Annotated in this window: 56 protein-coding genes and 1 riboswitch (2 of these 57 running past the window's edge); of the genes, 14 read left to right on the top strand and 42 right to left on the bottom strand. The window is 74.9% G+C overall.

Annotated elements, in window-relative coordinates:
- From argF to ACFC2L_RS11925, 6 genes are all read right to left on the bottom strand, one after another.
- Nucleotides 1-439, bottom strand: the start of a protein-coding gene (argF, locus tag ACFC2L_RS11950) for an ornithine carbamoyltransferase (protein ID WP_375824517.1). It extends 497 nt beyond the left edge of the window; the window shows 439 of its 936 coding nt (coding positions 1-439); the start codon lies at nucleotides 437-439; its stop codon lies off the left edge, out of view.
- Nucleotides 439-1,758: an acetylornithine transaminase gene (locus tag ACFC2L_RS11945; RefSeq protein ID WP_375824530.1), complete on the bottom strand. Its 1,320-nt coding sequence runs from the start codon at nucleotides 1,756-1,758 to the stop codon at nucleotides 439-441. The genes argF and ACFC2L_RS11945 overlap by 1 nt, the downstream gene beginning before the upstream one ends.
- A gap of 50 nt (nucleotides 1,759-1,808) precedes the next feature.
- Complete coding sequence (argB, locus tag ACFC2L_RS11940; protein WP_375824516.1) at nucleotides 1,809-2,795, bottom strand: acetylglutamate kinase; 987 nt, start codon at nucleotides 2,793-2,795, stop codon at nucleotides 1,809-1,811.
- Nucleotides 2,792-4,003 carry a bifunctional glutamate N-acetyltransferase/amino-acid acetyltransferase ArgJ gene (gene argJ, locus ACFC2L_RS11935; RefSeq protein ID WP_375824515.1) on the bottom strand — a complete coding sequence of 404 codons (1,212 nt, stop codon included), beginning with the start codon at nucleotides 4,001-4,003 and terminating at the stop codon, nucleotides 2,792-2,794. Before argJ ends, argB begins: the two co-directional genes overlap by 4 nt.
- Entirely contained in the window at nucleotides 4,000-5,094 is a 1,095-nt protein-coding gene (gene argC / locus ACFC2L_RS11930) for an N-acetyl-gamma-glutamyl-phosphate reductase (RefSeq protein WP_375824514.1), read from the bottom strand. Before argC ends, argJ begins: the two co-directional genes overlap by 4 nt.
- A 453-nt stretch (nucleotides 5,095-5,547) precedes the next feature.
- On the bottom strand, nucleotides 5,548-7,314 hold the full coding sequence (locus ACFC2L_RS11925) for a 2-isopropylmalate synthase (protein ID WP_375824513.1): 1,767 nt from the start codon (nucleotides 7,312-7,314) through the stop codon (nucleotides 5,548-5,550).
- Between the two features lie 186 nt (nucleotides 7,315-7,500).
- On the opposite strand from ACFC2L_RS11925, the gene ACFC2L_RS11920 reads away from it, so the two are divergent.
- The 4 genes from ACFC2L_RS11920 to ACFC2L_RS11905 are packed head-to-tail and all read left to right on the top strand — an operon-like array spanning nucleotide 7,501 to nucleotide 10,387.
- A complete protein-coding gene (locus ACFC2L_RS11920; RefSeq protein WP_375824512.1) occupies nucleotides 7,501-8,211 on the top strand; it encodes a FadR/GntR family transcriptional regulator in 711 nt (236 codons plus the stop codon).
- Nucleotides 8,208-9,089, top strand: coding sequence for an ABC transporter ATP-binding protein (locus ACFC2L_RS11915; protein ID WP_375824511.1), 882 nt, complete (start codon nucleotides 8,208-8,210; stop codon nucleotides 9,087-9,089). The genes ACFC2L_RS11920 and ACFC2L_RS11915 overlap by 4 nt, the downstream gene beginning before the upstream one ends.
- A gap of 9 nt (nucleotides 9,090-9,098) precedes the next feature.
- Nucleotides 9,099-10,118: a quinone oxidoreductase gene (locus ACFC2L_RS11910; protein ID WP_375824510.1), complete on the top strand. Its 1,020-nt coding sequence runs from the start codon at nucleotides 9,099-9,101 to the stop codon at nucleotides 10,116-10,118.
- Nucleotides 10,115-10,387, top strand: coding sequence for a hypothetical protein (locus tag ACFC2L_RS11905; RefSeq protein ID WP_375824509.1), 273 nt, complete (start codon nucleotides 10,115-10,117; stop codon nucleotides 10,385-10,387). Before ACFC2L_RS11910 ends, ACFC2L_RS11905 begins: the two co-directional genes overlap by 4 nt.
- 14 nt (nucleotides 10,388-10,401) lie before the next feature.
- Here ACFC2L_RS11905 and thiD read toward each other — a convergent pair whose 3' ends face one another.
- The 10 genes from thiD to infC all read right to left on the bottom strand — a co-directional run bounded on the left by thiD (nucleotide 10,402) and on the right by infC (nucleotide 20,755).
- A complete protein-coding gene (gene thiD / locus ACFC2L_RS11900; RefSeq protein WP_375824508.1) occupies nucleotides 10,402-11,367 on the bottom strand; it encodes a bifunctional hydroxymethylpyrimidine kinase/phosphomethylpyrimidine kinase in 966 nt (321 codons plus the stop codon).
- A riboswitch (TPP riboswitch) is annotated at nucleotides 11,360-11,454 on the bottom strand. It overlaps the preceding gene by 8 nt.
- A 69-nt stretch (nucleotides 11,455-11,523) precedes the next feature.
- Entirely contained in the window at nucleotides 11,524-12,198 is a 675-nt protein-coding gene (locus tag ACFC2L_RS11895) for a YceI family protein (protein WP_375824507.1), read from the bottom strand.
- Nucleotides 12,199-12,441: 243 nt separating this feature from the next.
- Complete coding sequence (locus ACFC2L_RS11890; protein ID WP_375824506.1) at nucleotides 12,442-13,338, bottom strand: SDR family oxidoreductase; 897 nt, start codon at nucleotides 13,336-13,338, stop codon at nucleotides 12,442-12,444.
- Complete coding sequence (pheT, locus tag ACFC2L_RS11885; protein WP_375824505.1) at nucleotides 13,335-15,956, bottom strand: phenylalanine--tRNA ligase subunit beta; 2,622 nt, start codon at nucleotides 15,954-15,956, stop codon at nucleotides 13,335-13,337. The genes ACFC2L_RS11890 and pheT overlap by 4 nt, the downstream gene beginning before the upstream one ends.
- On the bottom strand, nucleotides 15,956-17,083 hold the full coding sequence (gene pheS, locus ACFC2L_RS11880) for a phenylalanine--tRNA ligase subunit alpha (protein WP_375824504.1): 1,128 nt from the start codon (nucleotides 17,081-17,083) through the stop codon (nucleotides 15,956-15,958). Before pheS ends, pheT begins: the two co-directional genes overlap by 1 nt.
- 291 nt (nucleotides 17,084-17,374) lie before the next feature.
- Complete coding sequence (gene thpR, locus ACFC2L_RS11875; protein WP_375824502.1) at nucleotides 17,375-18,034, bottom strand: RNA 2',3'-cyclic phosphodiesterase; 660 nt, start codon at nucleotides 18,032-18,034, stop codon at nucleotides 17,375-17,377.
- Nucleotides 18,031-18,924 carry a TrmH family RNA methyltransferase gene (locus ACFC2L_RS11870; protein WP_375824529.1) on the bottom strand — a complete coding sequence of 298 codons (894 nt, stop codon included), beginning with the start codon at nucleotides 18,922-18,924 and terminating at the stop codon, nucleotides 18,031-18,033. Before ACFC2L_RS11870 ends, thpR begins: the two co-directional genes overlap by 4 nt.
- Nucleotides 18,925-18,992: 68 nt before the next feature.
- Nucleotides 18,993-19,379 (bottom strand): 50S ribosomal protein L20, encoded by a 387-nt coding sequence (rplT, locus tag ACFC2L_RS11865; protein WP_024840664.1) that lies wholly within the window; start codon nucleotides 19,377-19,379, stop codon nucleotides 18,993-18,995.
- A 67-nt stretch (nucleotides 19,380-19,446) separates the two neighbouring features.
- A complete protein-coding gene (gene rpmI, locus ACFC2L_RS11860; protein ID WP_047233980.1) occupies nucleotides 19,447-19,641 on the bottom strand; it encodes a 50S ribosomal protein L35 in 195 nt (64 codons plus the stop codon).
- 109 nt (nucleotides 19,642-19,750) lie between these two features.
- The gene (gene infC, locus ACFC2L_RS11855; protein ID WP_375824528.1) at nucleotides 19,751-20,755 is read right to left on the bottom strand and encodes a translation initiation factor IF-3; all 1,005 of its coding nucleotides are present in this window, start codon (nucleotides 20,753-20,755) and stop codon (nucleotides 19,751-19,753) included.
- Between the two features lie 427 nt (nucleotides 20,756-21,182).
- Here infC and ACFC2L_RS11850 point away from each other — a divergent pair, with 427 nt between their 5' ends.
- From ACFC2L_RS11850 to ACFC2L_RS11825, 6 genes are all read left to right on the top strand, one after another.
- A complete protein-coding gene (locus ACFC2L_RS11850) occupies nucleotides 21,183-21,647 on the top strand; it encodes a Fur family transcriptional regulator (RefSeq protein ID WP_237842471.1) in 465 nt (154 codons plus the stop codon).
- Between the two features lie 115 nt (nucleotides 21,648-21,762).
- Nucleotides 21,763-23,277, top strand: a complete 1,515-nt coding sequence (locus ACFC2L_RS11845) for a catalase (RefSeq protein WP_375824501.1) — start codon at nucleotides 21,763-21,765, stop codon at nucleotides 23,275-23,277.
- A 145-nt stretch (nucleotides 23,278-23,422) separates the two neighbouring features.
- The gene (locus ACFC2L_RS11840; protein ID WP_375824500.1) at nucleotides 23,423-23,794 is read left to right on the top strand and encodes a DUF1844 domain-containing protein; all 372 of its coding nucleotides are present in this window, start codon (nucleotides 23,423-23,425) and stop codon (nucleotides 23,792-23,794) included.
- The gene (locus ACFC2L_RS11835) at nucleotides 23,791-24,552 is read left to right on the top strand and encodes a hypothetical protein (protein WP_375824499.1); all 762 of its coding nucleotides are present in this window, start codon (nucleotides 23,791-23,793) and stop codon (nucleotides 24,550-24,552) included. Before ACFC2L_RS11840 ends, ACFC2L_RS11835 begins: the two co-directional genes overlap by 4 nt.
- Entirely contained in the window at nucleotides 24,549-25,334 is a 786-nt protein-coding gene (locus ACFC2L_RS11830; protein ID WP_375824498.1) for a S1C family serine protease, read from the top strand. The genes ACFC2L_RS11835 and ACFC2L_RS11830 overlap by 4 nt, the downstream gene beginning before the upstream one ends.
- A 101-nt stretch (nucleotides 25,335-25,435) precedes the next feature.
- Nucleotides 25,436-25,957, top strand: coding sequence for a hypothetical protein (locus tag ACFC2L_RS11825; RefSeq protein ID WP_375824497.1), 522 nt, complete (start codon nucleotides 25,436-25,438; stop codon nucleotides 25,955-25,957).
- A gap of 10 nt (nucleotides 25,958-25,967) precedes the next feature.
- On the opposite strand, the gene ACFC2L_RS11820 is transcribed toward ACFC2L_RS11825, so the two are convergent.
- The 7 genes from ACFC2L_RS11820 to ACFC2L_RS11790 all read right to left on the bottom strand — a co-directional run bounded on the left by ACFC2L_RS11820 (nucleotide 25,968) and on the right by ACFC2L_RS11790 (nucleotide 31,158).
- Nucleotides 25,968-26,708: an SseB family protein gene (locus ACFC2L_RS11820; protein ID WP_375824496.1), complete on the bottom strand. Its 741-nt coding sequence runs from the start codon at nucleotides 26,706-26,708 to the stop codon at nucleotides 25,968-25,970.
- On the bottom strand, nucleotides 26,705-27,436 hold the full coding sequence (gene priA, locus ACFC2L_RS11815) for a bifunctional 1-(5-phosphoribosyl)-5-((5-phosphoribosylamino)methylideneamino)imidazole-4-carboxamide isomerase/phosphoribosylanthranilate isomerase PriA (protein ID WP_087472915.1): 732 nt from the start codon (nucleotides 27,434-27,436) through the stop codon (nucleotides 26,705-26,707). Before priA ends, ACFC2L_RS11820 begins: the two co-directional genes overlap by 4 nt.
- 83 nt (nucleotides 27,437-27,519) lie before the next feature.
- Nucleotides 27,520-28,197, bottom strand: a complete 678-nt coding sequence (gene hisH, locus ACFC2L_RS11810; protein WP_375824495.1) for an imidazole glycerol phosphate synthase subunit HisH — start codon at nucleotides 28,195-28,197, stop codon at nucleotides 27,520-27,522.
- Nucleotides 28,194-28,706: a hypothetical protein gene (locus tag ACFC2L_RS11805; protein ID WP_375824494.1), complete on the bottom strand. Its 513-nt coding sequence runs from the start codon at nucleotides 28,704-28,706 to the stop codon at nucleotides 28,194-28,196. Before ACFC2L_RS11805 ends, hisH begins: the two co-directional genes overlap by 4 nt.
- A complete protein-coding gene (gene hisB / locus ACFC2L_RS11800; RefSeq protein ID WP_021482124.1) occupies nucleotides 28,703-29,302 on the bottom strand; it encodes an imidazoleglycerol-phosphate dehydratase HisB in 600 nt (199 codons plus the stop codon). The genes ACFC2L_RS11805 and hisB overlap by 4 nt, the downstream gene beginning before the upstream one ends.
- On the bottom strand, nucleotides 29,299-30,462 hold the full coding sequence (locus tag ACFC2L_RS11795; RefSeq protein ID WP_375824493.1) for a histidinol-phosphate transaminase: 1,164 nt from the start codon (nucleotides 30,460-30,462) through the stop codon (nucleotides 29,299-29,301). The genes hisB and ACFC2L_RS11795 overlap by 4 nt, the downstream gene beginning before the upstream one ends.
- 135 nt (nucleotides 30,463-30,597) lie before the next feature.
- Complete coding sequence (locus ACFC2L_RS11790; protein WP_375824492.1) at nucleotides 30,598-31,158, bottom strand: Rieske (2Fe-2S) protein; 561 nt, start codon at nucleotides 31,156-31,158, stop codon at nucleotides 30,598-30,600.
- Nucleotides 31,159-31,306: 148 nt separating this feature from the next.
- Between ACFC2L_RS11790 and ACFC2L_RS11785 the strand changes: the two genes are divergently transcribed.
- The 3 genes from ACFC2L_RS11785 to ACFC2L_RS11775 all read left to right on the top strand — a co-directional run bounded on the left by ACFC2L_RS11785 (nucleotide 31,307) and on the right by ACFC2L_RS11775 (nucleotide 35,496).
- Nucleotides 31,307-31,738 carry a hypothetical protein gene (locus tag ACFC2L_RS11785; protein ID WP_375824491.1) on the top strand — a complete coding sequence of 144 codons (432 nt, stop codon included), beginning with the start codon at nucleotides 31,307-31,309 and terminating at the stop codon, nucleotides 31,736-31,738.
- Nucleotides 31,739-31,856: 118 nt separating this feature from the next.
- Nucleotides 31,857-32,888: an alcohol dehydrogenase AdhP gene (gene adhP, locus ACFC2L_RS11780; protein WP_375824490.1), complete on the top strand. Its 1,032-nt coding sequence runs from the start codon at nucleotides 31,857-31,859 to the stop codon at nucleotides 32,886-32,888.
- Nucleotides 32,889-33,231: 343 nt separating this feature from the next.
- Nucleotides 33,232-35,496 (top strand): RecQ family ATP-dependent DNA helicase, encoded by a 2,265-nt coding sequence (locus ACFC2L_RS11775; RefSeq protein ID WP_375824527.1) that lies wholly within the window; start codon nucleotides 33,232-33,234, stop codon nucleotides 35,494-35,496.
- A gap of 15 nt (nucleotides 35,497-35,511) precedes the next feature.
- Here ACFC2L_RS11775 and ACFC2L_RS11770 read toward each other — a convergent pair whose 3' ends face one another.
- Both ACFC2L_RS11770 and hisD read right to left on the bottom strand, forming a co-directional pair.
- Nucleotides 35,512-35,991, bottom strand: a complete 480-nt coding sequence (locus tag ACFC2L_RS11770; protein ID WP_375824488.1) for a GNAT family N-acetyltransferase — start codon at nucleotides 35,989-35,991, stop codon at nucleotides 35,512-35,514.
- Nucleotides 35,988-37,313: a histidinol dehydrogenase gene (gene hisD / locus ACFC2L_RS11765; RefSeq protein WP_375824487.1), complete on the bottom strand. Its 1,326-nt coding sequence runs from the start codon at nucleotides 37,311-37,313 to the stop codon at nucleotides 35,988-35,990. The genes ACFC2L_RS11770 and hisD overlap by 4 nt, the downstream gene beginning before the upstream one ends.
- Nucleotides 37,314-37,431: 118 nt before the next feature.
- Between hisD and ACFC2L_RS11760 the strand changes: the two genes are divergently transcribed.
- Nucleotides 37,432-37,668 carry an RNA-binding S4 domain-containing protein gene (locus tag ACFC2L_RS11760; protein WP_375824486.1) on the top strand — a complete coding sequence of 79 codons (237 nt, stop codon included), beginning with the start codon at nucleotides 37,432-37,434 and terminating at the stop codon, nucleotides 37,666-37,668.
- A 7-nt stretch (nucleotides 37,669-37,675) separates the two neighbouring features.
- Here the strand turns inward: ACFC2L_RS11760 and ACFC2L_RS11755 are convergent, their stop codons facing one another.
- The 17 genes from ACFC2L_RS11755 to murD all read right to left on the bottom strand — a co-directional run.
- A complete protein-coding gene (locus tag ACFC2L_RS11755; protein ID WP_375824485.1) occupies nucleotides 37,676-38,080 on the bottom strand; it encodes a pyridoxamine 5'-phosphate oxidase family protein in 405 nt (134 codons plus the stop codon).
- 76 nt (nucleotides 38,081-38,156) lie between these two features.
- Nucleotides 38,157-38,669, bottom strand: a complete 513-nt coding sequence (locus ACFC2L_RS11750; RefSeq protein WP_375824484.1) for an NUDIX domain-containing protein — start codon at nucleotides 38,667-38,669, stop codon at nucleotides 38,157-38,159.
- Nucleotides 38,670-38,674: 5 nt separating this feature from the next.
- Nucleotides 38,675-42,211: a DNA polymerase III subunit alpha gene (gene dnaE, locus ACFC2L_RS11745; RefSeq protein WP_375824483.1), complete on the bottom strand. Its 3,537-nt coding sequence runs from the start codon at nucleotides 42,209-42,211 to the stop codon at nucleotides 38,675-38,677.
- A gap of 98 nt (nucleotides 42,212-42,309) precedes the next feature.
- Nucleotides 42,310-42,843, bottom strand: a complete 534-nt coding sequence (locus ACFC2L_RS11740) for a GNAT family N-acetyltransferase (RefSeq protein WP_375824482.1) — start codon at nucleotides 42,841-42,843, stop codon at nucleotides 42,310-42,312.
- Entirely contained in the window at nucleotides 42,840-43,772 is a 933-nt protein-coding gene (locus ACFC2L_RS11735; protein ID WP_375824481.1) for an RluA family pseudouridine synthase, read from the bottom strand. The genes ACFC2L_RS11740 and ACFC2L_RS11735 overlap by 4 nt, the downstream gene beginning before the upstream one ends.
- Nucleotides 43,769-44,488, bottom strand: a complete 720-nt coding sequence (locus ACFC2L_RS11730; RefSeq protein ID WP_375824480.1) for a signal peptidase II — start codon at nucleotides 44,486-44,488, stop codon at nucleotides 43,769-43,771. Before ACFC2L_RS11730 ends, ACFC2L_RS11735 begins: the two co-directional genes overlap by 4 nt.
- A 70-nt stretch (nucleotides 44,489-44,558) precedes the next feature.
- A complete protein-coding gene (locus ACFC2L_RS11725; protein ID WP_375824479.1) occupies nucleotides 44,559-45,020 on the bottom strand; it encodes a TraR/DksA family transcriptional regulator in 462 nt (153 codons plus the stop codon).
- Nucleotides 45,021-45,154: 134 nt separating this feature from the next.
- Complete coding sequence (locus ACFC2L_RS11720; protein WP_047233999.1) at nucleotides 45,155-45,823, bottom strand: DivIVA domain-containing protein; 669 nt, start codon at nucleotides 45,821-45,823, stop codon at nucleotides 45,155-45,157.
- Nucleotides 45,824-46,049: 226 nt separating this feature from the next.
- Nucleotides 46,050-46,340 (bottom strand): YggT family protein, encoded by a 291-nt coding sequence (locus tag ACFC2L_RS11715; protein WP_375824478.1) that lies wholly within the window; start codon nucleotides 46,338-46,340, stop codon nucleotides 46,050-46,052.
- Nucleotides 46,341-46,497: 157 nt separating this feature from the next.
- Nucleotides 46,498-46,983 carry a cell division protein SepF gene (locus tag ACFC2L_RS11710; RefSeq protein ID WP_047234000.1) on the bottom strand — a complete coding sequence of 162 codons (486 nt, stop codon included), beginning with the start codon at nucleotides 46,981-46,983 and terminating at the stop codon, nucleotides 46,498-46,500.
- 139 nt (nucleotides 46,984-47,122) lie between these two features.
- Complete coding sequence (pgeF, locus tag ACFC2L_RS11705; protein WP_375824477.1) at nucleotides 47,123-47,935, bottom strand: peptidoglycan editing factor PgeF; 813 nt, start codon at nucleotides 47,933-47,935, stop codon at nucleotides 47,123-47,125.
- Nucleotides 47,936-47,962: 27 nt separating this feature from the next.
- On the bottom strand, nucleotides 47,963-49,300 hold the full coding sequence (gene ftsZ / locus ACFC2L_RS11700) for a cell division protein FtsZ (RefSeq protein WP_375824476.1): 1,338 nt from the start codon (nucleotides 49,298-49,300) through the stop codon (nucleotides 47,963-47,965).
- Nucleotides 49,301-49,461: 161 nt separating this feature from the next.
- Complete coding sequence (locus ACFC2L_RS11695) at nucleotides 49,462-50,187, bottom strand: cell division protein FtsQ/DivIB (protein ID WP_375824475.1); 726 nt, start codon at nucleotides 50,185-50,187, stop codon at nucleotides 49,462-49,464.
- Nucleotides 50,188-50,513: 326 nt separating this feature from the next.
- Nucleotides 50,514-51,992, bottom strand: coding sequence for a UDP-N-acetylmuramate--L-alanine ligase (gene murC, locus ACFC2L_RS11690; RefSeq protein ID WP_375824474.1), 1,479 nt, complete (start codon nucleotides 51,990-51,992; stop codon nucleotides 50,514-50,516).
- Nucleotides 51,989-53,143, bottom strand: a complete 1,155-nt coding sequence (gene murG / locus ACFC2L_RS11685) for an undecaprenyldiphospho-muramoylpentapeptide beta-N-acetylglucosaminyltransferase (RefSeq protein WP_375824472.1) — start codon at nucleotides 53,141-53,143, stop codon at nucleotides 51,989-51,991. Before murG ends, murC begins: the two co-directional genes overlap by 4 nt.
- Before the next feature lie 100 nt (nucleotides 53,144-53,243).
- Nucleotides 53,244-54,425 (bottom strand): putative lipid II flippase FtsW, encoded by a 1,182-nt coding sequence (gene ftsW, locus ACFC2L_RS11680; protein WP_375824471.1) that lies wholly within the window; start codon nucleotides 54,423-54,425, stop codon nucleotides 53,244-53,246.
- Nucleotides 54,426-54,611: 186 nt separating this feature from the next.
- A protein-coding gene (gene murD / locus ACFC2L_RS11675) for a UDP-N-acetylmuramoyl-L-alanine--D-glutamate ligase (protein WP_375824470.1) crosses the window boundary here: on the bottom strand, nucleotides 54,612-55,538 show its 3' portion. Its footprint extends 522 nt past the window's final position; the window shows 927 of its 1,449 coding nt (coding positions 523-1,449); its start codon lies off the right edge, out of view; it ends in the stop codon at nucleotides 54,612-54,614.

Raw genomic sequence — 55,538 nt, 5'->3', positions numbered from 1 at the left:
TCCCGCCGCGGAGCTGGGCGACCGTGAGGAGGTCCGCGAGGATCTGGCACGGGTGGAAGTCGTCGGTCAGGGCGTTGACGACCGGCACCCGGCTGATCGCCGCCATCTCCTCGAGGCGGTCCTGCCCGAACGTGCGCCACACGATCGCCGACGCCTGCCGGTCGAGCACGCGCGTGACGTCCGCGACGGACTCGCGCACGCCGACCTGGGCGAGCCGGCCGTCCACGACGACCGGGAAGCCCCCGAGCTCGGCGACGCCCGTCGCGAACGAGAGCTGCGTGCGCAGCGTCGGCTTGTCGAACAGCACCGCCACGCCCTGCGGGCCGGCGAGCGGCTGACGGAACGTGCGGTCGTCGCGGAACGCGAGACCGATCTCGAGGACCTGCCGCTGCTCGGCGGGCGTCAGGTCGTCGTCGCGCAGGAAGTGCCGGGGGGCCATCAGGAGCTCCTCGTCGTGGGGCCGGTAGGTGTGGGGGTCGCGCCGGACCCGGCGGGGTTGGCCGACGCGGCGGTCGGGTCGGCCGGGACGGCGACGGTCGCGAAGAACCCGACGGCGTCGCGCGCCTGCTCGGGCGTGAGGACCAGGGGCGGCGCGAGCCGGATCGCGTCGGGCGCGACGGCGTTCACGACGAACCCCGCGTCGAGCGCCGCGCGCGCGACGTCGGCCGCGACGGGCCGGGTGAGCTGGACGGCGAGCAGCAGGCCGCGCCCCCGTACCCCGGCGACGAGCGGGTTGCCCGCCGAGGAGATCTCGTCGCGCAGGAGCCTGCCGACCGTCCGGACGTTCTGCAGGAGGTCGTCCCGCTCGATGACGCCCAGCGTCGCGAGCGCCGCCGCGGCGGCGACCGGGTTGCCGCCGAACGTCGTGCCGTGCTGACCGCGGCCGAGCAGCGTCGCCGCCCGCTCGCCGTACGCCACGACGGCACCCACGGGGAACCCGCCGCCGAGGCCCTTGGCGAGCGTGACGACGTCGGGCACGATCCCGCCGCCCACCTCCTGCTGCTGGTACGCGAACCACGAGCCCGTGCGCCCGACGCCGGTCTGCACCTCGTCGAGCACGAGCAGCGCGCCGTGGCGCGCCGTGAGCTCGCGCGCCGCGACGAGGTAGCCGGGCGAGAGCGACCGCACGCCCGCCTCGCCCTGCACCGGCTCGACGACGAGCGCCGCGACCTCGCCGCGCTCGGCCACCGCGGCAGGAGAGAACGCCTCCTCCAGCGCGGGGACGTCGTCGAACACGACGAACTCCACACCGCCCGGGAGCGGCTCGAAGGGCTCGCGGTACGCGGCCTTCGACGTCAGCGCGAGCGCGCCCATCGACCGGCCGTGGAAGCCGCCCTGGAGCGCGAGGACGCGCGTGCGACGTCCGGTGTCGTTGTTCCGGCGCGTCATCTTGAACGCCGCCTCGTTGGCCTCGGTGCCCGAGTTCGTGAAGAACACGCGCGACCCCTCGGGCGCCTCCGCGAGCGTCAGGAGGCGCTCGGCGAGCGCGATCTGCGTCGGGGTCCCGAAGAAGTTCGAGACGTGACCGAGCGTGCCGAGCTGGGCGGAGACCGCGGCCGTGAGCGTCGGGTGGGCGTGGCCGAGCGCGTTGACCGCGATCCCCGCGAGCAGGTCGAGGTACCGCTTCCCGTCGGCGTCCCAGACGTACGCGCCCTCGCCGCGCACGAGGACGCGCTGCGGCGGGCCGAACGTGTCCATGACGGCGTGCGCGTACCGGTCGGTCCACTGGGCGACGGAGCCGTCGCCCGGAGCCGTCACGGCGCTCGTCGTCGCGGGCGCGGGCGCGCCCGTCGGGTGGTCGAGCTGGTTCACGCGGCGCCTCCCGCGGTCGTGGTGGCCTCGGACCGGGCGGCGCCGAGCGGGTCCGGGACGACCATGGTCCCGTTGCCCTGGGTGGTGAAGACCTCGAGCAGCGTCGAGTGCGGTACGCGGCCGTCGATGACCGTCGCCGCGGGGACGCCGCCCTCGACGGCGCGCAGGCACGCCTCCATCTTGGGGACCATGCCCGCGGACAGGGACGGCAGGAGCGTCGCGAGCTCGGAGCGCGTGATCTGCGCGACGAGCGAGTCCTTGTCCGGCCAGGACGTGTACAGACCCTCGACGTCGGTCAGGACGACGAGCTTCTTCGCGCCGAGCGCGACCGCGAGCGCCGCGGCCGCGGTGTCCGCGTTGACGTTGAGCACCTGGGTCGGGTCCTCGAGGTCGGGCGCGATCGTCGAGACGACGGGGATGCGCCCGGCGTCGAGCAGGTCCTGGACCGCGGCGGGGTGCACCTCGACGACGTCGCCGACGAGGCCGACGTCGACGGGCTCGCCGTCGACCGTCGCGTGCCGGCGCTGCGCCTGGAGCAGGCCGCCGTCCTCGCCCGAGAGCCCGACGGCGTACGGGCCGTGCGCGTTGATGAGGCCGACGAGCTCGCGCGAGACCTGGCCCGTGAGCACCATGCGCACGACGTCCATCGCCTCCGGCGTCGTGACGCGCAGGCCGCCGCGGAACTCGGACTCGATGCCGAGCCGGTCGAGCATCGCGGAGATCTGCGGGCCCCCGCCGTGCACGACGACGGGGCGGAGGCCGACGCGGCGCAGGAACACCATGTCCTGCGCGAACGCGGCCTTGAGCGTGTCGTCGACCATGGCGTTGCCGCCGTACTTGACGACGACGAGCGCGCCGGCGAACTCCTCCAGCCACGGCAGGGCCTCGACGAGCACCTCGGCCTTCTGCTCGGGGCGCAGGTCGGTGCGCGTGTCGAACGCGGCGTCATCCGGGTGGGGCGTGGGAGTGGTCGGGTCGCTCATGAGGAGTACGCGCTGTTCTCGTGGACGTAGTCGTGCGTGAGGTCGTTGGTCCAGACCGTCGCGGTCGCGGAGCCGGCGTGCAGGTCGATCTCGACGCGCACCTCGCGCTCGGCCGCGAGGTCGACGAGCTCGCGCGGCTCGCCCACTCCCCCGGCCCGGCAGACCTGGACGTCGTTCACCGACACGTCGAGCAGGAGCGCGTCGAACGGCGCGACGTCCTCGGGGACCGTCCCGACGGCCGACACGATGCGCCCCCAGTTCGGGTCGTTGCCGAAGATCGCGGCCTTGAAGAGGTTCGAGCGCGTCACCGCGCGCGCGACCGCGACCGCGGCGTCCTCGCTCGACGCGTTCACCACGGTGACGGCGACGTCGTGGCTCGCACCCTCGGCGTCGGCCACGAGCTGGCGCGCGAGCGAGGCGCTGGCCTCGGTCACGGCGTCCGTGAGCTCGTCGAGCGTCACCTCGACCCCGGACGCGCCGGAGGCCAGGAGGATCACCGTGTCGTTCGTCGACATGCAGCCGTCGGAGTCGACGCGGTCGAACGTGGTACGGGTCGCGGCGCGCAGCGCGGCGTCGGCCGTCGCGGCGTCGACGACGGCGTCCGTCGTGAGCACGCACAGCATGGTCGCGAGGCCCGGCGCGAGCATGCCCGCGCCCTTCGCCATGCCGCCCACGGACCACGTCGCGGCGCCGTCCGTCGCGGTCGCGTCCGAGACCTCGCGGACCACGGAGACCGTCTTGGGCACGGTGTCCGTCGTCATGATCGCCAGCGCGGCGTCCCCGCCGCCGTCGACCGTGGCGACCGGGTCCGCGAGCGCCGCGGCGGCGGCGTCGACCCCGGCGAGCAGCTTCTCCAGGGGCAGCCGCACGCCGATGAGGCCCGTCGAGCAGACGAGCACGTCGCCCGCGGAGGTCGCGAGCACGTCCGCGACGTGCTCCGCGGTCCGGTGCGTGTCGGCGAAGCCCTCCGGCCCCGTGCACGCGTTCGCGCCGCCCGAGTTGAGCACGACGGCCGTCGCGCGCCCGTCGCTCACGGCCTGCCGCGTCCACGCGACCGGCGCGGCGAACACGCGGTTCGTCGTGAGCACGGCAGCCGCGACGTCGAGCGGCCCGTCGTTGACGACGAGCGCGACGTCGCGGGCGCCCGTGGACTTGAGCCCGGCGGCGACGCCGGCGGCCCGGAAGCCCTGCGGGGTGGTGACGGTCACGGTGCGACCCCCTCGGTCGTGAGGCCCGCCGTCTGCGGCAGGCCGAGCGCGATGTTCATGGACTGCACCGCGGCGCCCGCGGTGCCCTTGACGAGGTTGTCGATCGCCGTGACGGTGACGACGCGACCCGCGGCGTGGTCGACCGCGACCTGGACGAGCGCCGTGTTGGCGCCCAGCGTCATGGCCGTCGTCGGCCACTGCCCCACGGGCAGCACCCGGACGAACGGCTCGCCGACGTACGCGTCCTCCCAGGCGCGGCGCACGCGCGCGTCGAGCTCCGCGGGGTCGAGGCGCGCGGCGTCGTCGGACAGGCGTGCCGTCACCGTGGCGAGGATGCCGCGCGACATCGGGACCAGGGTGGGCGTGAACGAGATGCTCACGGCCGGGGCCCCCGCGGCCCGCAGGTTCTGCGCGATCTCCGGGATGTGCCGGTGCGACCCGCCGACGGCGTACGGCTGGGCCGAGCCGAGCGCCTCGGAGGCGAGCAGGTGCGGCTTGAGCGACTTGCCCGCGCCCGAGTACCCGTTGACGAGCACCGCGACGAGGTCGCGTCCCTCGACGAGACCCGCCGCGACACCGGGCTGGATGCCGAGCGTGACCGCCGTGACGTTGCAGCCCGGCACCGCGATGCGGCGCGCTCCCGCGAGCCGCTCGCGCTGCTTCGTCTCGCTCGCGCCCGCGCCGGCGTCGCTCGTGCGCAGCAGCTCCGGCAGCCCGTACGGCCACGTCCCCGCGTGCTCGGAGCCGTAGAACGCCACCCAGTCCGCCGCGGACTCCAGCCGGTGGTCCGCGCCCAGGTCCAGCACGAGCACGTCGTCCCGGAGCTGCGCCGCGATCTCGCCCGACGCGCCGTGCGGCAGCGCGAGCACGACGACGTCGTGCCCCGCCAGGTGCTCGACCGTCGTCGGCAGGAGCACACGGTCGGCGAGGGATCGCAGGTGCGGCTGGTGCTCACCGAGGAGCGACCCCGCGTTGCTGTGCGCCGTGACGGCGCCGATCTCCACCTCCGGGTGCCCGGCGAGCAGGCGGAGCGTCTCTCCGCCTGCGTACCCGGACGCACCCGCGACCGCGACTCTGATCGTCATATGCATCACTATACATACTTATGCAACGCGCGGGTCGAAGGTCCCGCCCACGGTACGCGTCGGGTCCGCGGTGGGGTCGGGTCTCGTGCCCGCGTGGTCGGGTCCGCGGTGGGGTCGGGTCTCGTGCCCGCGTGGTCGGGTCCGCGGTGGGGTCGGACCGTGTGCTGGGACTGGCGCACCGTCACCCTGGTCTGTCGTGCGGGGGTTCTCGGAGTGCGCCTCTGACGTCCTGCGCACACGGTCCGACCCCACCGCTCGTCCTGCCCGTCACCGCACGACCCGCAGCCCCCGGTCCGGCCGTCACGCCCAGTCCGGGCGTGGGATGTCGTACCGCCCGCGTGGCGGGTGGTCCCCGGCCGAGATGCGAGAAGTGGCCCATCGGAGCCTCGTCCTCGGGGCCATTTCTCGCGTCTCATCACCACGTGTACGGCTCGAGCGGGGGCCGCGGGGCTGACGAGCTCAGGCTGTCGCCGCGCAGACCGCGCGGACGCTCGCGCCGAGGACGGAGGTGTCGCGGCCCACGGTCCAGCGCGGGGCGCCGTCGGGGCCGCGGTGCTCGAGGTAGGTCACGGCGGTCGCGTCGCTGCCCTGGCCGACGGACTGCTGGGCGAGCGAGAGGATCTCGACGGGCCGGCCGAGGCGGGCGAGCGCGTCGACGAGGGCGTCGACCGCACCGGCACCGGTCCCGGAGGTGGTGACCTGCGCGCCGTCGACGGTGAGCACGAGGTCGAGGCGCTCGGTCCCGTGGTCGGTGCGGTGGCTCGTCCAGGAGACGGGCTCGACGGCTCCGGGACCGGCATAGACGTCGTCGAACAGCGCGAGGAGCGCGTCGGGCGTCACCTCGGTGCCGGTGGTGTCGGCGTGCTCCTGGACGCGGCGCGCGAGGTCGACCTGGAGGCCGCGGGGCAGCTCGAGGCCGTGGACGGAGTGCAGCACGTACGCGACGCCGCCCTTGCCGGACTGGCTGCTCACGCGGACGAGGGCCTCGTACGTCCGCCCGAGGTCGGCGGGGTCGACGGGCAGGTAGGGCACGCGCCACGGCGCCTGCGCGGGATCGAGGCCCGACGCCGCGGCGTCGGCCCGGTGCCGGGCCATGCCCTTGCGGATCGCGTCCTGGTGCGTGCCGGAGTAGGCGGTGTGGACCAGCTCGCCCACGTAGGGGTGGCGCGGGTGCACGTCGATCCGGTTGCACGCGACGACGACGTCCCGGATCCCGTCGAGGTCGGAGAAGTCGACCATCGGGTCGACGCCCTGCGCGTGCAGGTTGAGGCCGAGCGTGACGAGGTCGACGTTCCCGGTGCGCTCGCCGTTGCCGAAGAGGCACCCCTCGACGCGCTGCGCGCCGGCGAGGACGGCGAGCTCGGCGCACGCGACGCCGGTGCCGCGGTCGTTGTGCGGGTGGACCGAGAGGATGACGCCATCGCGCCGTGCGAGGTTCCGGTCCATGTACTCGATCTGGTCGGCGTAGACGTTGGGCGTCGCGACCTCGACCGTGGCGGGCAGGTTGAGGATCACCGGCCGTTCGGGCGTCGCGTCCCAGAGCGTCGTCATGCGGTCGCACACGTCGAGCACGTAGTCGGGCTCGGTGAGGTTGAAGACCTCGGGCGAGAACTCGAAGCGGACGCGCGGGTCGTCGCCTGCGTGCCGCAGCACGTCGGTCCCGGCGTCGGTGACGAGACGCGCGAGGTCCTCGCGGTCGCGGCCGAGGACGACGTCGCGCCAGACGGGCGCCGTCGCGGTGTAGACGTGGACGACGACGGGGTTGCGCAGGCCCCGGACGGCCTCGAACGTGCGCGCGATCAGGTCCGCCCGCGCGGCGGTGAACACGACGACCGTGACGTGCTCGGGCGCGAAGTCGGTCTCGGCGAGCAGGCGCACGAAGTCGAAGTCGGTCTGCGACGCCGACGGGTAGCCCACCTCGATCTCGGTGTAGCCCATGGCGACGAGCAGCTCGAAGAAGCGGCGCTTGCGCGCCGGGTCCATCGGTTCCGCGAGCGCCTGGTTGCCGTCGCGCAGGTCGACGGGGACCCACAGCGGCGCCTGGGTGAGGCGGCGCGAGGGCCACCGACGGTCGGGCAGCTCCGGCACCTCGACCCGCGCGTGGACGTCGGTGTAGCGGGACGACGGCATGCGCGAGGGTCGCTGGCGGTTCCAGGGGGACGCGGACGGGGCCGCGCTGCCGCCGGTCGAGGTGCCGGGGGTGCGCGTGGAAGTGAGAGCGGTCATGGTCTGGCTGTCCTTCGGGTCGCGCCCCGCGGGAGCGGGGCGGTGGGCGACCGGCGCGCGACGGTTCCCCACGGCGGGGAGCCGGTCCGGTCAGACCCCGCCGTGGCGCCGAAGGAGGAGCGCCGTCCAGGACATGACGGGTACGCTAGCGCGCGACAAGTCCTCAGACAACCTGAGAGGTGATCCATGACCGCGCTGCACCGGCGCCCCCTCGCGGACCAGGCGGCCGAGCTCCTGCTCGACCGCGTGCGGTCCGGCGTCTGGCCCCTCGACCACCGGCTCCCCGGCGAGCAGGCGCTCGCGACCGAGCTCGGCGTCGGACGCTCCACCGTCCGCGAGGCGATCCGCCAGCTCGCGGGGCGCGGCGTGCTCGACAGCCGGCAGGGGTCGGGCGTGTACGTCGTGTCGACCGACACCGCGGACGACTGGGACGAGGTGCTGCGCCGCGGGGAGATCATCGACGTGCTGGAGGTCCGCGCTGCCCTCGAGACCGAGGCTGCCGGCCTCGCCGCCGCGCGCCGCACCCCCGCGGACCTCCGTGCGATGACGACGGCGCTCTCCCGCCGCGGGCAGGTCCCGGCGACGTCGTCGGCCGCCGAGTACGTGGACGCGGACCTCGTCTTCCACCGGGCGGTCGTCGACGCCGCGCACAACGCGGTGCTCGGCGAGCTGTTCGCGACCTTCGTCCCGCGCCTGCGCCGCGCGATGGTCGTGATGGTCGACCTCGACCGCGCGGGCGAGGCGCACCGGCACGACCAGGACGCGCACGAGGCGATCCTCGACGCGGTGCGCGACCGCGACGCCGTCCGCGCGTCCGCGGCCGCGCGCGAGCACCTCGCAGCCGTCCACGCGAAGGTCGCCGGGCGCGGCCCCGGTGCGACGGGCGGCGAGCGGTGAGCGCCGAGGTCCTGTCCCTGCGCGGCGTCGACCTGGTGCGGGAGGGGCGGGCGATCCTCGGCGGCGTCGACCTCGTCGTCCGGGCGGGCGAGCACTGGGCGCTGCTCGGACCGAACGGCGCGGGCAAGAGCACGATCCTCGGGCTCTGCGGGGCGCGCCGCCACCCGACCCGGGGCACGGTCCACGTGCTCGGCGAGCGCCTGGGCCGCGTGGACATCCAGACCCTGCACCGCCGCATCGGCCACGTCGACCCGCGTCACGACCTGCGCTCGCCGCTGACCGTGCTCGAGGTGACCCTGACCGGCCTCACGGGGACCGTCGACTGGCGTCCCCGCTGGCAGCCGACCCCGGACGAGGTCACCCTCGCCCGGGGACTGGTCGCCGACCTCGGCCTCGCGCACCGCGCGCACGACCCCTGGCCGACGCTCTCCCAGGGCGAGCGCGGGCGGGCTCTCGTGGCGCGCGCGCTCCTGCCCGACCCCGCCCTCCTGCTGCTCGACGAGCCGTCGACCGGGCTCGACGTCGCCGCGCGCGAGCAGCTCCTCGAGACGCTCGACGCCGTGCGCGCGACCCGCCCGCACGTCGCCTCGGTGCTGGTGACGCACCACCTCGAGGAGCTGCCCACCACGACGAGCCACGCGCTCCTGCTCGCGCACGGCCGCGTCGTCGTCGCGGGAGCCGCCGAGGACGTGCTCGTCACGGAGCACGTCACGCGCTGCTTCGACCACCCGGTGCGCGTCGAGCGCCGGTTCGGGCGGTGGCACGCGACGGCCGGGCACACCCGCCCGCCCCGCCTGGTCGGGGACGACCCCGGCGGCGCCGCGGCGGTGTCGTCCACCGTCGTGGTCGGGGCGGCCGGGGGCGCCGGCCGACCCTAGGCTGGGGCCATGCACGCGATCGTGGCCCGCGCGGCGGGCGGCCCCGAGGTCCTCGACCACACCGAGCTGCCCGACCCCTCGCCGGGCCCCGGCCAGCTCCTCGTCCGGTCCGCCGTCGCGGGCGTGAACTTCATCGACACGTACAAGCGCTCGGGCGTGTACGCGACGGAGTACCCGCACGTGGTCGGCAGCGAGGGCGCGGGCGTGGTCGCCGAGGTGGGCGACGGCGTCGAGGGCTTCACCGTCGGCGACCGCGTCGTGTGGACCGAGGCGCCCGGGTCGTACGCGGACCTCGTCGTCGTGGACGCCGCCCAGGCGCTGCACGTCCCCGACGCCGTGTCGCTCGAGGACGCGACCGCCGTCGCGCTCCAGGGCCTCACCGCGCACTACCTGTGCACCTCGTCCTACCCGGTCCGCCCGGGCGACCGGGTGCTCGTGCACGCGGGCGCGGGCGGCGTCGGGCTGCTCCTGACGCAGATGCTCGTGGCGCGGGGCGCGCACGTGATCTCGACGGTCTCGACGCCCGAGAAGGCCGATCTGTCCCGCGGCGCGGGCGCCGAGCACGCGATCCAGTACACGGCGTTCGCGGACCTCACCGCGGAGCTGCCGGAGGTCGTGCGCGGGCTCACGGGCGGCGAGGGCGTCGCGGCGGTGTACGACTCGGTGGGCAAGGACACGTTCGACGCGTCGCTCGCGTCGCTGCGCCGTCGGGGCACGCTCGTGCTGTACGGCGGCTCGTCCGGGCAGGTCCCGCCGTTCGACCCGCAGCGGCTCAACGCAGGCGGGTCGCTCTTCCTCACGCGGCCCAAGCTCGCCGACCACACGGCGACGCGCGCGGAGCTCGTCGAGCGCGCGACGGAGGTCCTCGGCGCGGTCGCGGGCGGGACGCTGCACGTGCGCGTCGGCGCCACGTTCCCGCTCGCCGACGCCGCCGACGCCCACCGGGCGCTGGAGGGCCGCGCGACCACGGGCAAGGTCCTGCTCGTCCCCGACGCAGCGGCGCAGGCCACGAGCTCGGGCACCGCGTGAGCTGGGACTGGGTGCCCGCGCGGCCTGGCGAGGAGGACGGGTCCGACGGCGGGCCCTCCCCTGCCCTGCGCCCCGCCGTGACGGTCCTCGCCGTCCTGCTCGCCGCGGCGCTCGCCGTGTACTGGGTGACGGTCGGGCTGCGCCAGCAGGCGGACGCGTGCGTCGCCGACCGCCCCGCGGGCGTCGCGGCGCAGGACGTCGTGGCGACCTGGCGCTGGTGGCCGCCCGGCTACGACTGCGCCGTCGCGCAGCCGACGACGAGCGCCTGACCCGTTCCGCGCGGTCAGCCGGGCGCGACGGGCGACGTGGCGTGCAGGTGGTCGACCGGGCCCCGGCCCGTCCCGACCTGCAGCGCGGCACCCGACCGCAGCGCGCCGGTGAGCCACTCCTTCGCGTCGCGCGCGGCCGCCGCCCAGCCCTCGCGCTGCGGGCGCAGGGCCGCGAGCGCCGCGGAGAGCGAGCACCCCGTGCCGTGGGTGTGCGGGGTGTCGACGCGGGGCGCGTCGAACGTGGTGACCGCGGGTGAGGCACCGGGGACCGCGGCCGGCACGACGAGGGCGTCCGGCGACGTCTCGCCGGTGAGGTGCCCGCCCTTGAGCAGCACGACGGCGCCGCTCGTCGCCGCGTACGACGCGGCCTGGGCCAGCGCGTCGTCCCAGGTCGTGGCGACGTCGCGGCCCGCGAGGACGGCCAGCTCGGGCAGGTTGGGGGTGACGACGTCGGCCCGGGCCGCGAGGTCGCGCACCGCCTGCTCCGCGCCCGCGTCGAGCAGCCGGTGCCCCGACGTGGCGACCATGACGGGGTCGAGGACGACCCAGGGTCGCTGGAGCCCGGCGTCGGTCCGCGCGGCCGCGAGCACGTCGAGCCACGCCCCGATCTCGCGGGCGTTGGCCTCGTCGGCCACCATGCCGATCTTCACGGCGTCGATCTCGACGTCGTCGGACACGGCGTCGAGCTGCTCGCGCAGGAAGGCGGGCCCGGGGACGTGCACGGAGCGGACGCCGTGCGTGTTCTGCGCGACGAGCGCCGTCGTCACGGCCATGCCGTACGCGCCGTGCGCGGCGAAGGACTTGAGGTCCGCCTGGATGCCCGCGCCCCCGGTCGGGTCGGTCCCCGCGATCGACAGGACGCGCGGACGCGAGGGCCGCGCGCCAGGGCCGCCGTCCGGGCCGGGTGAGCGGCCGCCCGCGGGCCGACGGGCGCTGTCGCGCCGGGGTGCGGGGTCGTGCTGGGGCAGGGCGAGCGTCATCGCCGGACATCCCTTCGCTGGTACGAGCCAGAGCAGGTTCGACGGGTCTCATCTCAGCCCCGCGTCGGGGCACCCCGTGTCGCTCGCCATGCTACGTCCCGCGCGCCGGACGACCTCCCCCGGTCTCACGGGGACCGGCGGACGCGACGCACCGCGTCAGGCCTGGTGGATCGCCTCCCCCGCGATCTCGAGGCCGATCTTCTTGCCGACGAGGAACCCGCCGGTCTCGAGCAGCACGTTCCAGACCAGGCCGAAGCTCTCGCGGTCGATCTCGGCCGCGGCGTGGAAGCCGAAGATGTCGCGGCCGTAGGGGTCGCGGCGCGCGCCCCCGTACTGCATCGACAGCACGGTCCGGTGCGTGACGCCCCGGACCGTGAGCAGCCCCTCGACGAGGAACCGCCCGGCCTGCGCCGTCCGGGGTTGCACCCGCTCGGGCGCGAGCTCGGCGCGCTCGGGCGAGCGGTTCCGCAGACGCGCCCACGCGAGGATCTGGTCCTGCTGCTCGCCCTGCCAGCAGACCGAGGTGCTACGGAACTCGATCGTCGGGTAGGCGTCGACGTCGAGGAAGTCGGGGCTGCGCAGGTGCGCGTCGCGCTCCTCGTGGTGCGTCGTGAGGCTCGCGGTCTCGATCGTCGCGGAGACCGCCGAGGCGAGCGGGTCCTCGCCGACCAGGACGGTCGCGCGCGCCCGGGTGAACTCGCCCCGGACGGGCGACACCATCATGTGCATCCCGGTGAACCCGATGCGCTTGTGCGCCTCGTCCAGCGCGTAGGTGCCGGCCTCGGGAACGGTGAGGCCGTTCCACTGCCGGACAGGGCGGGCCGTCGTCATACGTCGCTCCCAGGCGTCGTCGAGCCGCGACGTCGGTGTCCGCCCGGTACTTGGTCAGGTGTCCAGCACAGCATCCCCGATGGGTGCGTGAAACTTCAACCAGATGGCGGGTGATCTCCCCCTCGCACGCGCCACCCGCGGACGCACGAGCGCCGCCCGGCCGGAGGGGTCGGGCGGCGCTGCGGGTCGGGCGTGCGACGGGTCCGTGACGCGGCGGGTCGTCGCGTCCGTGCCGGTGGGAGGTCAGCGGGCCGGGAGCTCTCCCGGCATCGGGTCGTCCGCGCCCCAGCGCGTGACGCGCAGGCGCCGCGCGTCGGGGCCGGGCAGGACGTCCCCGCGGCCGAGGGCCTCCTCGGCCGCGGCGCGCAACGACTCCGGGGAGTCGTGCGTCACGCGCACGAACGCTCCCGAGAACGCGTCGAGCTCGCCGCGCGCGATCGCGACGACCATCTCGACCGTGCGCTCCACCGGGGTCCACTCGGTGCGACCCTCGTGCATGACCATCGACGCCGTCATGTCGGTCTGGACGACGCCGGGCGCGACCTCGAAGGTCCGCAGCCCGCGCGCGAACCCGGAGCGGTGCAGGTTCGCACCGAGCCGCAGGAGCGCCGTCTTGCTCGCGTTGTACGCGCTCGCGCCGTCCATGTCGTGCGAGCCCGCGCCGCTGTTGAGGTCGACGACGCGTCCCCCGCCGCGCGCGAGCATGCCGGGGACGACGGCGTGCGCGAGGAGGAACGGCCCGCGCACGTTGGTCTCGACGATCGCCCACCACTCGTCGGGGTCCGCCTCCCAGAGCGGCACCTCGGCGTCGACGCGCCCCGCGTTGTTGACGAGCAGGTCGACGCTCCCCAGCGCGTCCTGCGCGGCGCCGACGGCGGCCGTGACCGCGGCGGCGTCCGTGACGTCGGCCGTGACCACGACCGCGCGCCCCGCACCGCTGACGGTCAGGGCGCCGATCTCGTCGGCCACGCCCGCGAGCCGGGCGGCGTCGCGCGCGAGGAGCGCGACGTCGAGACCGGCCGCGGCGAGGCCGACGGCGATCGCGCGGCCGATGCCGCGCGACGCGCCGGTGACGAGCGCCGTCCGGGCGGGCGCGACGGTACCCGCCGCACCCACCGGGCCGGCCGCGCCCGCGCTCACGCCCGCAGCTCCGCGCCCACGCGCTCGCGCGCGGCCGTCACGGCACCCTCGCGGACGCGCGCGACGTCGTCCGCCGTCAGCGTGCGGTCGGCGGCGCGCAGTCGCAGCGAGAACGCCAGCGACTTGCGCCCGGCGCCGACCTGCTCGCCGGTGAAGACGTCGAACAGCGCGACGTCCTCGACCAGCTCCCCGGCACCGTCGACGATCGCGTCGCGCAGCGCCTGCGCGGTCACGCCGGCGTCCACCACGAACGCGAGGTCCTCCTTGGCGGCCGGGAAGCCCGAGACGGGCGTCGCCTGCACGGGCTCGTCCGACGAGGCGGCGACGACCGCGGACAGGTCGACCTCGAACGCCACCGTGCGCGCGGGCAGGCCGAGGTTCTCCAGCACCTTGGGGTGCAGCTCGCCCGCGTGCCCGACCACGGTCCCGTCCGCGAGCTCCAGGCACGCGCAGCGGCCCGGGTGGAACGGGGCGCGCGCCGTGTCGGCCACGACGGACACGTCGGCACCCACGTGGAGGCCGGCACGCTCCACCACGAGCCGGGCCGCCGCGAGCGCGTCGGTCCAGTCCGCGGCACGGCCCGCTCCCCACCAGCCGGCACGCACGCGGCGACCGACGAGGACGCCCGCCACGTGGCGCGGCTGCGCCGGGAGCGACGCGTCGATCGCGGCGAGCTGGTCGTCGGACGGCCGGACGCCGCCCGGCAGCGCGGGCGCCGCCGGGGCACCCGCGCGCGGGTGCGTCACGAGACCGACCTCGAACAGCGCGACGTCGCCCAGCCCGCGCCCGACGTTGCGGCGCGCCGTCTCGAGCAGCGTGCTCAGGAGGTCCGTGCGCATCAGCGGCCGGTCGTCGGCGAGCGGGTTGAGCAGGCGCAGCGCCCGGCGGCGCTCGTCGTCCGCGGGCAGGCGCAGCGCGTCCAGCTCCGCGTCCCCGACGAACGGGTAGCTCAGCGTCTCGACGAACCCGTCCTCCGCGAGCGCCCGGGCGACCGACCGGCGCACGCGCTGCTCGCGCGTGAGCCCGCGACCGCCGGGAGCGGCGGGCAGCAGGGACGGGATCTCGTCGTAGCCGACGAGCCGCGCGACCTCCTCCACGAGCTCGGCGGGCTCCGTGAGGTCGGGCCGCCACGACGGCGGGGTCACCACGAGCACACCCGTGGCGTCCACGTCGTCCGCCGCGACCGTGCACCCGATCGCGCCGAGCGTCCCGACGACCTGCTCCAGCGTGTACGGCACGCCGACGAGGCGCGCGGCCTCGCCGACGGGCAGCCGGACCGCGGCCGGAGCCTCGACCCGGTCGAGGTCGCTCACCGCGGGGTCGGCCGTGCCGCCGCCGAGCTCGACGAGGAGGTCGACCACGCGCTGCGCCGCGACCGCGGGCAGCAGCGGGTCGACGCCGCGCTCGAACCGCTTGGCCGCCTCGCTCGACAGCTTGTGGCGGCGCGACGTGCGCGCGACCGTCACCGGGTCGAAGTGCGCGGCCTCGACCAGCACGGCCGTCGTCGTCGGGCCGACCTCGGAGGACGCCCCGCCCATGACCCCGGCGAGCCCGAGCACGCGCGAGCCGCGCACGTCTCCGGGGCTGTCCGTGATGAGCAGGTCCTCGGGGTCGAGCGCCCGGTCCGCGTCGTCGAGGGTCACCAGACGCTCGCCCGGCGCGGCGCGACGCACGACGATCGGCGCCGCGACCTGCTCGAGGTCGTACGCGTGCAGGGGCTGGCCCAGGTCGAGCATGACGTAGTTCGTCACGTCGACCGCGAGCGAGATGGGCCGCATGCCCGACGCCGTGAGGCGGCGCTGCATCCACGCAGGCGTCTGCGCCGCGGGGTCGAGCCCCCGCACGACGCGCGTGACGAACCGGTCGCACCCGACGACGCCGTGGACCGGCGCCGCGTCGTCCACCTCGACGGGGAAGCCGTCGGGGGTCGCGGCGGGGGGCGGGGTCGGCAGCGAGCCCGGCAGGCCGGGGTCCGTGAAGCGCGCACCCGTCGAGTGCGAGAACTCGCGCGCGACGCCGCGGTAGGAGAACGCGTACCCGCGGTCCGGCGTCACGTTGATCTCCAGGACCTCGTCGCCGAGCCCGAGCAGCGCGACCGCGTCCTGCCCCGGGGTGAGGTCCTCGGCCGCGTACCCGAGCCGCGGCAGCACGATGATGCCGTCGTGGTCCTCGCCGAGCCCGAGCTCGCGCTGCGAGCAGATCATCCCGTCGGACACGTGCCCGTACGTCTTGCGGCTCGCGATGGCGAACGGCCCGGGCAGGACGGAGCCGGGCAGCGCGACGACGACGAGGTCGCCCGGCGCGAAGTTGTGCGCGCCGCACACGATGCCGCGCGCACCGCCCGCCGGCATGTCCGCGGGGTCGACGCCCTTGATCTCGGCGACGTTGTGCTCCGGGCCGACGTCGACCAGGCACCAGTTGATCGTCTTGCCGTTCTTCTGCGGCTCGGGCGTCATCTCCAGGACGCGCCCGACGACGAGGGGGCCCGTCACGGCCGCGCCGTGGATCGCCTCCTCCTCCAGGCCGACGCGGACGAGGTCGGCGGCGAGCCGCTCGGCGGTGAGCCCCTCGGGCAGCTCGACGTGGTCGCCCAGCCAGTCGATGGCGACGTAGGGCATCAGATCTCCGTTCCGAACTGGGCGGAGAAGCGCACGTCGCCCTCCACCATGTCGTGCATGTCCGCGATCCCGTGGCGCAGCATGAGCGTGCGCTCGATGCCCATGCCGAACGCGAAGCCCGAGTACACGTCGGGGTCGACCCCGACGGACCGCAGCACGTTCGGGTTGACCATGCCGCAGCCGCCCCACTCGATCCAGCCGGGCCCGCCCTTCTTCTGCGGGAACCACAGGTCCATCTCGGCGCTCGGCTCGGTGAACGGGAAGTAGCTCGGCCGCAGGCGCGTGCGCGCCTCGGGACCGAACATCGCCCGGGCGAACGCGTCGAGCGTGCCGAGGAGGTTCGCCATGGTCAGGCCCTCGTCGATCGCCAGGCCCTCGACCTGGTGGAAGACGGGCGTGTGGGTCGCGTCGAGCGCGTCGGTGCGGAACGTCTTGCCCGGGCACGCGACGTACAGCGGCACGCCGCGCTCGAGCAGCGAGCGCGCCTGGACGGGCGACGTGTGCGTGCGCAGCACGAGGTTCGACGGGGCCGCGGCGCCGTCTCCGGGGCCGTCAGCACCGGCCACGTAGAACGTGTCCTGCATCTGCCGCGCCGGGTGGTCGACACCGAAGTTCAGGGCGTCGAAGTTGAACCACTCGGCCTCGACCTCGGGCCCCTCGGCGATCTCCCAGCCGAGCCCGACGAAGAAGTCGGCGACGCGCTCCTGCAGCGTCTCCAGGGGGTGCCGCGCGCCGGCGGGCACGCGGTCGACCGGGAGCGTGACGTCCACCGCCTCCTCGACGAGCACGCGCTCGTCGCGCTCGGCCTCGAGCTCGGCCTGGCGCGCGGCGAGCGCCTGGTTCACGCGGCCGCGGAGCGGCCCGAGGAGCTTGCCGGCGGTCTTCTTGTCCGCGGGCGCGAGCGAGCCGATCTGGCGGTTCGCGAGCGCGAGCGCGCTGCGGTCGCCCGTGTGCTCGGTGCGCACGAGCTTGAGCGCGTCGAGGTCGCCGGCCCCGGCGATCGCGGCGAGGGCGGCGTCGAGCGCGCGCTGGAGCGCGTCGGCGTCGAGCGGGGAGGGAGCGGTCGGGGTGTCCGGGCCGCCGTCCCCCGTGACGGGGGTGACGACGTCGGCGTCAGGGCTGGACATGCGTGCCTTCCTGGCGAGGGCGGGACTGCGGGAGCGGGCGGCGGCCCGGGCAGGCGTCTGCTCTGGGGTCGTCCCGCGGGGCGCGGCGCACGGGGCGCGCGCGGGCGCGCGCTCGTGCGCGCGTCGCGGTCATTCTAGGGCGCCCGTCCGGGCCCGGTCCGTCCCGCCGCAGGCGGGAGGGGTGCACGCGTCAGCCGCGCGGGCCCGTGACGGGCCCGGGAAATCGGCGACCACCGTGCTTGCTCATGACAGCCATCATGGCACAGGCCCGCGGCCGCGACGGCGGTGCGCTCACGCGCCGCCGAGCGGCAGCGCCTCGACCGTGCGGTGCACCCGACGGCCGGACGTGTCCCCCGGCAGGTCGCCGGACGCGGACTCGACGAGGTGGAGCTCGCTCGCCGTCCAGTCCGGTCCCGCGTAGACGGACAGCGCGGCGGCGGGCCCCGCCAACGGGTCGCCCGCCGTCAGCGCGTCGTGACCGCCCAGGGCTCGCCCTCCGGAGCGCGCGCGACGGCGGGCCTGGCGGGCACCCGCGGCCGCGCGCGCCACGGTCAGGTGGGCGCGCTGCCGCGAACGCCGGTCGACACGGACCCCGGCGTCCCCGGCCGCCTCCGCGACGGCCGCGCTGAGGTCGCGGAGCGGGTCCGCGTCGGCGCCCCCGACGCCGACCCACAGCACGCGCCGGTCGAAGACCCCCGCACCGCGCAGCCGCAGGGACAGCGGCGCCGCCTCGCGCGCGACCAGGGCGAGCGCCGCGGCGAGGTCGGGGACGGACCCGTCCGGCACGTCCCCGAAGAACGAGACGGTGAGGTGCCACAGCTCAGGTGGGGTCCACCGCACGAGGGGGGCGCCGTCCGGACGCCGCGACTCCTGGGCGTGCGCGCCCGCGAGCGCGAGCGCCAGGTGGTCGAGCGCCGGTGCGCTCGGGTAGAGCGCGGCGAACAGGCTCACGCGCCCTCTCCCGAGGGCGCCGGAGCCCGGGCGGGTCGGTGCGCCCGGCTCGAGGCGTAGAGGCACACCGTCGCGGCAGTCGCGAGGTTGAGGGACTCGGCCCGACCGCGGATCGGCACGCGCACGACGGCGTCGGCCAGCGCCCGGTCCTCCGCAGGCAGGCCCCACGCCTCGTTCCCGAAGACCCAGGCCGTGGGCGCGGCGAGGTCGACCCGTCGCGACGCGTCGGCACCGGTCCCCGCGTCCGTGGTGCCCGCCAGGTCGAGCAGGTCGTCCAGGTCCAGGTCGCCCGCGCCGTCGGCCGCGAGGACCGTGAGCCCGGCGGCGCGCAGCGTGGCCAGGGCGTCCGCGAGGCCCACGCCCGTCACCACGGGCAGGTGGAACAACGAGCCGGCCGTCGACCGCACGACCTTGGGGTTGTGCACGTCCACGCTCTCGCCCGCGAGGACGACCGCGTCCGCGCCCGCCGCGTCGGCGGCCCGGATCACCGTCCCCGCGTTCCCGGGGTCGCGGACCGTCGCGAGCACCGCGACGAGGGCGGGCCGCTCCCGGCCGGGGGTCGCCAGCGTGCTGGCGACGTCCGCGAGCGTCGGCTCCTGCGCGCGGACGACGGCGAGCACGCCCTGCGCGTCGGCGCTCATCGCGGTGAGCACCTCGGCCGTCGTGACATGGACGTGCAGCCCGGCCGCGCGGGCGTCCCCGACGATCTCCGCGTACCGCTCGCCCGCCGTCGGCGTCACGTACACGTCACGGACCCGGTCGGGCGTGAGCCGCACGGCCTCGCGCACGCCCTGGGGGCCCTCCACGAGGAGCTGCCCGTGCCGGGAACGCGCCGGACGCCCGGCCAGCGCACGGACCGCCTTGACCCGGTCGCTGCGAGGGTTCGTCAGCGTGGGGTCGAGCGGACCGGGCGCCGACCGGGCGTCCGGGGCCGGCTGGCGGCCAGGTGAGGTGCTGGTCAGGCTGCGGCCTTCGGCGCGTTGACGTCCTCGGGGAGCGCGTCCTTCGCGACCTGGACGAGCGCGTTGAACGCGGCCACGTCGTTGACCGCGAGCTCGGCGAGCAGGCGACGGTCGACCTCGACACCCGCGGCCTTGAGGCCCTGGATGAGGCGGTTGTACGTCAGGCCCTGGGCGCGCGACGCCGCGTTGATGCGCTGGATCCACAGCTTGCGGAAGTCGCCCTTGCGCGCCTTGCGGTCACGGTAGGAGTAGACGAGGGAGTGGGTGACCTGCTCCTTCGCCTTGCGGTAGAGGCGCGAGCGCTGGCCGCGGTAGCCGCTGGCGCGCTCGAGGGTCGTACGGCGCTTCTTCTGGGCGTTGACCGCCCGCTTCACGCGTGCCACGTGATGCTCCTTGCAGTTCGGGGCTCAGGGGTGAGCCGGTCGGTGGCGGGTCCCGCCACCTGCCGGGTCACTTGCCGAGCAGCTTCTTGATGGTCTTGACGTCGGCGGGCGAGACCACCTGGTCCTGGGCGAGGCGGCGCTTGCGCTTGGTGGCCTTGTGCTCGAGCAGGTGTCGAGCGTTGGCCTGCTCGCGCATGACCTTGCCGGTACCCGTGATGCGGAAGCGCTTCTTGGCACCCGAGTGCGTCTTGTTCTTCGGCATGACTGCCGTCTCTCCTTGTGTCCGGTCAGCCGCCTCGCGGCGGCCGACGTGTTCGGGTCCTGGCCGGTGGGCCCGGACCCCGAGCAGGGTCGGTCTGTGCTGCCGGTCGTCAGCCGGCCTTGCCTCGCGGTGCCGGCTTGGGCGCCGGGCGCGGAGCGCTCGGCTTGGGCGCGGCAGGCTTGGGGGCCGCCGGCTTGGCACCGGTCGCCGGCGCGGACGGCGCCGCCGGTGCCGGACGGGGGGCGGCCGGGCGCGGCGCGGCGGGCTTCGAGTCCGCGGCCGGTCGGGCCGCAGGACGCGGTGCCGCGGCCGGACGCGGCGCGGGCGCCGATCGCGGTGCGGCAGCCTTCGGCGCGGGAGCAGCCTTCGGGGCGGGAGCAGCCTTCGGGGCGGGAGCAGCCTTCGGGGCGGGTGCGGCCTTCGGGGCGGGCGCCTCGGCGACCGGAGCCTCGGCGGGGACAGCCTCCTCGGCCGGGGCCGGGGCGGCCTCGACCGCGGGGGCCTCGGTGCTCTCGGTGACCTCGACGGCCTCGGGCGCGTCGAGGTCCTCGACCTCCGTGCCGTCGCCGGTGCGCGCCGCGGCACGCTGGGCGGACTTCGTCAGCCGGGGCTCGGCCTCCTGCGCCCGCTTGCGCTGCTCGCTCTTGGCGTCGGCCTTCTTCTTCACCGGGCCGAGCACCATGGTCATGTTGCGGCCGTCCTGCTTCGGCATCGACTCCACGAAGCCGAGCTCCGCGACGTCGTCCGCGAGGCGCTGGAGCAGGCGCACGCCCATCTCGGGGCGGGACTGCTCGCGGCCACGGAACATGATCATGACCTTGACCTTGTCGCCGGCGGCGAGGAAGCGCTCGACGTGGCCCTTCTTGGTGCCGTAGTCGTGCGGGTCGATCTTCAGGCGGAAGCGGATCTCCTTGAGGACCGTGTTCGCCTGGTTGCGCCGCGCCTCACGCGCCTTCATGTCGGACTCGTACTTGAACTTGCCGAAGTCCATGAGCTTGGCGACGGGGGGCCGGGCGTCCGGGGCGACCTCGACGAGGTCGAGGTCCGCGTCCTGGGCAAGGCTCAGGGCAACCTCGGTGCGGACGACGCCGACCTGCTCCCCGCCGGGACCGATGAGTCGGACCTCGGGGACGCGGATCCGATCGTTGATGCGAGGCTCGCTGATGTGATGCTCCTAGGAAGTCGTCGGTAGACCACCCGGGACGAAGAAGGCCTCCGTCCCTGAGCGCAGGGCGGAGGCCATCAGGTCGGGACGTCGCACCGGGCGACGACCACGTCGGAACGCCCCCGAAGGGTGCGTCCCGGACCAGGACCCGGCCTCTGTCGCGACGTTCGTCGGCGGTCGAGACCCGGGTGGGATGAGATCCACTTGCGCACTCGCACCCCTCCCGTCGCCCGAAACCGGACGAGGGGACGCGCACGAGTCGGTCAGCCATCAAGGATAGCAGAGGCGGCCGGACCTTCGCACCCGGCCGCAGGGCCGAACTCCGGATCGCCTCCATCATTGGAACTCTTCCAGTTTACGTGGTTAGAGTGGTGCCATGACGACAGGAGCGACGCCCGGCGCGGGGACGACCCTCGACGACGGGCCACGACGCGCCCGCCACGAGGGCGAGCTGCGCGAGCACGGCCTGCGCGTCACCGCGGCCCGGCTGGCGGTGCTCGACGCGGTCGAGCTCCAGCAGCACGCCGACGCCGACGACGTCCTGCGGGCCGCGCGCGCGTCCCTCGGCTCCGTCTCGGTCCAGGCGGTCTACGACGTCCTGCACACGCTCACCGACAAGGGCCTGGTCCGCCGGATCGAGCCCGCGGGCCACCCGGCACGCTACGAGCGCCGCCTCGGCGACAACCACCACCACGTGGTGTGCCGCGGGTGCGGCGCCGTCGCCGACGTCGACTGCACCGTCGGCCACGCCCCCTGCCTGACCCCCAGCAGCACGTCGGGGTTCCAGATCGACACCGCCGAGGTGACGTTCTGGGGCCTCTGCCCCGACTGCGCGGACTGACCACCCCCGACCCGCTTCCCGTACCTCGCGCACCGGGAGCGCGCCCGTTTTCTCACGAAGATCCCGGTATGAGAACACCAGACGGGCCGCGACCGCGGCCCACGGAAGGAGACCCATGACCGCCCCCTTCACCACCACGAACGCCGGCGCGCCCGTCGCCTCGGACGCCCACGCGCAGACCGTCGGCGCCGACGGGCCGATCGTCCTGCACGACCACTACCTCGTCGAGAAGCTCGCCCAGTTCAACCGCGAGCGCGTCCCCGAGCGCGTCGTGCACGCCAAGGGCGGCGGCGCCTTCGGGACGTTCACGGTGACGAACGACGTCAGCACCTTCACGCGCGCTGCCCTCTTCCAGCCCGGCACGACCACCGAGATGCTCGCGCGCTTCTCCTCCGTCGCGGGCGAGCAGGGCTCCCCCGACACGTGGCGCGACCCGCGCGGCTTCGCGCTGAAGTTCTACACGACCGAGGGCAACTACGACCTCGTCGGCAACAACACGCCCGTGTTCTTCCTGCGCGACGGCATCAAGTTCCCCGACTTCATCCGCTCGCAGAAGCGCCTGCCCGGCTCGAACCTGCGCGACAACGACATGCAGTGGGACTTCTGGACCCTGTCCCCCGAGTCCGCGCACCAGGTGACCTGGCTCATGGGCGACCGCGGGCTGCCGTCGAGCTGGCGCCACATGGACGGGTTCGGCTCGCACACCTACCAGTGGATCAACGCGGCCGGCGAGCGGTTCTGGGTCAAGTACCACTTCAAGACGGCGCAGGGCATCGACAACCTCTCGGCCGACGAGGCGTCGCAGCTCGCCGGGTCGGACTCCGACCACCACATCCGCGACCTCTACGACCACATCGACGCGGGCGACTTCCCCCGCTGGACGCTCTCGGTCCAGGTCATGCCCTACGAGGACGCGAAGACCTACCGGTTCAACCCGTTCGACCTGACCAAGGTGTGGCCGCACGCGGACTACCCGCTGGTCGAGGTGGGCGTGATGGAGCTGAACCGCAACCCCGAGAACTACTTCGCGCAGATCGAGCAGGCGACGTTCGCGCCGAGCAACTTCGTCCCCGGCATCGCGACGAGCCCGGACAAGATGCTGCTCGCGCGCATCTTCTCCTACGCCGACGCGCACCGGTACCGCGTGGGCACCAACCATGCCCAGCTCCCCGTCAACGCGCCGCACGCCGCGAGCGAGGGCGGCCACTCGTACGCGAAGGACGGCGCGATGCGCTACTCCTTCTCCTCCGCGACGACGCCCGTCTACGCGCCCAACAGCCAGGGCGGCGCGCACGCCGACCCGGCGCGCGCCGCGGAGTCGGCCGGCTGGGAGGCCGACGGCGAGCTCACGCGCTCCGCCGCGACGCTGCACCCGGAGGACGACGACTTCGGCCAGGCGGGCACGCTCTACCGCGAGGTGTTCGACGACGCGGCGCGCGACCGCTTCCTCGCGACGATCACGGGGCACGTGGGCGCCGTCCGCAGCGACGAGATCCGCGAGCGCGCGATCGCGTACTGGACGAACGTCGACGCGGGCCTCGGGGGTGCGCTGCGCGTCGCGCTCGCCGCCACCGGCGCGCCCGTCGAGGGCGGCCAGCCCGGCACCGCGGCGGAGCCGGTCCGCGTCTGACCCCGCACACGAGATAGCGATCCCCTGCCGAGATAGCGACGTACCGATCCGGTACGTCGCTATCTCGGCGGCAGGTCGCTATCTCGGCGACACCGGGAGACGGGTCGCGTTCGGGGTGGGCGGCACGGCACGACAGGATGGAAAGATGGTCGCCATGAGTACCGAGAACGCCGCCGTGCCCGACCCTGCCACCGACGCGGTGCGCGACATCGCCGACGTCGCCGCCGTGGAGGTCATCACGTCCGCGGCCGTCCACCTCATGAGCGCCGCGGCCGTCAAGTGCGGGCTCGCCGAGGACGCGCAGGAGCAGGGCCACCTCGACCTCGACGAGGCGCGCAAGCTCATCAACGCGCTCGCGGCGCTCCTCACGGCGAGCGCTCCCGACATCGGCAACCAGCACGCCCGCTCGCTCCGTGACGGCCTGCGCTCGCTCCAGCTCGCGTTCCGCGAGGCGTCGGTCTACCCCGACGCCCCGGGCGAGGGTCCGGGCGAGAAGTACACGGGTGCCGTGAGTTGAGCACGCCCCCGGTGCCGCCGCCGCACGGCGGGTCCCCCGAGCCGCCGCAGGCTCGGCCATCGTCACCGCCCGCGCCCGCGAGCGTGCCGCGCGGGACGACGCTCCCGGTCCCGGCCGCGCCGTCGCCGACCGGCGGGCCGCCGTCGTTCGCGCCGGCGTCCGCGGCACCGATCACGACGACGAGCGCGACGACGACCGGGACGCCGGGCGCGACACCGCCCGGCGGGGACGGGACGTCCGCGCCCCGGCGCCGTCGTGGTGCGGTGGTCGCGATCGTGGTGCTGTCCCTCCTCCTCGCGGCCGCGCTGGGGGTAGGCGCCTACCTGTGGGTCACCACGACGCGGTGGCAGGAGTCGAGCGCGGACTGGGAGGGCGAGGCCCGCGGCCTGGGCGAGGACGTCGCCCGGCTCCAGACCGAGCTCGACGGCGCGAACGCGGAGCTCGAGTCCGCGCGCACCCAGCTCACCGCCGCGCAGGACCGCATCAGCGACCTCGCCAACGAGAAGGCGCAGCTCGGCGACGAGAACGAGGCGTCGCAGCAGTACCTCGACTACCAGAGCCGGGTCTCGGAGGCGGCGGGCAAGGTCGCGGCCGCGCTCGGCCAGTGCACGACGGCGCAGACGCAGCTCATCGGCTACCTCAACAACCGCGACGCGTACGACCCCGCGGACCTCGAGCGCTTCGCCGACCAGGTCGACCTGCTGTGCCAGGAGGCCACGGACGCGAACACGCAGCTCCAGCAGGAGCTCGCCGGATGACCCGCCACCGACCCGGGCCGGCCGCCAGGGCCGACGGGCGCTCCGTCCGCCGGCGCGTCGTCGGGTCGCTCGTCCCGGTGTCCCTGCTCGTCGGCTCGCTCGCGGCGTGCGGCGTCCTGCCGGACCTCCCCGCGCCCGTGCCGGACTCGGTCGTGCCGTCGCTCGTCGCTCCCGACGACCCCGCGGGCTCCGAGAACCTCTCGGCGGACGGCTTCGACGCCGTCCGGCGCATGGCCGTACGCATCCGCAACGTGCGCTGCGACGGGCTGTCGACCGGCTCGGGGTTCGCCGTCGACTCCCGGACGCTCATCACCAACAAGCACGTCGTCGACTCGTCGCGCTCGCTGCAGCTCCTCACCTACGACGGCCGCGACATCGCGGCCCAGACCGCGAGCGTGGCCGGACTCGCGGACCTCGCGATCGTCCGGACGGCGGAGGACCTCCCGTCGGCCCCGACCCTCGCCGCGGCCGACCCGGCGCCGGGCGACCCGGTGACGGTCGTGGGCTACCCCGAGGGCGGCCGGCTCACGGTGACGCAGGGCTCGGTCATCGGGACGACGACGGACCCGTTGCACGAGAACCTCGGCGAGGTGCTCGTCACCGACGCCCCGGTCGAGCCCGGGAGCTCCGGCTCCGCGGCGCTCAACGACGCCGGCGAGGTGATCGGCGTCGTCTACGCGAAGACGTCGACCGACAAGTCGCTGCTCGTCCCGGTGAGCACGCTCCAGACGATGCTCGGCGACGAGTCGGCGTTCACGGCCCTCCCGGAGTGCGACGCCTGACCACCCCTGCAAGGAGCCCGTCGCGGCGGTGCGGCGGGCCGGCACGACCCGCCGCACCGCACCCCGCGCGCACCCGGGACCGCAGGTCTACCCTTCCTGCCATGAGCACACACGCGAGCTCGGACACGTCCCCGGTCGACCCGGCGCACATCACCCACGCAGCACGCGACACGCTCACCGTGCGTCGCGTCTTCGGAGAGTCCTACGAGCGCGACGGCACGCTCGTCATCCCCGTCGCGACCGTCTGGGGCGGCACCGGCTCGGGCTGGGGCTCCGGCGCGGGCGAGCTGTCCGGCAAGGGGGCTGCCGACTGGCGTCGCCGCGTCGGGGCCGCGTCCACGCCGGCGGAGGGCGAGGAGGCCGCGACGCCGAGCACGGGCGTGTCGCCCGACCCCGGGTCCGGCAACGCCGGCGGCGAGGCGGGCGGCGAGGGCTCGGGAGGCGGGGGCGGCTTCGGGGTCCGTGTCATCGCCAAGGGCGTCTACGTCGTCGACGACGCGGGCGTGCGCTGGCAGCCCGCGCTCGACCTCAACCGCGTGATCCTCGGCGGGCAGGCCCTCGGCGCCGTCGTCGCGTTCTCGGCCGCGCTCGCGTGGGGCCTGAGCCGCCTGCGCCGTCGCTGACCCGCGGGCGTCAGTCCGCCCGGCCGACCCGCAGCTCGAGGCCGTCCACGCGCTCGGACACGACGGCGTCGTTTGCGAGCGCGCCGTTGACCTGCCCGAGCACGGCGTCGAGGCCCGCCCGGTCCAGCCCGGCGTCGATGCGCAGCACGACGGCGACCTCCGCGCGCCGCCCGGGCTCCGCCCACGCCCGCGCGACGTGCGGGATCCCGGCGAGCGCGCCCTGGACCGCCGCGAGCACCTCGGGGTCCACCGCGCCGTCGACGACGGCCGGCGACCAGTCCTTGCCCTGGGCGAGCGCCCACACGGCCGGGCGGGGCACGAGCGCGGTCACGGGCCCGCCCGGGTCGAGGACGAGCAGCGACCAGTCCTCGCTCACGGCGGACAGCGCCGCGCGGCGCGCGTCCACGGGGACGGGGCGCGCGGTCGCGCGCCACGCCGCCATCGCCGCCACGGACGTGAACACGGGGAGCGCGCGGCGCCCGTCCGGCGCCTCGATCGCGACGACGCCGGCCGAGGCCTCCTTGTCGACGGTGTGCCCGTGCTCGCCCTCGCCCGCGCTCTCGAGCTCGGCCAGGATCGGGACGAGGACGCGCGTCTCGCCGAGCCGCGCGACGACCTCGGCCAACGAGCCCGTGCCCGCGGCGTAGGCGTCGAGCAGCGCGGCCAGCGCCGGGTCGGCCGACCCGTCGTCGCCCGCGAAGCCGGAGGACGGCGGCAGCGCCTTCCCCGCGGGCTCCGGGCCCGTCGTCACGGCCGGCCCGCGACGTCGAGCGCCTGGGGCAGCGTGAACGCGCCCGCGTAGAGCGCCTTGCCCACGATCGCGCCCTCGACGCCCGCGGGGACGAGCGCGCGCAGCGCCTCGAGGTCGGCGAGGCTGGAGATGCCGCCCGACGCGACGACCGGCGCCTCCGTGCGCGCCGCGACGTCGCGCAGGAGGTCGATGTTCGGCCCGCGCAGCGTGCCGTCCTTGGTCACGTCCGTGACGACGTAGCGCGCGCACCCGGCGGCCTCGAGGCGGTCGAGGACCTCCCACAGGTCGCCGCCCTCCTGCGTCCATCCGCGCGCGGCGAGCGTGGTGCCGCGCACGTCGAGGCCGACGGCGATCGCGTCGCCGTGCTCGGCGATGACCTTCGCCGTCCACTCGGGGTTCTCGAGCGCCGCGGTGCCGAGGTTGACGCGGCGCGCGCCCGTGGCGAGCGCACGCTCGAGCGACGCGTCGTCGCGGATCCCGCCGGAGAGCTCGACCTGGACGTCGAGGCGCGCGACGACGTCGGCGAGCAGCTCCGCGTTGGAGCCGCGGCCGAACGCGGCGTCGAGGTCCACGAGGTGGATCCACTCCGCACCGCCCGACTGCCAGTCGAGCGCGGCGGCGAGCGGGTCGCCGTACGAGGTCTCGGAGCCGGCCTCGCCCTGGACGAGGCGGACGGCCTGGCCGTCGGCGACGTCGACGGCGGGGAGCAGCACGAGGCGGTCGGTCACGGGGTTCTCCATCGGTGTCGGTGGCGCGTCGCTGTCGCGCCGGGTGGTGCGCGCCGGGCGAGGTGCACCGGGCGCGCGGTCGGTCAGAGCGAGCGGACCCAGTTCTCGAGCAGGGTCGCACCCGCGTCGCCGGACTTCTCGGGGTGGAACTGCGTGGCGGACAACGGCCCGTTCTCCACGGCGGCGACGAACCGCCCCCCGTGGTCGGACCACGTGACGAGCGGGCGCCGGATCGGCGAGTCCGCGGGCAGGTCCTGGCCCGTCGTGAACGACCGGGCGGCGTAGGAGTGGACGAAGTAGAAGCGCTCGTCCTCGACGCCGCGGAACAGCACGCTGCCCGCGGGCACGTCGACCGTGTCCCAGCCCATGTGGGGGACGACCTCTGCCTCGAGGCGGTCGACGAGACCGGCCCACTCCCCCAGCCCGTCGGTCAGGGTGCCGTGCTCGTCGCCCTGGTCGAACATGACCTGCATGCCCACGCAGATGCCGAGCACGGGCCGCCCGCCGGCGAGCCGCCGTCCGACGATCTCGTCGCCGCGGACGCCGCGCAGGCCCGCCATGACCGCGGCGAACGCACCGACGCCGGGGACGACGAGCCCGTCGGCGTCCTGGGCCGCGGCGCGGTCCGCGGTGAGCTCGACGTCCGCGCCGACGCGCTCGAGCGCGCGCACGGCCGAGCGGACGTTGCCGAACCCGTAGTCGAGCACGACGACGGACGGGCGCCGCGCGCCCGACGCCCCGCCGGCGACCTGCTCGCTCATGCGCCGCTCTTCCGGGCCCGGCGCGCGGCGGACGTGAGCAGCCGCATCGCCTTCCAGCGCGAGATGGACGAGCTCGCGACGACGCCGTCCTGGTCGGCGAGCGTCGTCGTGCCGGTGAGCAGGTCCTCGAGCGACTCGGGCGCGCCGCCGAGCACGAGGCCCGGGGCCAGCTGGTCGCCCGGGGCGCCGTCGGCCCAGCGCGTCATCGTGAGCTGCTCGCCGCTGCGCGCGACGAGCACGAGCGGCACGCCCTTGACCAGGGTGGTCAGCGCGGCGGCGGCGTGCGCGGGCGCGTCGCCCGCCGTGTCGCGGAGCACCGCGACGGCGCCCACGTCGGTCGGCACGACGTCGGCCTCGACCTGCGCGAGCGAGCACGCCGCGGCGAGCGGCTCGGCTCCGGCGATCTGCGTGATGAGCGCGACGAGGTCGGGTGCCGCCGGACCCGTGAGGGACGAGAGGTCGTCCGGGATCTCGACGCCGTCCAGCGCGTCGTCGTCGTGCGTGCTCACAGGGCCCCCTTGGTGGACGGGACGCCCTCGACGCGCGGGTCGGGAGCGACCGCGGCGCGCAGCGCCCGAGCGAGCGCCTTGAACTGCGCCTCGACGATGTGGTGCGGGTCGCGGCCCGCGAGGACGCGCACGTGGATGCAGATGCCCGCGTGGTGCGCGATCGACTCGAGCACGTGGCGCGTGAGCGACCCCGTGAAGTGCCCGCCGATGAGGTGGTACTCCTGCCCCTCCGGCTCGCCCGAGTGCACCAGGTAGGGGCGCCCGGACACGTCCACGACCGCGAGCGCGAGCGCCTCGTCGAGGGGCACGGTGGCGTCGCCGAAGCGGCCGATGCCGACCTTGTCCCCGAGCGCGACGCGCAGCGCCTCGCCGATCGTGATCGCCACGTCCTCGACGGTGTGGTGCGCGTCGATGTGCGTGTCGCCCGTCGCGACGACCTTGAGGTCGATGAGCGAGTGCTTGCCCAGCGCCGTGAGCATGTGGTCGTAGAACGGGACGGTCGTCGAGATCTCCGTCCGTCCCGTGCCGTCGAGGTCGAGCTCGACGAGCACGCTCGACTCGGACGTCGCGCGCTCGATGCGCGCGGTGCGCTTCACAGTCCTGCCACCTCCACGAGGGCCTGTCGGAAGGCCCGCATCTCCTCGCCGGTGCCGATCGACACCCGCAGCCAGCCGTCGGGACCAGTCTCCCGGATGAGCACGCCCCGCTCCAACAACGCCGCCCAGACCGCGTGCCGGTCGTCGAACGTGCCGAACAGGACGAAGTTCGCGTCGGACTCCGCGACCGCGAGCGCGCGCCCGTCCGGGTGCCGGAGCGAGCGCAGCCACGCGACGGTCTCGTCGCGGCGCTCGCGCAACGCGGAGACCTGCGCGAGCAGCTCCGCCGAGTGCGCCAGGGCCGCGCGGGCGACCGCCTGGGTCACGGCCGACAGGTGGTACGGGAGCCGGACGACGCGCAGCGCGTCGACGAGCTCGCGCGACGCCGCGAGGTACCCCACGCGGGCGCCCGCGAGCGCGAACGCCTTGGACATCGTGCGCGTCACGGCGAGGTTCGGGTAGCGGTCGAGCAGCTCGAGCGCCGACGGCGTGCCGGCACGTCGGAACTCCCCGTACGCCTCGTCCACGACGACGACGGCCGGCGCCTCGCGACCGTCGGCGAGCGGGACGCGGACCGCGAGCGCCGCCTCGCACACCGCCTCGACGGTCGCCGCGGGCAGCGCGGTCCCGGTCGGGTTGTTGGGGCTCGCGAGCAGGACGACCGAGGGCTGCTCGCGCGCGATCACCTCGCGCGCGTGCTCCGGGTCGAGCGTGAAGTCCTCGGCCCGACGCCCGACGACCCACGCCGTGTGGGTGTCGCGCGCGTACTCCGGGTACATCGAGTACGTGGGCGCGAACGACACCGCGGTGCGGCCCGGGCCGCCGAACGCCTGCAGCACGTGGAGCATGATCTCGTTCGACCCGTTGGCCGCCCAGAGCTGCTCGGCGCCCAGCACGACGCCGGACTCCGTGCCCAGGTACGCCGCGAGGTCGGCACGCAGCCCGAGGAAGTCGCGGTCGGGGTAGCGGTTGAGCCCGGCGGCGGCGTCGCGCACGGCCTGGGCGATCGTCGCGACGACGGCCTCGCTCGGCGCGTGCGGGTTCTCGTTGACGTTGAGCAGGACCGGGACGTCGAGCTGGGGCGCGCCGTACGGCTCGACGCCGGCGAGCTCGGGGCGCAGCGGGAGCAGGGGCCGTCCCGCGACGGAGGGTGGGGTCACCCGGACAGTCTACGAACCGTGCGCCCACCGACGTCCGTGACGTCCGGCACGCGGGCAGCGACGCTGGTCGTGGGCGGGCTCGCGCTGACCTCGCGCTGACCTCGCGCCCGACGCGCGCGGTCCCCGGCCGCCGTGTCAGGCCGACGTGACCTCGCCGCCGTCGACCGTCACGGGCACCTCGGGCAGCGGCGACGGCGCCGGTCCGCCCAGCACGGCACCCGTCGCGAGGTCGTAGCGGGACGCGTGGCACGGGCACAGGAGCTCGCCGTCCCCGGGCCCGACCGTGCAGCCCTGATGGGTGCAGATCGCGCTGAAGGCCGCGAACGTGCCCTCCTCGGGCTGCGTGACGAGGAGCGGGGCGCCCGCGACGGTGACCGCGAGCGCCCCGCCGACCGGGACGTCGTCGGTGCTCGCGAGCGCCTGTCCGGGCTCGACGACGGCCTCGCCCCCGCCGGAGCCGCCGTCGCCGCTCGTCCCCCCGCTCCGCGTCCCCGACGGCTCGCCGCCGCACGCGGCGAGGAGGGCGAGCGCGGCGCCCGCTCCGGACCCGGCGAGGACGACGCGCCGCGTCGGCGTCGCCGCGTGGGGGACACGCGGCAGCGGGGCGGAATCCCGGTCCGGGCCACGGGCCGGAGCCCTCGTGCCCCGGTCGGGTCCGGCGCCGGGCGCGACGTCTGCGCGGTGCGGTGCGTCCATGTCCGGCCTCCCTGCACGGTGCCTGCACGGACGGACCCCTCGACCCGCCCCGGCCGCCCGGCGCGCGCGACGCCGCCGTCGGCGGTTCCATTGAAGCACCGGGGTGCGCGAGCCGCGCCCCGACCGCCCCCGAGCGGAGGAGACGACGATGTCCGTGACCACGGGGCCGCCGACCCCGCCCGTGCGGGAAGGCCACGCGCTCGGCGCGTGGGTCCTGCGCGGCCTGACCGCGGCCGGGCTGCTTCTCTCCGCGGACGTCCACCTCGTCCTGTTCGTCGAGGGCTACCGCGACATCGCCGTGGTCGGCCCGCTCTTCGCGCTCAACGCCGTCGCGGGGGTCGTCCTCGGCCTCCTGGTGCTCGTGTGGCGGCACTGGCTCCCGCTCCTCGGCGCGGTCGGCTTCGGGGCGCTGACCCTCGCCGCGTTCTACCTGTCGACGACCGTGGGGTTCTTCGGCGTGAACGAGACCGTGGGCGGGACGCAGCAGGTGCTCGCCGCGGTGAGCGAGTGGGTCGTCGTGGCCGCCGGGACGCTCGCGCTCGTCGTGGAGGGGCGAAGGTCACGAGCCGCCCGGTCGTGAGTCACGCGTCGCACCGCTCGTCGCGACGACCGGTACCCGCGCGCGTAGCGTCGAGGACGAGGCAGGACCGCCGGCACGGTCCGGCCGCCACTCTCCCCGAGGATCCGAGGTGATCGTCATGCCCACCATGCGTGCCGCCGTCGTCCACTCCTTCACGGACCCGCTGAGCGTCGACGAGGTCGAGGTCCCGTCGCCCGGACCCCACGAGGCGCTCGTCCGGGTCGACTACACCGGCGTCTGCCACACGGACCTGCACGCCGCGCACGGCGACTGGCCGGTCAAGCCCGTTCCCCCGTTCGTGCCCGGCCACGAGGGCGTCGGGACGGTCGTCGCGGTCGGCGACCAGGTGACGCGCGTCCGGGTCGGCGACACGGTCGGCAACGCCTGGCTCTGGAGCGCGTGCGGCGAGTGCGAGTACTGCGAGACCGGCTGGGAGACGCTGTGCCCGAACCAGAAGAACGGCGGCTACTCGGTCGACGGCTCGTTCGGCCAGTACATGCTCGTCGACTCGCGGTACTGCCCGGTGGTCCCGGACGGGGTCGAGCCGTCCGCCGTCGGGCCGATCCTGTGCGCGGGCGTCACCGTCTACAAGGGGCTCAAGGTCACGGACACCCAGCCCGGCGAGTGGGTGCTCGTCTCCGGCATCGGCGGGCTCGGGCACATCGCGGTGCAGTACGCCGTGGCGATGGGCCGCCGCGTCGCCGCGGTGGACGTGGACGACGAGAAGCTCGCCCTCGCGCGCAAGCACGGGGCGGAGGTCACCGTCAACGCGGCCACGTCGCCCGACGCCGCGGCCGAGATCCAGGACCTGACCGGCGGCGGCGTCCACGGCGCGCTCGTGACCGCCGTCAACGCGCACGCGTTCCCCCAGGCGGTCGGCGCGCTGCGCCGCGGCGGCACGGTCTCGCTCGTCGGCCTCCCGCCGGAGAAGTTCCCGCTCGACATCTTCACGACCGTGCTCTTCGGGCTGACCGTCCGCGGCTCGATCGTCGGGACGCGCAAGGACATGGCGGAGGCGCTCGACTTCTTCGCGCGCGGGAAGATCAGCCCGACGTACACGGTGCGCCCGCTCGACGACGTCAACGCGATCTTCGCCGAGATGGAGGAGGGCAGGATCGACGGTCGCGTGGTCATGGACATGCGCTCCTGACGCCCTGCGCGATCGACCCGCACGGCCCGCGACCCCGTCCCCGGGGTCCGCGGGCCGCTGCCTGTGCACGACGACCCGAGGGTCGGCGGGTGCGCCTACGATCGTGCGGGTGAGCCCCACCGACCCGTACGCCGACCTGCCCTTCGACCCGGCCGACGCGCCGCCGCTCGACGAGCCCGCCGACCCGTACGGCGACCCTTGGGCGTCAGCCGCGCCGAGGGGGCCCGGACCGGACGCGGCACCCGAGCCGCGCGCGGAGGCGGCGGACGGCTCCGCCCTACCGGCCGGCGCGCCCTCCCCCGCGCCCGACGGCGGGGAGGCCGCCAAGCGGGCCAAGCTCGCCATGCTGCGCGGCCTGCTCGACGGGCAGTCGCTGCGCGAGGACGCCGAGACCGCGCTGCGCGCGCTCGTGGGGCGCGAGGACGCGGCGCTGCGCGAGGACCAGTGGCGCGCGATCGAGGCCCTCGTGGCGTTCCGGCGCCGTGCGCTCGTCGTGCAGCGCACCGGGTGGGGCAAGTCCGCCGTGTACTTCGTGGCCACGCGCCTGCTGCGCGACCGCGGAGCCGGGCCGACCGTCATCGTCTCCCCGCTCCTGGCGCTCATGCGCGACCAGATCTCGGCCGCCGCGCGGGCGGGCATCAAGGCCGTCACCATCAACTCCGCCAACGTCACCGAGTGGGACGACGTGCACCGGGCCATCGCGGACGGTGAGGTCGACGTGCTGCTGTGCTCGCCGGAGCGGCTCAACAACCCCGGCTTCCGCGACGAGGTGCTCCCCCGGCTCGCGGCCGACGCGGGCCTCGTCGTCATCGACGAGGCGCACTGCATCTCCGACTGGGGGCACGACTTCCGGCCCGACTACCGCCGCATCCGTACGCTCCTCGCCGACCTGCCGCCCGGCATCCCCGTGCTCGCGACGACGGCGACCGCGAACGCGCGCGTGACCGCGGACGTTGCGGAGCAGCTCGGCGTGACCGCGGCGCACGCGTCCGGCGCGGCCGCCGGAGCCGGCGAGGCGGGCCACGAGGACGTGCTCGTCCTGCGCGGCGGGCTGGACCGCGAGTCCCTCCACCTCGCCGTCCTGCGCCTGCCGGACCAGCCCACGCGCGTCGCGTGGCTCGTCGAGGCGCTGCAGGACGTCGACGGCTCGGGCATCGTCTACTGCCTCACCGTCTCCGCGGCCGAGCAGGTCGCGAGCCAGCTGCGCGCGGCGGGGCTCGCCGTCGCCTCGTACACCGGCCAGACCGACCCGGCCGAGCGCGAGCGCCTGGAGGAGGACCTCAAGGAGAACCGGGTCAAGGCGCTCGTCGCGACCTCGGCGCTCGGGATGGGCTTCGACAAGCCCGACCTGGCGTTCGTCGTGCACCTCGGCGCGCCGAGCTCCCCCATCGCCTACTACCAGCAGGTCGGGCGCGCGGGCCGTGGCGTGGACTCGGCCGTCGTCGTGCTGCTGCCCGGCGAGGAGGACCGGCGCATCTGGGAGTGGTTCGCCTCGACCGCGTTCCCGCCGCAGGCCCAGGTCCGCACGACGCTCGACGCCCTGAGCACGGGCGGGACCCAGTCGGTCGCCCAGCTCGAGACGCAGGTCGACCTCAAGCGCTCGCGTCTCGAGGGCATGCTCAAGGTGCTCGACGTCGACGGCGCCGTCCGGCGCGTCAAGGGCGGCTGGGAGGCAACGGGGCGGCCGTGGACGTACGACGCGGAGCGGTACGAGCGCGTCGACGCCACGCGCACCGCGGAGCAGCAGGCGATGCTCGACTACGAGGCGACCGACGGGTGCCGCATGGCGTTCCTGCGCGCCGCGCTCGACGACCCGGAGCTCGAGGACGGGTGGCGCTGCGGGCGCTGCGACACGTGCGGTGGCGTGACGCTGCCCGCGCTCCCGGACGCGGAGGCGGTCGCCGCGGCGCGCGCCGACATGGACCGGCCCGGCGTCGAGGTCGTCGCGCGCCGTCAGTGGCCGAGCGGCATGGACCGCCTGGGCCTCGACCTGCGCGGGCGCCTCGGCGCGGACGAGCTCGCGGAGACCGGGCGGGCCGTCGCGCGGCTCGACGGGCTGGGCTGGTCGGCGCCGCTGCGCGAGCTCTTCGCCCCCGCGACGCCCGACGGCGACACGCCCGTCGCGCTCCGGCGCGCGGCCGCGCGGGTGCTCGACGACTGGGCCGAGCTCTACGAGGCCGCCACTGCGCCGGAGGCGGAGACCGGGCCCGGCGAGGGAGCCGAACCCGGCGCCACGGCTCCCGCCGGACGTCGGCTCCTCGTGGACGGCGTCGTCGCGGTCCGCTCGGCGACGCGACCGCGGCTCACGTTCCACCTCGCGAACGGGCTCGCGAGCTACCTCGGCAAGCCGCTCATCGGCGCCGTCGGGCCGGTCCCGGGCCGCGAGGAGCCGGGCCGGCACGACGTGAACTCCGCGACCCGGCTCGCGGGGGTCGCCGGCCGCCTGCAGCTCGAGCTGTCGGACGCCGCGCGGGCGGGACTCGCCGGCCGCCGCGTGCTCCTCGTCGACGACTACACCGAGTCGGGCTGGACCCTCACGGTCGCGGCACGCCTGCTGCGCCAGGCCGGCGCGGCGGCCGTGCACCCGTTCGTCCTCGGCGTGCGCTGAGGCGGCGAGAGCGCGTCACCACCGCAGGCGCAGCTCGGTGTACGTCGTGTCGACGAAGCCCAGCGCGCGGTACAGGGACTCGCCGTCGGGCGTGGCGTGCAGGGAGACCGAGTCCGCGCCGCTCTCGCGCGCCCAGTCGAGGGCCGCGACGACGCACGCGCGCGCGTAGCCCTGACCCCTCGCCCCCGGCACGGTGCAGACGTTCGACAGGTGCGCCGTCGTGCCGTGCGGGTTCCGTGCCGACGGCGCCGACCGGTGCAGCTCGACGAGGGCGCACGCCGCGACCTGGCCGGGCGCGTCGACGACGAAGGCGACGACGTCGTCCGAGCCGAGCATCCGGGTGAACCACTCCCTGGCCCGGTGCTGCCAGGAACGGTCGTCGGCCTCCGCCTCCCCCATCGCGCGCATGAGGTGCACGCGCAGGGCGACGAGGTCGGCGGCGTCGCGCGGGACCGCGCGCCGCACCGGCACGCGGTCCTCGCGCGCGGCGGTCACAGGAACCGTGCCCGCACCGCCTCGCCGTGGGCCGGGAGGTCCTCGTCGTTCGCGACGGCGACGATCCGGTCCGCCAGCTCCTCCAGGGCGTCACGGTCGTACTCGACGACCTGGACCGCCTTGACGTAGCTGTGCACCCCGAGGCCGCTCGAGAAGTGCGCGCAGCCGCCTGTCGGCAGCACGTGGTTGGACCCGGCCATGTAGTCGCCGAGCGAGACGGGCGACCAGGGGCCGACGAAGATCGCACCCGCGCTCGTGACCCGCTCCGCCAGCGCTGCCGCGCCGTCCGCCTGGATCTCGAGGTGCTCCGCGCCGTACGCGTCGACCACCTGCAAGCCGTGCTCGAGGTCGTCGACGAGCACGACCGCGGACTGCGGACCGGCGAGGGCCTGCGCGACGCGCGCCGCGTGCTTCGTGGCGCTCACGAGGTCCGCGAGGCGCGCCTCGACCGCGGCGGCGAGCTCGACGGAGGGCGTGACGAGGACGGCCGCCGCCAGCGGGTCGTGCTCCGCCTGGCTGATGAGGTCGGCCGCCACGTGCCCCGGGTCGGCGGAGCCGTCCGCGAGGATCGCGATCTCCGTGGGGCCCGCCTCCGCGTCGATGCCGACGACGCCCCGGACGAGCCGCTTGGCCGCGGCCACGAACACGTTGCCGGGGCCCGTCACGACGTCGACCGGCTCGCACAGCACGTCCCCGTCCTGCGGCTCGCTGCCCGCGGCGCCGTAGGCGAACATCGCGACCGCCTGCGCACCGCCCACCGCGTAGACCTCGTCGACGCCGAGCAGCGCGCACGCCGCGAGGATCGTCGGGTGCGGCAGGCCGTCGTTCTCCTTCTGCGGCGGCGACGCGACCGCGAGGCTGCGGACGCCCGCCTCCTGCGCCGCGACGACGTTCATCACCACGGAGGACGGGTAGACCGCGAGGCCGCCGGGCGCGTAGAGCCCGACGCGTCGCACCGGCACCCAGCGCTGGCGGACCTGCGCCCCGGGCGCGATCTCGACCGTGAAGTCCTGCGGACGCTGCGCGGCGTGCACGAGCCGCACGCGACGGATCGCCTCCTCCAGGCCCGACCGGACGGCCGGGTCGAGGGCGGCGAGCGCGTCGGCGAGCGCGTCGGCCGGGACGCGCAGGTGCACGGGGCGCACGCCGTCGAACCGCTCGGCGTACTCGCGCAGCGCGTCCGCGCCGCGCGCCCGGACCGCCTCGATGATCGGGGCGACCCGATGCGCCGCGTCCTCGACGCCGAGCTCTGCGCGCGGCAGGGTCTCGACGAGCTCGCGGGCGGACAGGGAACGTCCTCGAAGATCGATGCGGGTGATCATGGGTCGAGTCTAGGAGCCCGTGCGCCGCCGCGACGAGGCGTTTCGTCCACCGGTCGTCCGGGGCGGACCACGTCACACCGTGTCGTGGCGGGGCCCGCCGGCGGGGACAATGGGAGCCATGAGCTCCCCTGACGACGCCCGCCCGGTCGAGATCTCCGACGACGTCATCCGCCTCGGCCAGTTCCTCAAGCTCGCCGGCCTCGCCGAGTCCGGCGCCGAGGCGCGCGAGCTCGTCACGGAGGGCGAGGTCCGCGTCAACGGCGAGGTCGACACGCGCCGCGGACGCCAGCTGCACCGCGGCGACGTCGTCTCGGTCGACCACCCCCAGGGGACCGAGAGCGCGACCGTCGCCTGAACGACCGTCAGGCCATGTACGTCGAGGCCATCACCTTGTCCGGGGTGAGGCGCAGGACGACGCGCTCGGGGTTGTGGTCGAGCGGGCGGTACCGGCGGGCGTAGCGCGCGACGGCGTCCGCCACCTCGTCCTCGTCCTCGACGACCTCGATGGTGCCCTCGAGCGTGAGCCACCGCCCACCGTCGACCTGGCACACCGCGGCGCGGGGCGCGCCGCCCCCCGCCCCCGGCAGGCGCGCGTTGCGGGCCTTGACCGACGCGCGGTTCGTCGTGATGCGGAGCACGCCCGCGTCGGCGTCCCACGTGAAGGCGACGGGGACGACGTGCGGCGTGCCGTCGGCGCGCAGCGTGGTGAGGGTCGCCAGGTGGCGTTCGGTGACGAAGACGAGCTGTTCCGGGTTGAGGCGCATCACGGCGTCGAGCCTACGGGCTCCGGTGCAGGACGCGGCCGGCGCCCGGTCCCCGGACGACCCCTGCGCGCGTGCGGGGTCAGGCGCCGAACCCGAAGGTCATGACGGGCGGCACGGAGCCCCCAGCGAGTGCCCGCAGGACGTGCAGCTCGTGCGGGACGACGCGGTCCGGCAGGTCGTCGAGGCCGAACCACCGCAGGTCGGCCGCCTTGTCCCGCTCCTGGAGCACTGCGGCACCGCCCCACACCGTCGCGGTGAAGAAGAAGTCGACACGCTGCTCGAGCGCCGGACCGCCGGGCTCGCCGCGGTGGAGCGCGGTGAGAGGTCGCAGGTCGGCAGGGTCGATCTCGACGCCGAGCTCCTCCCGCGCCTCGCGCACGGCGGCCGCCACCGCCGACTCCCCCGGCTCGACGTGCCCGGCCGCCGCCGCGGCCCAGAACCCGTCGCAGTACCCGGTGCCCTGCCGGAGCTGGAGCAGCACCTCGTCGCCGCGGCGCAGCAGCACGTAGGCCGCGGGCACGACCCGGAACCGGTGCGCCGCCGAGCCGTCGTCCCACGACGCGGGCACGGCCCCGTCGACGGCCTCGGTCATCCGCGTCAGCCGACCAGGCACGACGGCCCGAGCAGGGCCTTGAGGTCGCCGAACAGCGCCGGTGACTTCTCGACGCGCAGCCCGTCGCCCGCGCGGACGACCGTCGTCTTGCCGGGTTCCAGCACCTGGACGTGGACCTCGGCCGAGCCGGGGTGCGTCGCGAGCACCTCGCGCAGCCGCACGATGATGGGCTCCACGCAGCGCGTGTGGGACACCTTCACGGCGAGCGGCGACTCCGCGCCCACCGTGATGTCGGGCAGCGACACCTCCATGGCCTGGAGCTGCATCGTGTCGTCACGACGGCGCACGCGCCCGCGCAGCACGACCACCTGGTCCTCGGCGAGGATCGTCGAGTAGGCCAGGTACGTCTCGCCGAAGAACATGACCTCCACGGCGCCCTCGAGGTCCTCGATGGTCACCGCCGCCCACGGGTTGCCGTTCTTGCTCATCTTGCGCTGGAGCGACGTGACCAGGCCCGCGATCACCACGGTCGACCCGTCCGGGCGGCCCTCGTCCGCGAGCAGGTTCGCGATGCCGGTGTCGGCCGCCCGCGTGAGCACGTGCTCCAGGCCGGAGAGCGGGTGGTCGGACACGTAGAGACCGAGCATCTCGCGCTCGAACGCGAGCCGCTGCTTCTTGTCCCAGTCCGGCAGGTCGGGCACGTCGACGGAGAACGACATGCCGTCCTCGGCGTCGCCGCCGAAGTCGGCGAACAGGTCGAACTGCCCCTCGGCCTCCTTGCGCTTGACGCTGATGACCGAGTCGACCGCCTGCTCGTGCACGACGAGCAGCGCGCGCCGCGGGTGACCGAGGGAGTCGAACGCGCCCGCCTTGATGAGCGACTCGATGGTGCGCTTGTTGCAGACGACGGCCGGCACCTTGTCGAGGAAGTCGGTGAACGACGTGAACGCGCCCTTCTCCTCGCGCGTGCGGATGATCGCGTCGACCACGTTCGCCCCGACGTTGCGCACGCCCGTGAGGCCGAAGCGGATGTCGTTGCCCACGGCCGTGAACTTGGCCGCCGAGTCGTTCACGTCGGGCGGCAGCACCGTGATGTGCATGCGCCGGCACTCGTTGAGGTACAGGGCGAGCTTGTCCTTGTCGTCCCGCACGCTCTGCAGGAGCGCCGCCATGTACTCGGTCGGGTAGTTCGCCTTGAGGAACGCCGTCCAGTACGCGACGAGGCCGTAGCCCGCCGAGTGCGCCTTGTTGAACGCGTAGCCCGCGAACGGGACGAGCGTGTCCCACACGGCCTGGATCGCGCCGTCGGAGTACCCGCGCTCGCGGCAGCCGGCCTGGAAGGGCACGAACTCCTTGTCGAGGATCTCCTTCTTCTTCTTGCCCATCGCACGCCGCAGCAGGTCGGCCTGGCCGAGCGAGTACCCGGCGAGGATCTGCGCGGCGCGCTGCACCTGCTCCTGGTAGACGATGAGCCCGTAGGTCTCGTCCAGGATCTCGGCGAGCGGCTTCTCGAGCTCCGGGTGGATCGGCTCGATCTTCTGCAGGCCGTTCTTGCGCAGCGCGTAGTTCGTGTGCGAGTTCATGCCCATGGGACCCGGGCGGTACAGCGCGATGACGGCCGAGAGGTCGTCGAACTTGTCCGGCTTCATCTGCCGCAGCAGCGCGCGCATCGGCCCGCCGTCGAGCTGGAACACGCCGAGGGTGTCGCCACGCGCCAGCAGGTCGTAGGACGCCTTGTCGTCGAGCGTGAGCGACTCGATCTCGATCGGGTCCTTGCCGTTCATCACGATGTTCTCGAGCGCGTCGTCGAGGATCGTGAGGTTGCGCAGCCCCAGGAAGTCCATCTTGATGAGCCCGAGGCCCTCGGACGTCGGGTAGTCGAACTGCGTGATGACCGCGCCGTCCTGCGGGCGGCGCATGATCGGGATGATGTCGATGAGCGGGTCGCTCGACATGATGACGCCCGCCGCGTGCACGCCCCACTGCCGCTTCAGGCCCTCGATGCCGCGCGCGAGCTCGACGACGCGCTGCGCCTCGGGGTCGGTGTCGTGGAGCTGACGGAACTCCGCCGCCTCGGGGTAGCGCTCGTGCTTCGGGTCGAAGATCCCGGACAGCGGGATGTCCTTGCCCATGACCGCGGGCGGCATCGCCTTGGTGAGCTTCTCGCCCATCGCGAAGGGGAAGCCCAGGAGACGGGCGGAGTCCTTGAGGGCCTGCTTCGCCTTGATCGTGCCGTAGGTGACGATCTGGGCGACGCGGTCGTCCCCGTACTTCTCCGTGACGTACCGGATGACCTCCCCGCGCCGACGCTCGTCGAAGTCGACGTCGACGTCGGGCATCGACACGCGCTCGGGGTTGAGGAACCGCTCGAAGATCAGGCCGTGCTCGAGCGGGTCGAGCTCGGTGATGCCCATGAGGTAGGAGGCCATCGACCCGGCGGCCGAGCCACGGCCCGGCCCGACCCGGATCCCCTGCTCCTTGGCCCAGTTGATGAAGTCGGCGACCACGAGGAAGTACCCCGGGAAGCCCATCTGGATGATGACCTCGGTCTCGTACTGCGCCTGCTTGCGCGACGCGTCCGGGATCCCGTTCGGGTACCGCCGGTGCAGCCCCCGCTCGATCTCCTTGACGAACCAGCTCGTCTCGTCCTCGCCGTCGGGGACGGGGAAGCGCGGCATGTAGTTCGCCTTGGTGTCGAACGACACCTCGCACTGCTCGGCGATGAGCAGCGTGTTGTCGCACGCCTCGGGCAGCTCGGCGAACACGCGGCGCATCTCGGCCGCCGACTTCACGTAGTAGCCGGTCCCGTCGAACTTGAACCGGTCCGGGTCGTCGAGCGTCGAGCCGGAGTTGATCGCGAGCAGCGCCTCCTGGCTCGACGCGTCGTCCTCGCGCACGTAGTGCAGGTCGTTCGTCGCGACGAGCCGCGCGCCGATCGTCTCCGCGAGGCGCAGCAGGTCCTGGGTGACCCGGGTCTCGATGTCGAGCCCGTGGTCCATGAGCTCCACGTAGAAGTTCTCGCGCCCGAACACGTCCTGCAGCTCGCCCGCGGTCCGCACGGCCTCGTCCCACTGGCCGAGCCGCAGGCGGGTCTGGATCTCCCCCGACGGGCAGCCGCTCGTCGCGATCAGGCCCTTGCCGTAGGTCTGGAGCAGGTCCCGGTCCATGCGGGGCCACTTGCCCATCTGGCCGTCCAGCGACGCCAGCGACGACGCCCGGAACAGGTTGTGCAGGCCCTCGTTGTCCTTGGCGAGGAGCGTCATGTGCGTGTACGCGCCGCGCGCCGAGACGTCGTCGGACTCCTGCCCCTGCTGACCGAACCGCACGCGCGTCTGGTCGAACCGGCTGGTCCCCGGCGTGATGTACGCCTCGACGCCGATGATCGGCTTGATGCCCTTCGCCTGCGCGCGCGACCAGAACTCGAAGGCCCCGAACACGTAGCCGTGGTCCGTCGTCGCGATCGCCTTCTGGCCGAGCCGCTCGACCTCGTCGAACAGGTCGCCGATCCGCGCCGCGCCGTCCAGCATCGAGTACTCGGTGTGGACGTGGAGGTGGACAAAGTCCTCAGCGGCGGTCGGCATGCACCGATCTTAGGCGCGCACCACCGACACTCCAGCGACGTCGCGGCGGGTCGTGCGCCATGTCACGCGACGGACGCCCGGACCCCGGAGGACGGGCCTCAGACGTCGGTCGCGAGGATCTTCCCGGCGTCGCGGTGGTCGATCCCCGCGTCGAGGTAGACGGGGCCGAAGACCGTGTATCCGAGCCGCTCGTAGAAGCCGACCGCCTGGACCTGGGCGGAGAGCAGGACGCGCACGACGCGCCGCCCGTCGGTGCCTGACGCCGCGTGCTCGGCGAGCGCGACCTCCTCCAGCGCGCGCATCACCGCGGCGCCCGCGCCGGTGCCGCGCGCGGACGCGGACACCGCGACCCGGCCGACGTGGACCTCGCCCGGGTGCGCCGGGTCGGTCAGGAGCCGCCCCGTGCAGACGACCACGCCCTCCCGCTCGCGGTCGCGCACGAGGACGTGCGTCGTCGTCGGCGCGGTGTCGAGGTCGTCGATCTCCTCCTCGACGGGCACGCCCTGCTCGTCGACGAACACCGCGAGCCGCAGCGCGTGCGCCGCGGCCAGGCCGGCGTCGTCGACCACCCGCTCGACGACCAGCCGCGCCGTGCCGGCGCTCTCGGCCCCGGCGGCGGCGCCGACGCTCACGCGTACGCCCCGCGCAGCACCTCGAGCGCGTGCGCGAGGTCCTCCGGGTACTCGCTCGTCAGCTCGAGCCACTGCCCGGTCGTCGGGTGCTCGAACCCGAGGCGCACCGCGTGGAGCCACTGCCGCGTCAGGGCCACCCGCGAGGCGAGCACCGGGTCGGCGCCGTAGGTGAGGTCGCCGACGCACGGGTGGCGCAGCGCCGAGAAGTGCACGCGGATCTGGTGCGTGCGCCCGGTCTCGAGGTGCACCTCGACGAGCGACGCGGCGGGCAGCATCTCCTGGACCTCGTAGTGCGTGACCGACGGCTTGCCCTCCGCGGTGACCGCGAACTTCCAGTCGGCGCTGGGGTGCCGCCCGATGGGCGCGTCGATCGTCCCCGTGGTCGGCTCGGGGTGCCCCTGGACGAGCGCGTGGTAGACCTTCTCGACCGTGCGCTCCTTGAAGGCGCGCTTGAGCGCCGTGTACGCGACCTCGCTCTTCGCGACGACCATGAGGCCCGAGGTCCCGACGTCGAGGCGGTGCACGATGCCCTGGCGCTCCGCCGCGCCCGACGTGGAGATGCGGTACCCCGCGGCGGCGAGGGCGCCGACGACGGTCGGGCCGGTCCATCCCGGCGAGGGGTGCGCCGCGACGCCGACGGGCTTGTCGACCACCACGACGTCGTCGTCGTCGTGCACGATGCCCATGCCCGGCACCGGCTCGGCGACGACCTCCACGGCCGCCGGCGCGGCGTCGGGCACGTCGACCTCGAGCCACCCGCCGGGGACGAGCCGGTCGGACTTGCCGACCTCCCGGCCGTCGAGGCGGACCGCCCCGTCCGCGGCGAGCTCCGCCGCCCGCGTGCGGGAGAGCCCCAGGAGCCGCGCCAGCCCGGCGTCGACCCGCTCGCCCGCGAGGCCGTCCGGGACCGGGAGCGCGCGGAGACTCACTGCTCCTCCTCGCCGTCGGCACGCGCCGTCGTCGGGCCCTGCGCGTCCGCCTCGGGCTTCTCGTCCGCGCCGTGGCGCGTCCCGTCGAGCCCGATCCCGAGGACCGACAGCACCGCGATCATCACCGCGGCGCCGACGATCGCGATGTCCGCGACGTTGCCGACGAACCAGTTCGCGTACGCGATGAAGTCGACGACGTGGCCCCGCGCGAAGCCCGGCTCCCGGAAGAACCGGTCCAGGAGGTTCCCCAGCGCCCCACCGAGCAGCAGCCCGAGCGCGACGGCCCACGCGCGGGAGCCGATCCGGCTCACCATGCGCACGATGACGACCACCACGGCCACGACGACGATCGTCAGGACCCAGGTCATCCCCGTCGCGATGGACAGCGCCGCACCCGGGTTGTAGATGAGCCGGAGCCCGAGCAAGGACCCCAGGAGCGGGATCGTGTCGTCGCCGAGCGTCAGGCTCGACTCGGCCCACCACTTGGTGAGCTGGTCGAGCACGAGGACGAGGGCGGCGAGGACGACCGTCCAGACCACGAGCACGCGCCGCGGACCGCGGCCGGCGGTTGTCACGGCGGCGCCGGACGCGGTGGACTCCACGCCGGTCTCAGCGCCGGTCTCGACGCCGGGCTCGGTACCGGTCTCGGTGCCGGGATCTGCGTCGGTCACGGCGTCGGCGGGGTCGGTGGGCTCGGGGCGCGCGGAGGTGGACATCGGCGGCAAGTCTGCCACGTCGGCACCGGCCTCCGCGCGGACCCCGCCCGACCGGTCGGGCGCGCGGCGCTCAGCGCCGCTCGGCGCGCTGCTTCGCCTCGACCGAGAGGTTCGCCCGCGGGAACGCCTGGAGGCGTGCCTTGCCGATCGGCAGCCCGGTCTCCTCGCAGGTCGCGTAGGTGCCCGCCGCGATGCGGTCGAGGGCGTGCGACGTCTGCGCGAGGAGGTCGCGCACGTTGTTGACGAGGGTCAGCTCCTGCTCGCGCTCCAGGGCGCTCGAGCCGGAGTCCGCCTGGTCGTCGCCGGCGCCGTCGCCGGAGTGGCGCAGGAGGTTCGAGAGCTCCTCGTCGGCGGAGGCGAGCTCCCCCTCCAGGCGCTCCTTCTCCGAGAGGAGCTCGGCAGCGAGCTCCTCGGCCTCCCGCAGGGTCCAGGGCTCCTCCCCGTCGCGCACGGGGAAGGACTTGACGTCCTTCGCGAGGTTCGGGAATCGGTCGCGCACGGCCGTGCGGGCCGCGGTGGTGAGCTTGGTCATGTCGCCCCTCCAAGTTCGAGTCACGCGAGAGTAGACGCAGCGGCCGGTACGCACAACACACCACGCCGGACCGCCGAGACGGAAAGACGCAGGTGCGAGGCGTACCGGCCGCTGCCGGACGGTCGACGCAGGTGCTAGATGCCGGGAGCGAGGTCGCTCGTACGGCTCGCCCCGCCGACGTTGCTGCGCGGCGGGAGGGCGCTGCCCCGGTTGTCCAGGTCGCCCAGCAGGTTCTGCAGGTAGCTCTTGAGGCGCGTGCGGTAGTCGCGCTCGAAGATGCGCAGCTCGTCGATCTTGCGCTCGAGGAGCGAGCGCTCCTGCTCGAGCTGCGACAGCGTGCGGTGCGAGGTCTCCTCGGCCTCGCGCACGATGCGCGTGCCCTCCTCCTTCGCCTCCGCGATGAGCCGGTCACCCTCCTCCTGGCCCGAGCGCACGTAGTCGTCGTGCAGCTTCTGGGCGAGCTGGAGCATGCCGGTCGCCGACTCCGGCTCCGCGCCGTTCTTCGCGACGACGGCCTGCGAGATCGGCGCCACCGGGGCGGGCTCCGGCTCGGGCGCCTTGGGCGCCTCCACGACGGCGGGCTGCACCGCAGCGCTGGACGCGTCGGCCCGGCTGAGCTCGGCGATACGACGCTCCGCGGCAGCGAGCTTCGACTTGAGGTCCTCGTTCTCCTCCTGCACGGAGTTGAGGGTCCTCACCACCTCGTCCAAGAAGTCGTCGACCTCTTCGACGTCGTACCCCTCGCGGAACTTCGTCGCCGAGAACTTCTTGTTCAGGATGTCCTCTGCAGTGAGCAGTGCCATCGGTTCACCTCATAGCGTTTGCGTGTCGGTCCGGGCGACCTCGCGATCACCAGAGTCCAAAGTAGCGGAGATTGCCCGGAGGGGCCGGGAGCGGCCGTGCGTTCGCGCGCCGCGCGCCCGTGTGGATGACGTGACGGTGTGGCGTCGGGACGGTCGCGGTCGGGGCGAACCGGACGTAGCGAACCGTCGTGGTCGTCCCGGCGCGGCGCGGCCCGTGACGTGCGTCTCAGAGCGACGACACGATCTGCGCCGCGATCGTCACCGCGAAGAAGAGGATGATGAACGCCAGGTCGAGGCGCACCTGCCCCAGCGAGAGCGGCGGGATGAGACGGCGCAGCGCGCGCAGCGGCGGGTCCGTCGCCGAGTAGATCACCTCGGCGAGCACGAGCATCACGCCTCGCGGCCGCCAGTCGCGCGCGAAGAACTGCACCCAGTCGAACACGAGCCGACCGACGAGCAGCAGCAGGTAGAGCCAGAGCAGGAATCCGACGATCCCTGTGATGAGGTCCCAGATCACGGGTCAACTGTGCCAGACGCGCGTCCCGCGACCGGGCACGGGACACGCGCGCCGCGAGGCGGACAGCAGCGGAGGGACGGACGTGTCGGCACGTCCGTCCCTCCGTCTGCCGTGCGCGGGGCGCGTGCTCGGCGGGCGCTGCGCGCCCCGCACGTCGTCAGCTCTGGTTGTAGAACCCGGCGCGCCCCGGAGCCGGCGCCGCGGCCTGCTCCTCGCCGGTGATCTCCACGTGCTCGGGCGAGAGGAGGAACACCTTGTTGGTGACGCGCTCGATCGCGCCGTGGAGCCCGAAGATCAGACCGGCGGAGAAGTCGACCAGGCGCTTCGCGTCCGCGTCGTCCATGTCCGACAGGTTCATGATCACGGGCGTCCCTCCTCGGAACGCCTCCCCGATCACGCGCGCGTCGTTGTACGACCGCGGGTGGACCGTCGTGATCCGGCGCAGCTCGGCGGCCGACATGCTCGTCTGCGGCACCTCGCGCGGTCCGAGCGCGCGGTGCAGCGGCGTCACCTGGGCCTGGTAGTCGTGCGACACGTCCGCCCCCGTCTCGTCGAGCTCGTCGACGTACTCGTCCTGCTCGTCCTCGCCGCGATCATCAGCGAGGCCCAGATACAGCATGGTCTTGCGCAGCGCTCCCGCCATGGGCCTTGCTCCGTCCTCGATCGATCCGTCGGTCCACCGGCCGTCGGACCGGTGCGTTCACGCTAACCGAGGGCGTCGGACGATCCCGGGACGACACGCCCGGCGTCCGCAACTCACCCGGAGGTCGAGGACGGGGCCCTCACGCGCCGGAGAGCGTGACCAGACCGGCGAAGCGACCGGTCGTCGTCCCGCCGATCGCCGCGCGTCGGTGCGAGAAGAACCGGTCGTCCTCGATCGTGCACGCGTCGACGTGCACGACGTCCTCGACCCCCGCGGCGACGAGGTCGGTCACCACGCCGGCCGGCAGGTCGAGCGCGGGGGTGCCCCACGACGTCGTGGACCGCGTGGCCGGCCGCGCGAGCGCGACGTCGTCGCGCATCGTCGCGGGGACCTCGTAGCACCGGCCGCACGCGCTCGGCCCGACGGCGGCCCGGACGTCCCCGACCCGCGCCCCCGCGGCGCGCATCGCCTCGAGGACCGCCGGGACGACGCCGTGCGCGAGCCCGCGCCGTCCGGCGTGGGCGACCCCGACGACACCCGCGTCGGCGTCCGCGAGGAGCACGGGCACGCAGTCGGCCACGAGCACGCCGAGCCCCGTGCCCGGTGCGGTCGCGACCATCGCGTCGGCCTCGCCCACGGAGTCGACGGGCGCGCCGTCCGCGTCCCGGGGCGGGGAGCCCAGCCGCACGACGTCCGTGCCGTGCACCTGGGAGGAGAAGGCGACCGGCGCACCGAGCCACGCGGCGGCGCGGGCACGGTTGCTCCGGACGCGCGACGCGTCGTCGGTCACGTTCAGGCCGAGGTTGAGCGAGTCCCACGGCGCCGGCGAGACTCCGCCCGTGCGCGTCGTGAACCCGGCACGCACGCCGGGACCGAGGTCCACCTCGAGCACGACGGGAGGGGTGGCGTCGAAGACGCCGCCCCTCCCGTCGGACGCAGGTCGGGTGCTCATCGGGCCCGGTCCTGGGTCAGCACCGGGTCACTTGAGGAAGTCGGGGACGTCGAGCTCCTCGACCTTGCGGCGCGCGGGCTCCTCGTCGAAGATCCGCGGCGGCACCTCGACGCCCGCGTTCTGGCCGCCCGGCACCGCGTCGGCGTTCTGGTTCGCCGCGTCGCCCGAGCCGACCACCGTGAACGTCGGGGCGGCCGTCGGCTGGACGGGGACCGGGCCCGAGCCGCCGTCGAGCGTGACGGGCACGTCGTCGGCCTCCGGCTGGATCGGCACCACCGGGCGGGGCAGCGTGTGCGCGCCCGTCGTCGGCGCCGGCGGCACCGGGCGCGCCGCCGGGACGACCGGGATCGCGCTCGTCGCCGGGCGCTGCGCCCCGGCCACCTGGCCGAGCGCGCGGGCGTCGCCGCGGACCTGCGGCGCGCCGCCGTCGAAGCCCGCGGCGATGACGGTGACGCGCACCTCGTCGCCCAGGGCGTCGTCGATCACGGCGCCGAAGATGATGTTCGCCTCGGTGTGGGCGGCCTCGTGGACCAGGCGCGCCGCCTCGTTGATCTCGAAGAGGCCGAGGTCGGAGCCGCCCTGGATCGACAGGAGCACGCCGTGGGCGCCGTCGATGCTGGCCTCCAGGAGCGGCGACGAGATCGCCATCTCGGCGGCCTGGACCGCGCGGTCGTCGCCCCGCGCGTTGCCGATGCCCATGAGGGCGCTGCCCGCCCCCTGCATGACCGACTTCACGTCGGCGAAGTCGAGGTTGATGAGGCCGGGCGTCGTGATGAGGTCCGTGATGCCCTGCACACCGGAGAGCAGCACCTGGTCGGCCTGGTGGAACGCCTGGAGCGCGCTGACGTTGCGGTCGGACATCGACAGGAGGCGGTCGTTGGGGATGACGATGAGGGTGTCGACCTCGTTGCGGAGGTTCTCGATGCCCTGGTCCGCCTGGACGGAGCGGCGACGACCCTCGAACGTGAACGGCCGGGTCACGACGCCGACGGTGAGCGCACCGAGCGAGCGAGCGATCCGCGCGACGACGGGCGCGCCGCCCGTGCCGGTGCCGCCGCCCTCGCCCGCGGTGACGAAGACCATGTCCGCGCCGCGCAGCACGTCCTCGATCTCCTCGGCGTGGTCCTCGGCGGCCTTCTTGCCGACCTCGGGGTCCGCGCCGGCGCCGAGGCCGCGCGTCAGCTCGCGGCCGACGTCGAGCTTGACGTCGGCGTCCGACATGAGGAGCGCCTGCGCGTCCGTGTTGATGGCGATGAACTCGACGCCCTTGAGGCCGACCTCGATCATCCGGTTGACGGCGTTCACGCCCCCACCGCCGATGCCGACCACCTTGATCACTGCTAGGTAGTTCTGCGGAGTTGCCACGTCAATGCCTCTCGATCGGTCAGCCCTGAACCTTCACCCTCAACTAGAGGGTTATAGTTATGTCAGGTCGTTCATGGGTCGACCGTAGGTGTCGACGTGCCCATCATCAACGACCGCCTCGCGCGTGTCGGCGATCCCCGGTCGGGACGCCACCGTGCGGGTCACCGCGTCACCGGCATCGTGGGTGCCGAGACGTCGTAGAGCGTCACGCCCGCGTTCTCCGGCACCGCCCGCAGCGTCTGCAGGACGCGGACCTTGAGCGCCGCCTCCTCCGCGCTCCCCCACTCCACCACGACGCCGTCGCGCAGGGTCATCCGGACGGCGTCCCGCGTCGGGGCCGAGACCTCGGCGACCTGCGCGTGGAGGTCGGCCGGCAGCGCGTTGAGGAGCACGAGCGCCGCGTCGAGCGCCTTGGCCCCTCGGTCATCGAGCGGGGCGTCGATCTCCGGCAGGCCGTCGGGGACGGCGGGGTCCGTCCGCACCTGCACGCCGTCCGCGTCGAGCAGCGCGAACCCACCGTCCACCGGGACCGCGACCACGGGCTCGCGCGACTCGAGCCGCACGGTCAGCCCTGCCGGCCAGGCGCGGCGGATCTCGACGTCGCGGACGCCGTTGAGCGCCAGGACCCGCTCGCGCAGGGCGACGGTGTCGAGCCGCGGCAGCGGCACCCCGGCGGACTCCGCGACCACGGCCTCGACCTGGGCCGGGTCGATCACCGTGCCCTCCCCCGAGATCGTCACGTCCTCCGGGTCGAGCCCGAGCACCGAGGAGAAGAACGCGAGCCACACGAGCGCGGCCACCACGAGAGCGCCCGAGACCCACCCCAGCACGCGGGTGCGCACCCGGTGCCGGCGCATCGCGTCGCGCTCGGCCAGCCGCTCGGTCATCCCGTGCGACACCACGCCGACCGGCGCCGTCGGCGTCCCGCGCGGGGCGGTCGGCGTCCGCGCGGAACCCCGCGGCCGCCCTCGGACGCTCTGCGGTCCCGTCGCGGGCCCGCCCGCCCGGGGTCGCTCGGTGGTCGACGGCACGAGCTCGCGACCGGAGGAGGTCACGCGGCGGACGGGCCGGGTGGGCGTCTCCTCGGCCGGCGCCCGGGTGACCGGCTTCGGCGTCCCCGACCGTGCCGGGGCCGCGGGCCGCGCCGCGCGCTCTCCCGCCCCCGACCGGTCCGGTCGGGGTGCGGCGGGTCGGGGCCGGGGCGGCGGGCGCATCAGGCCGCGCCCCCTCCGGGAGCCCCGGCGCCGGCGGTCCGCTCGGCGATCCGCGCGAGGACCACCGCACCCAGCTCCGTCACGTCGCCGGCTCCAACCGTGAGGACGAGGTCCCCCGGCCGCGCGGCGTCCGCGACGCGGCGCGCGGCCTCGACCCGGTCCTCGACGGCCGCCACCACCACGCCGGGAGCGTCCATCAGGTCCGTGATCGTGCGTGGTCCCACGGCCGGGTCCGGATCCTCCCGCGCCGCGTAGATCCCGGTGACCACGACCTCGTCCGCGGCCCCCAGCGCCTGCGCGAACTCGCGCGCGAACGTCGCGGTGCGCGAGTAGAGGTGCGGCTGGAAGAGCACGAGGACCCGGCCACCCGCGGCGACCGGCCGCGCGGCGGCCAGCAGCGCCGCGACCTCCGTCGGGTGGTGCGCGTAGTCGTCGACGACCCGCACCCCGCCCACCTCGCCGCGCGCCTCGAACCGGCGTCCCGTGCCGAGGAAGCCGTGCGCCGCGGCGACCGCCGTCGCCGGCTCCACGCCGAGCACGACCGCCGTCACGACCGCCGCCGTGGCGTTCAGCGCGTTGTGGTGGCCCGGCACGCGCAGCCCCAGCTCGAGCCCGTCGAGCGTGGCGCCCCCGACAGCACCCGCGAGCGACGCCCGCACCCCCGCGCGCCCGTCGTCGACGGTCGGGCGCACGTCCGACACGCGCACGTCGACGTCCGCGGCCGCGCCGTAGGTGACGACCACGCCCCCGCCCTCGGCGTGGGCCGCCGCGAGCGCCCGCGCCCCGGCGTCGTCCGCGCACGCGACGAGCGTCCCGCCCGGTGCGATCCGCGCCGCGAAGTCGACGAACGCCTGCTCGAACGCCGCGCGCGACCCGTAGTGGTCGAGGTGGTCCGGCTCCACGTTCGTCACGACCGCGACGTCGGGCGCGTAGTTGAGGAACGAGCCGTCGGACTCGTCGGCCTCGGCCACGAGGACGTCGGACCCGAGGTGGCCCCCGGCGACGGGACCGTCGGCGGTGAGCACCGTGCCGCCGATCGCGAACGACGGGTCGAGGCCCGCGCCGCGCAGGACCGTCGCGATCATCGCGGACGTCGTCGTCTTGCCGTGCGCGCCGGCGACCGCGACCGAGCGGCCGCGCACCATGAGCGACGCGAGCGCCTGCGAGCGGTGCAGCACGCGCAGCCCCGCGGCACGCGCGGCGGAGAGCTCCGGGTTCGACTCGCGGACCGCGCTCGAGACCACCACGGTGTCGGCGCCCGCGACGTGGGCGGCGTCGTGGCCCGCCCAGACCCGCACGCCGTCGGCCCGGAGCGCGGCGAGCGTCTCGCTCTCGCGCGCGTCCGAGCCCTGGACCCGGACGCCGTGGGCGGCGAGGAGCCGGGCGATCACCGACATGCCCGCACCCCCGACCCCGACGAGGTGGACGGTCCCCAGCTCCTCGAGCGGGACCGGGCCGGCGGCGCCGTGCGCCGTCACGAGCGCGTCCCGGTCCGGCCGGCGGCGGCGACCGCCTCCGCGACGAGGTCGGCGACGCGCGCTGCGCCGTCGCGCACCCCCGCACCGGCCGCCGCGCTCGCCATCGCGTCGAGGCGCCCCGGATCGCCGAGCAGCGCCGGGACCTCGCGCGCGACCCAGGCCGCGTCGAGCTGCGCGTCGTCGACGAGCAGGCCGCCGCCCGCGGCGACCACTGGGCCCGCGTTGAGCCGCTGCTCGCCGTTGCCGATCGGCAGGGGGACGTACACGGCGGGGACGCCCAGCGCCGCGAGCTCGCCCACCGTCCCGGCGCCCGCGCGGCACACGACCAGGTCCGCGACGGCGAGCGCGAGCTGCATCTCGGCGAGGTACTCGCGCACGTCGTACCGCGCGCCGGGGCGCGACGCGACGGCGGCCGCGGCCGCGTCGCGGACGGCGGCGTCCTTCCCCTTGCCCGTCAGGTGGAGCACCTGCGCACCCGCGCCGAGGAGCGCGTCGGCCGCCCCGGAGACCGCCTCGTTGAGGCTCTGCGCCCCGAGCGACCCGCCCGTGACGACGAGCGTGCGCCGGCCCGGGTCGAGCCCGAGCCGCGCCGCGGCGTCCGCACGCACGGCCATCGCGTCGGCCGCGCGGGCGGCCACGAGGTCCTGGATCTCGCGGCGCAGCGGCAGGCCGGTCACCACGCCGCCCTTGAGCGGCGTGCCCTCGAACGTCACGCCGACGCGCGCGGCCCACCGGGCACCGAGCCGGTTGGCGAGCCCGGGGCGCGCGTTCTGCTCGTGGATCACCACCGGGACGTCACGACGGCGCGCGGCGAGGTAGGCGGGGGTCGAGACGTAGCCGCCGAAGCCCACGACGACGCGTGCGTCCGTCTCGTCGATCACGGCGCCCGCCGCGTCGACCGCCGACTTGAGCCGCCCCGGGAGGTTCACCCACTCGGCGCTCGGACGCCGCGGGAGCGGGACGCGCGGCACGTGCCGCAGCGGGTAGCCGCGCGCGGGGACGAGGTCGTCCTCCAGTCCGCCCGCGACCCCGAGCGCGGTCACCACCACGCCGGGCTCACGCGCCCGCAGCTCGTCCGCCACTGCCAGGAGCGGGTTCACGTGCCCCGCCGTCCCGCCGCCTGCGAGCACCACCGAACCGATCGTCGTCACGTACCTCGTCGTCCTTCCTTGCGGCGGGTGCCGCGTCCTGGCTGTGGTCTGATGCTGTGGGCCGCCGGAGCCGGGCGTCGCCCGGTCCCGGGACCGGGGATCATCGCGCCCGGCGCCGGGGCCGCGCCGCCCGGCCGACGACCGCGAGCGAGCGCCGCACGACGCTCCCCCGCGCCGCCAGCGCCTCCGCCGCGCCGGGCTCGGTGCGGGCGAAGGAGATGAGCACGCCGAGCGCGGCCATGGTCATGATGAGCGCGGAGCCGCCCGCGGAGACGAGCGGCAGCGGGACGCCGATCACGGGGAGCAGTCCGATCACGACGCCGATGTTGATGAAGGCCTGCCCGACGATCCAGCACGCGATCGCGGCGGTCGTGATCTTCACGAACGGGTCCGGGTGCCGCCGGATGATCCGGCTCGTCGCGACGCCGACGATCACGAACAGGCCGAGGACGAGGAGCGTGCCGAAGAGGCCCAGCTCCTCGCCGATCACGGCGAAGATGAAGTCGTTGTGCGCCTCGGGCAGGTAGCTCCACTTCTCGCGGCTCGCCCCGAGGCCGACGCCCGTGAGGCCGCCGGTGCCCAGCGCCCACTGCCCGTGCAGGGACTGGTAGCACTCGCCGAGCGTGTCCGTGCACTCACGGTAGGTGGCCATGATGCGCCCCAGCCGGTCGCCGCCCGACTGGTTGAGGATGAAGACGTAGCCCACGACGAACGCGGCGATACCGGCACCGAGCGCGAGCAACCGGCCGTCGGCGCCCGAGACGAAAAACGCGCCGGCGACGAGCGCCATGAGCACGAGGGCCGTGCCCAGGTCGTGTCCCGCCAGGACGAGCCCGATCACCACCACGGCGACCGGCACCGCGGGGACGAGCACGTGGCGCCACTGCCCGAGCAGCCGCTGCTTGCGCCCGAGCACCGCGCCGAGCCACAGCGCGAGGGCGAGCTTGGCGACCTCCGACGGCTGCACGTCGAAGGCGCCCAGGTCGATCCAGTTCGTGTTGCCGTTCACGTTCTTCGCGAGCGGCGTGAAGATGAGGAGCTGTAGCGCCACCGCCGCGACCAGCGCAGGCCAGGCGAGGCGCCGGTACCACGCGACCGGGATCCGCGTCGCGATCAGGAGCACCGGAAGCCCGATGAGGACGAACTGCGCCTGCTTGGCGAACGCGTTGAACGGGGACTTGCCCGCGGCGATCTCCGTGACGGCCGAGCTCGAGAACACCATGACGAGCCCGATGATCGTCAGCAACGCGGTCGCCCCGACCAGGAGGTAGTAGCTCGTCACGGTGCTGTTCCACTGCCCGAGCCAGGGCCGCTCGGTCGGGGCGGCGGTCGTGCGGGGGCGCGTCCCACGACCGGTCGGCGGCTTCGCCCGGCCCCGTGCCGACTTCCGACCCGCGCCCGTGCGAGGGGTCGTGCGCGTCGACGGCGCCCCTCGTCCGTTCGCGGTCTGTGTCATGGCCGGGCCGGCCTACCCGTGGTCGGGGCGCAGCGCGCGCGCCGCGTCGGCGAACGCGTCGCCGCGCGCCGCGTACGAGCGGAACTGGTCCATCGACGCGCCGGCCGGGGCGAGCAGCACCGTGTCGCCGGCCTGCGCGAGGCGGCGGGCGGAGTCGACGGCGCGGGGCATCACGGTCCCAGTGTCGCCAGGATCGACCCGCACGACCGGGATATCGGGCGCGTGTCGGGCGAGCGCGCCCGCGAACGGCTCCGCGTCCACGCCGATGAGGACCACGGCCCGCAGCCGGTCGGCGCGCGCGGCGACGAGCTCGTCGAACGAGGCGCCCTTGGCGAGGCCGCCCGCGACCCACACGACGGTCCCGGGCGCGAACGACGCGAGCGACGCGGAGGCGGCGTGCGCGTTGGTCGCCTTGGAGTCGTCGACGTACGCGACGCCGTCGACCGACGCGACCTGCTCGATGCGGTGCGAGCCCGTGCGGAACGCGCGCAGGCCGTCGCGCACGGCGACGGCCGGGACGCCGTGTGCCCGGGCGAGGGCGGCCGCGGCGAGCGCGTTCGCGACGACGTGCGCGGGCACGACGCCGTCGGCCCCGGCCAGGTGCGCGAGGTCGCCCAGCGTGGCGAGCTCGGCCGCGTGCGTGTGCCGGTCGGGCGCGTCCGCGGGCGCGTGGAACGCGCGGTCCACGAGCACGTCCTCGATGACGCCGAGCTGGCCGCGCGTCGGGGCGCCGAGCGTGAAGCCGACGGCGCGCGCGCCCTCGACCACGTCGGCCTCGCGCACCAGCGCCTCGGTGCGCGGGTCCGCGGCGTTGTACACGCACGCCACCTGCGCGTCCTCGAAGACCCGGCCCTTGTCCGCCGCGTACGCGTCGATCCCGCCGTGCCAGTCGAGGTGGTCGGGGGCCACGTTGAGCACGGCACCCGCCTCGGGTGACGT

This window comes from Cellulosimicrobium sp. NPDC055967 (assembly GCF_042269845.1).
GTDB lineage: Bacteria > Actinomycetota > Actinomycetes > Actinomycetales > Cellulomonadaceae > Cellulosimicrobium.
This window is presented reverse-complemented; position numbering and strand designations above follow the sequence as displayed.

Excerpts from the sequence above, each read along its gene's own strand:
- ACFC2L_RS11850 (WP_237842471.1), top strand. The coding sequence starts at position 21,183 with ATGACGACAGGAGCGACGCCCGGCGCGGGGACGACCCTCGACGACGGG.
- argC (WP_375824514.1), bottom strand. The coding sequence starts at position 5,094 with ATGCATATGACGATCAGAGTCGCGGTCGCGGGTGCGTCCGGGTACGCA.
- ACFC2L_RS11840 (WP_375824500.1), top strand. The coding sequence starts at position 23,423 with ATGGTCGCCATGAGTACCGAGAACGCCGCCGTGCCCGACCCTGCCACC.
- dnaE (WP_375824483.1), bottom strand. The coding sequence starts at position 42,211 with ATGCCGACCGCCGCTGAGGACTTTGTCCACCTCCACGTCCACACCGAG.
- ACFC2L_RS11830 (WP_375824498.1), top strand. The coding sequence starts at position 24,549 with ATGACCCGCCACCGACCCGGGCCGGCCGCCAGGGCCGACGGGCGCTCC.
- ACFC2L_RS11845 (WP_375824501.1), top strand. The coding sequence starts at position 21,763 with ATGACCGCCCCCTTCACCACCACGAACGCCGGCGCGCCCGTCGCCTCG.
- argB (WP_375824516.1), bottom strand. The coding sequence starts at position 2,795 with ATGAGCGACCCGACCACTCCCACGCCCCACCCGGATGACGCCGCGTTC.
- ACFC2L_RS11920 (WP_375824512.1), top strand. The coding sequence starts at position 7,501 with ATGACCGCGCTGCACCGGCGCCCCCTCGCGGACCAGGCGGCCGAGCTC.
- ACFC2L_RS11725 (WP_375824479.1), bottom strand. The coding sequence starts at position 45,020 with ATGACCAAGCTCACCACCGCGGCCCGCACGGCCGTGCGCGACCGATTC.
- ACFC2L_RS11825 (WP_375824497.1), top strand. The coding sequence starts at position 25,436 with ATGAGCACACACGCGAGCTCGGACACGTCCCCGGTCGACCCGGCGCAC.
- ACFC2L_RS11775 (WP_375824527.1), top strand. The coding sequence starts at position 33,232 with ATGCTGCGCGGCCTGCTCGACGGGCAGTCGCTGCGCGAGGACGCCGAG.
- pgeF (WP_375824477.1), bottom strand. The coding sequence starts at position 47,935 with ATGAGCACCCGACCTGCGTCCGACGGGAGGGGCGGCGTCTTCGACGCC.
- ACFC2L_RS11910 (WP_375824510.1), top strand. The coding sequence starts at position 9,099 with ATGCACGCGATCGTGGCCCGCGCGGCGGGCGGCCCCGAGGTCCTCGAC.
- thiD (WP_375824508.1), bottom strand. The coding sequence starts at position 11,367 with ATGACGCTCGCCCTGCCCCAGCACGACCCCGCACCCCGGCGCGACAGC.
- ACFC2L_RS11750 (WP_375824484.1), bottom strand. The coding sequence starts at position 38,669 with ATGACCGAGGCCGTCGACGGGGCCGTGCCCGCGTCGTGGGACGACGGC.
- pheT (WP_375824505.1), bottom strand. The coding sequence starts at position 15,956 with ATGCCCTACGTCGCCATCGACTGGCTGGGCGACCACGTCGAGCTGCCC.
- hisD (WP_375824487.1), bottom strand. The coding sequence starts at position 37,313 with ATGATCACCCGCATCGATCTTCGAGGACGTTCCCTGTCCGCCCGCGAG.
- ACFC2L_RS11710 (WP_047234000.1), bottom strand. The coding sequence starts at position 46,983 with ATGGCGGGAGCGCTGCGCAAGACCATGCTGTATCTGGGCCTCGCTGAT.
- ACFC2L_RS11895 (WP_375824507.1), bottom strand. The coding sequence starts at position 12,198 with ATGACGACGGCCCGCCCTGTCCGGCAGTGGAACGGCCTCACCGTTCCC.
- ACFC2L_RS11925 (WP_375824513.1), bottom strand. The coding sequence starts at position 7,314 with ATGACCGCTCTCACTTCCACGCGCACCCCCGGCACCTCGACCGGCGGC.
- ACFC2L_RS11785 (WP_375824491.1), top strand. The coding sequence starts at position 31,307 with ATGTCCGTGACCACGGGGCCGCCGACCCCGCCCGTGCGGGAAGGCCAC.
- ACFC2L_RS11790 (WP_375824492.1), bottom strand. The coding sequence starts at position 31,158 with ATGGACGCACCGCACCGCGCAGACGTCGCGCCCGGCGCCGGACCCGAC.
- adhP (WP_375824490.1), top strand. The coding sequence starts at position 31,857 with ATGCCCACCATGCGTGCCGCCGTCGTCCACTCCTTCACGGACCCGCTG.
- ACFC2L_RS11720 (WP_047233999.1), bottom strand. The coding sequence starts at position 45,823 with ATGGCACTGCTCACTGCAGAGGACATCCTGAACAAGAAGTTCTCGGCG.
- ACFC2L_RS11760 (WP_375824486.1), top strand. The coding sequence starts at position 37,432 with ATGAGCTCCCCTGACGACGCCCGCCCGGTCGAGATCTCCGACGACGTC.
- pheS (WP_375824504.1), bottom strand. The coding sequence starts at position 17,083 with ATGTCCAGCCCTGACGCCGACGTCGTCACCCCCGTCACGGGGGACGGC.
- ACFC2L_RS11695 (WP_375824475.1), bottom strand. The coding sequence starts at position 50,187 with ATGACCGAGCGGCTGGCCGAGCGCGACGCGATGCGCCGGCACCGGGTG.
- rpmI (WP_047233980.1), bottom strand. The coding sequence starts at position 19,641 with ATGCCGAAGAACAAGACGCACTCGGGTGCCAAGAAGCGCTTCCGCATC.
- hisH (WP_375824495.1), bottom strand. The coding sequence starts at position 28,197 with ATGAGCGAGCAGGTCGCCGGCGGGGCGTCGGGCGCGCGGCGCCCGTCC.
- ACFC2L_RS11730 (WP_375824480.1), bottom strand. The coding sequence starts at position 44,488 with ATGTCCACCTCCGCGCGCCCCGAGCCCACCGACCCCGCCGACGCCGTG.